This window comes from Bradyrhizobium sp. HKCCYLS1011 (genome assembly GCF_051167795.1).
In the GTDB taxonomy this organism is placed as follows: Bacteria; Pseudomonadota; Alphaproteobacteria; order Rhizobiales; family Xanthobacteraceae; genus Bradyrhizobium.
This window is the reverse complement of the sequence record NZ_JBNPTT010000012.1, coordinates 57672-113145: the sequence shown is the minus strand read 5'-3', so window position 1 is coordinate 113145 and position 55474 is coordinate 57672. Positions and strand designations below refer to the sequence as shown.

Sequence of the window (55474 nt, the reverse complement as noted above, 5' to 3'; positions counted from 1 at the left end):
GGCGGCAATTCGGCCTTCGCCTTCATCGGTAGTTACAGCTCAACGCCGAAGGCGATCCAGGTGAAGGTCTCGACCGAGCGCCACGATCCGGATCCCGCGTTCAAGCCGCTTTTTGGGATCGACAGGGTGACGCTGACATTGAGCGGGCAGGAAAACGGCGACATGGTCGATTTCGAAGGAACGGCACTGCAGATGCCGGGGCTCGCCTTCAAGGCGGTGCTGACCCGCATCGCCGATTGAGCCGGCGCCGACGGGTGGCGACCGCCGTGTCTCGAGCATGATCCGAAAATGCTGACGCGGCTTTCCGTAGGAGTCTTGCTCGATCAAAAACCAGGGGGCGCGACGGCGAGCTGACCTCATCGCCTCGCGCCTCCTGGATCAGGTCTTGGAATCGGGCTTGGCGTCGGGCTTCGGCTGCTTATCGACGAAACCGTTGAAACAGGCCAGCCGCTCGTCCTCTTCCTTCGTGAACTTGCAATCGCTCACCGACTTGGCCTTCATCGCCTTCGGCTTCGGCGCGGGCGGGATCACCCCGTCATAGCAGTTCAGCCGTTCCTTGGTGCCGTCATCGATCTCCAGACACGCCTGAAGGCGCGCGGCCATCGACTGCGGCTTTGCTGCAGCTGCGGTATGGGGCTTGACCTGGACCAACGGATGGCCGCCGACCATCGGCGGGCTGGCCTGGGCAAGAGCGGCCGTCGAAATGAGCGCCACGGCCAGGCTCAAAGTCATTCGCTTCATGTCATATCGCTTTCATATGAACCCGCGGGGGGGGGGGCGCCGGGCCTCGGTCTGACTAGCCGCCGGTTATGGCGAAATCATCCAGAGCCCCGCATCCCACGTGAAGCGGCTTTAAGCCGGTCTTGCGGCATTTGCCAAGCGACTCTTGGCTGAATCAGGCTAATGCGGCGACCGGTACCCGCGGCCTGCTGGACAGAATGGCCAGGACGGCCATGGCGACGAAGGCCGTGGCAACATAGCCGGTGCTACCAAACAGGTTCTGCGCAAACAGCGCCCCGCCAATGGCTGAACCGATCGCCTGGCCGATATAAAGCACCGAGGTGTTCAACGACACGGACGCCGATGCGAGCGGCGGCGCGGCGCTCACCAGGCGGACCTGCTGCATCGAGTTGGCCGAGGCGAAGCCAAGCCCCCAGACCACAACCGCCGTCGCCATCATGGGATAGGTTCCAGCTCCCACGGTCCAGCCCACAATGCCGGTCAGGATCAGGCTGGTGAACAGCAGCGAGGTCCGGAACGCCCCCCACGAATCGACGATGCGGCTGGCGATGATGACTCCAACAAAGCCCGCCACACCATACAGCGCGAACACCAGCCCGACCTGGTTCGCATCCGCGCCGGTCAAGGTTTGCAACAGCGGACCCATGAAGGTGAAGACGACGAACTGCCCGGACATCTGCAGCGTCGTGATCAGCAGCAGCACCACCACCGTCCGGTTGCGGCCGAGTTCGACCCAGGTCTTCAATTCGACGGGCGCGCCCCGCAGCCCGTTCGGCAACCGCCACACCGCCAGCAGGCAGCTCACGACACCGACAAGGCCGACCAGCAGATAGGCCATCCGCCAACCCAAATGGCTGCCGACGAAGGTGATCAGCGGCAGCCCGACGGCCGCGGCCAGCGACCAGCCGAGAAAGACATAGGCGATCGAGCTCCCGCGCCGCTCGGCCGGCACAATCAGCGCCGCAGTGCCCGCGGCCTGTGGCGTATAGAGCGCGCCGACCGCGAGCATCCCAAGGCGGATCACCAACAGGCTCGCATAGCCGGGCGCGACGCTCGAGGCCAGATTGCCAAGCGCGAACACCGCGAGCGTGACCGCAAGCAGCCGGCGGCGGTCAATGCGGCTGGTGAGCCAGGCGGTCAGTGGCGAACAGATGCACAGGATCACCGCGCCGAAGGTGATCAAAAGGCCCGTCGTTCGAATGCTGACGTCGAGCTCTGCGGCGAGCTCCGGCAACACCCCGGCAGGCGCCAGGACGGAGCAGCCGGTGACGAGATTGCCGAGCATCAAGGCCGTGGGAGCAAAGCGAGGGGATTTGGAATGATCGGTCATAATGGCTTGATACCAGAAACCTTCATGCATCTGCATGAAACATTATCATGTTGAGCATGACATCTGCTCACCGCAGCGGATAATGCGGGCTCAACGCGCAGCTCACCTCGCCGCGCCGGCCACCTGGTCGCGCTCGGCCGATGACGAGGTCACTGAGGTGCGCTTGGGCTGCGGGCAGCCGGGAAGCAGCCGCTGCAGCGCCGCCTGCAGACCCTCGGTGGAAAGCCGGGAGGACGCGAATTGCCAGCTGCCGGCACGCAGCTCACCCTCGTTCAGTTCGGGACCGGTGCTGGATGCGAGCGCGCGGAGCCGTGGTCCGGTCACGCCCATGCCCCACGTCTCCTCGCCAGGGTCCTTGTCGCCAAGCCCCTTAGCGTCACGTCCCTTCGCGTCGTGCCCCTTGCGCGGCGGATACAGGAAGCTGAGCCGGTTGGTTCCGTTGGTGATGGCCACCGAGGTGGATCCGGATGCTGCCGGTGTGGGCCGCTGGAAGTCCAGCTCGAAGCGGTCGGCATCGAAGCAGACCAGCTGAAATCGCGTGGTACGGAACGAGGTCTCGCCCGGCTTGCGCGTCATCACCGTCTTATAGACGAAGCCGCGGCTGGCGTACTCGAATGTCCAGGGCGTCTCTATTTGCTCGCGCCGGTCGACGCCGAATTTGGCGATCTCCTCGCGGCTGAGGACATGCAGATCCTCGAACCGCACCGAGCGCGACACGCTGAGCAGGCCCGGGTCGACGCCCATCCGCTTCAGATAGTCCAGCACCAGACGGTCAGCCCGCGCATTCGCCTGTTGCAGCGCCTGCATCCGCACCTCGGCCGGCGGCGCGCCGCTGCTGAAATTCAGGATCACCCGCGGCGAGTGCACGGCCAGCAGCGTATCCGGCGCGATCTCGCGCGTCGGCGCGCCCAGGATCAGATAGGGGCACGCGGAGTTGCACATCGCGCCTCTGGTCCAAAGCTCTCCCGTCAGCTCGCGGCCGGACTGCTTGAGCTTGACGCAGGCCTCGCCATCCTGGGCCTCGAAGCCGCATTCGCGGACCACGGTGCGCCCCACTCGCGCAATGGCCTTCGTTTCCCGCAGGATGTTGCCGATCGCGAGCCCCTGCTCGAGATTGCCGCCGGGCGAGTTGAAATAGATCGGCAGCCGGCGATCACCGACCTGCTTGACGAATTTGCGAAAGCGGGCTGCGGCGAGGCTGTCGATCTTTCCCTCTGCCGCGATCCAGCTGTCACAACCTTCGCCGCAGACACCGGGCGGTCCCTTGACCACGTAGAACGCGATCGGCGGCGTATGGTCGGCAAAGCGCTGGGCCGGCGCGGCACCTGCAGGCGCGCATGCCAAAGCGAGCGCCGCGAGCAGGATGAGGCGCCGGATCATCCGATCCGCACGATTACAGAGCACAAACATCGGAAAACAGCGCAAGCCCCAAATGTTTCGGTTGTATCACACCGCACCCTCGCCGCAAGGCTGGCAGGTTGATCCCGGCAGGAACTGCCCGGTTTCCGTCGCGAGCCCGGTTGCAGCCTCCGATTCCCCTGCTATATCGCTTGTTCCGCTTACCTGCGCTCGTTCGCAGGAGTGAGCTTACGGAGAACACCATGCCTGACCAGTCCAAGCTCGACCCCTCCAAGTCCGACTCGTTGAAGTCCGATCAGCCCAAATCCGAATCCGGTTTTCAATATAGCCTCAGCAATCTGAAGCCGGCCGAACCGGTGCAGAAGATCATCATCACCTTTCCGGACGGCGCCAAGCGCGATTATCCGAAGAATACCACCGGGTTCGAGATCGCCAAGGGCATCTCGCCCTCGCTCGCCAAGCGCACCGTGGCGATGGCGCTCGACGGCACGCTGGCCGACCTCAACGATCCGATCGGACAGGATGCCCGGCTCGAGCTGGTCGACCGCGACGATCCGCGCGCGCTGGAATTGATCCGGCATGACTGCGCGCATGTGCTCGCCGAAGCGGTGCAGTCGCTGTGGCCAGGCACCCAGGTCACCATCGGCCCGGTGATCGAGAACGGCTTCTACTACGACTTCTTCCGCAACGAGCCGTTCACCCCGGAGGATTTCGCCGCGATCGAGAAGAAGATGCGCGAGATCATCGGCCGCGACAAACCCTTCACCAAGGAGGTGTGGGATCGCGAGAAGACCAAGCAGGTGTTCCGCGACAAGGGCGAGGCGTTCAAGGTCGAGCTGGTCGACGCCATTCCCGGCAGCGAGCCGATCAAGATCTATTTCCAGGGCGAGTGGTTCGACCTCTGCCGCGGCCCGCACATGACCTCGACCGGCAAGATCGGGAACGCCTTCAAGCTGATGAAGGTGGCGGGCGCCTATTGGCGCGGCGATTCCAACAATCCGATGCTGACCCGCATCTACGGCACCGCCTTCGCCAAGCAGGAGCAGCTCGACGCCTACCTGAAGCAGATCGAGGAAGCCGAGAAGCGCGACCATCGCAAGCTCGGCCGCGAGCTCGACCTGTTCCACTTCCAGGAGGAAGGCCCGGGCGTGGTGTTCTGGCATCCGAAGGGCTGGAGCATCTTCCAGGCGCTGATCGCCTATATGCGCCGGCGGCTCGCCGGCGACTACAGCGAGGTCAACGCGCCGCAGATTCTCGACAAGTCGCTGTGGGAAACCTCAGGCCACTGGAACTGGTATCGCGAGAACATGTTCGCGGCCCAGTCGGCGGGCGACGAGGCCGAGGACAAGCGCTGGTTTGCCCTGAAGCCGATGAACTGTCCCGGCCATGTGCAGATCTTCAAGCACGGCCTGAAGAGCTATCGCGACCTGCCGCTGCGGCTCGCGGAGTTCGGCGTGGTCCATCGCTACGAGGCCTCGGGCGCGATGCACGGCCTGATGCGCGTGCGCGGCTTCACCCAGGACGACGCCCACATCTTCTGCACCGAGGAGCAGTTGGCCGACGAGTGCCTGAAGATCAACGACCTGATCCTGTCAACCTACGCCGATTTCGGCTTCGAGGGCGAGCTGACCGTGAAGCTCTCGACCCGGCCGGACAAGCGCGTCGGCACCGACGAGATGTGGGATCACGCCGAGCGCGTGATGGCCACGGTGCTGCAGGAGATCAAGACCCAGCGCAACAACATCAAGACCGAGATCAACCCGGGCGAAGGTGCGTTCTACGGGCCGAAGTTCGAATATGTGCTGCGCGACGCCATCGGCCGCGACTGGCAATGCGGCACCACGCAGGTGGACTTCAACCTGCCGGAGCGGTTCGGTGCGTTCTACATCGATGCCGACGGCGCCAAGAAGCCACCGGTCATGGTGCACCGGGCGATCTGCGGCTCGATGGAGCGCTTCATCGGCATCCTGATCGAGCACTATGCCGGCAGCTTCCCGCTGTGGCTGGCGCCGACCCAGGTCGTGGTCACCACCATCACCTCGGAAGGCGACGAATACGCCAAGCAGGTGCTGGCGGCGGCGCGGCGCGCCGGCCTGCGGGCCGAGATCGACCTGCGCAACGAGAAGATCAACTACAAGGTCCGCGAGCACTCGCTGCAGAAGATCCCTGCCCTTCTCGTTGTCGGCAAAAAGGAGGCCGAGACACATTCGGTCTCGGTGCGCCGGCTCGGCAGCGACGGCCAGAAAGTGATGCCGACGGCGGAGGCGATCGCCGCGCTGGTCGACGAAGCGACGCCGCCGGACGTGCGGCGCCGCCAGCGCGACGCGGCCTGACCGATCAAGCCATCCGCGTGGCGGCTGCGGCACGATCCGCAGCCGCCTGCCGGGCTTGTTGCAGCGCCACCTCCGCGCAGCCGGAAAGGTAGACGAACATGCTCGCCAGCATGCCTCCCAGCGCCTCCCGCCCGCGGGGCAGGATGGTGATCTCGTCATTGGCTCGGCCCCCGCGCAGGAGCAGTCCCTGCGCTTCCGCATCGCGCAGCACGGTCAGCACGTGTTTGCGGGACACCGAAAACCGCGTTGCAAGTCCGTTGATCGAGAGCGGCACCGGTTCGGCCGGAGGAAACCCCTCGTCTGCAGACCCGGACAGCGCCAGGCTGAACAGGATCATCATTCCGGCATTGCGCTCGGCGAACATCGCAAGATCAGGCGCATTGTCGAGGACGCGCACGCCCGCGATGAATCGGCGGCCGAGTTCGAGCACGAATGTCTTGAGAAAGGCCGGGTCGTTGAGCGCGGCCCGATAAGCGACCGCGGCGGGGATCACCCGACTCATGGCGTCGAATTGGCCACCCCAGCGCTCCCGGTGCAGCATCATCAGCTTCTCGGTGGGAACGAGAGGACGGCGACGCCGATCCGTGTTCGGCGCGGCCGCCAGAAAACCGACCGCGCGCATCAGGCCCAGCATCGCCTCGCAACGGCCACGGCTGCACAGACCGAGCCTGACGCACATCTCCTTCATCGCGCCTGCGGTCAGCCCAGGCTCTCCATCGCGCTCGCCGTCGAAATGCAGATAGAGGGCGAAATATGAAAACAGCGCGCGGGCACGGTCGCTGAGCAGCGCATTGAGGACGCGGCCGCTGCGATACAGCGCCACCGAACTGTGCGCAGAGGCGCGCATCGCCGCCGGAAAGCCGGAATGGCCGCGCAACCGGGCGATCGCATCAGGTGACGGTGTCAGCACCGGTTCGGTCATGCGCACGCCAATCTGTTCGGCCTCGCGCCAAAATCAGCTGAGCCCTTTTACCGATCCGCCCGAACCCGGACAATCGTCACCGCCAGTCATGTCCGGGCAGATCGCCGCAGGCGGGCTGAGCCTTTGCCGTAGAACCGGTGCCTGTAGAACCGATCAAAACGGCCTGGGCGCGCCCTCGTTGCGGGCCGATCCGCATGTTATCTAAGGGCCATCCATCAGCTACCGAGAACCTATAGTGCCCGACACCATTGAACTCCTGAAAACCCGCCGCTCGGTCAAGCCACGCGAGATGACCGGCCCCGGCCCCTCGCCCGCCGAGCTCGAGACCATCCTGACCATCGGCGCCCGCGTGCCCGATCACGGCAAGCTCGCCCCCTGGCGCTTCATCATCTTCGAGGGCGATGCGCGCCAGCGCGCCGGCGAGATCATCGCCCAGGTGTTTGCCGGCAAGAACCCGCAAGCCACTGAGGCCGACATCGAAGCAGAGAAGAAGCGATTGACCGATGCGCCGCTGGTGATCGGCCTGGTCAGCATCACCAAGCCACATCCGAAGGTGCCGCCGTTCGAGCAGGAGCTGTCGGCGGGCGCGAGCGCGATGAACATCGTCACGGCGGCCACCGCGCTCGGCTACGGCGCGGCCTGGCTCACCGGCTGGTTCTGCTTCGATCGCGACGTGCTCGATCGCCTCGGGCTGAAACCTGAGGAGAAGCTCGCCGGCATGATCCATATCGGCACCCCGACCAAGCCGAGCGAGGATCGCCCGCGCCCGGTGCTGTCAGAGATCGTGACGCGGTTTTAGCGGCGGCCTATGAGAACCTGAGGTCCTGCCGCGAGATCCGAAGGCGGGCAGCGCGACGCCCCTTCAGAGGGCGCCGCGGCCGCTTCAGCACGATGGTGCGCCCCCGCTCCCGCGTCCTGCTATTTCTCGCCATCAAGAAAATGGCGTATCGCCTTGATGGTCGCCTCCGGCTGCTCTTCCATCAGCCAATGTCCGGCGTCGGGGATGACCACTTCGGTGACATCCGTGGCGGCGTTGCGCATCACAACCGCTTCCATCGCGCCGAAGGATTTCTGACCTCCGATGGCAAGCACCGGAATGGTCAGCTTTGTCGCGATCGCCTTCTTGTTGTCGTCTGCGTCGGTGCGGATCGACCTGAACTGCGCGAACGCGGCATGCATGGCGCCCGGTCGCGCATAGAGTTCGGCATAATGCCTGCGTGTCGCCTCCCCGACCTTCGAAGGCGTGCCCGCGAACTCATTCCAGAAACGGTCGAGGTAGATGCGCTCGCGGCCCTTGACTAGCCGTTCCATATCGGGGCCGCCGAAATCAAAGTGCCAAAGCTGCGGGCTGCGCACGATCTCGTCCCACGGCGGCACGCCGGGCACTGGAGCATCCATGACGACGAGCTTCTCCGTCAAATCGCGATACCGCGCCGCGTAGGCATAGGCCACCATGGTTCCGATATCGTGTCCGACCACGAAAGCCTTGTCGATGCCGAGCGCCTGCAAGACGGCCCGCATGTCAGCCGCCTGGGTCCATTTGTCGTAGCCGCTGTCGGGCTTGTCCGAGAGGCCCATGCCCCGCAGGTCCGGCACGACCACGGTGTGATCGCGCGCCAGCTCTGCGCCAAGCTTGGCCCACATGTCGCCGGTGTCGCCGAAGCCATGGATCAGGATGACGGCGGGTCCCTGACCGCCGACCCGAACATGGATCTGCGCTCCGTTCGCAGCGATCGTTCTGGTCTTGAAGCTGGAAGGGAACGCTTCGACCTCGGCGCGGGCTGCAGGAGCCAGCAGCATGAGAAGAATTGCAAGGCATCTTGCGCGCACCGGCGCCCCCTATCATTTGTGATCCGGCCAGCTGTAGCGCGATTATAGATCGATCTACAATAAGCAACCCAAAGATACACGCCCCCTATTGAGCGGCCGGATCGTGAGCAAGTTGTGAGCGGAGCGACATGCGGGGACGCGATGTCGGATATCACTACGCTCATCGGCCCATTGCCAGTCATCCCACGATCCCCATCTAGTTCGGGTTGCGACCGAAGAATCGTGGGTAGTGCAATGGACATCTATAAGATTCGAGATGCCAAGCCGGAGGAACAACGTGAGCTAACGCGCCTCTGTGTACGTGCGACAATGCACGCGGGACACGACGAAGCGTTCATCGACCGTATAATGCCCGCGCTTACGATCACCGTACCAATGATCAGCGGCAATTATGTTCAAGTGGCAGAAAGCCACTCTGGCGAAGCCGGAGGTGTCGTTTGGGTGACTCCGACCGCACTTCAAGGAATTGCACTGCTCCATGGCCTATTCGTCGATCCGACGCGATGGAAATGCGGGATCGGGCGAGTTCTCTTCGGGGCGGCCGTCGCTCGCACAAGAGGCATGAAGGCCGGAGCCCTGATGATCTACGCCGAACCCTCCGCTGAGGGGTTTTATCGGCGGATGGGAGCCACCAGGATCGGCGAAGGACCATTCTACTTCTCGCCGGAAACCGTGTTGCCTCACCTCCTGTATATCATTCCTACCGGGGCGCCCTGACGTACGGCACCGGTTTGGTCTATCGTCATCCGATGGCTCCTCTGATATTCCAGCTCGGCCTCGGATCGGCGCTGCCGCTCGCTTGGCTCTGCAAGCTCCTGTTTCGCGCCGGACGCTGCCGCGGTACAAGCCAGTCGACGGCTCTGCACCTGCGCCGGGGCGAGCACGCGATAGATGAAGACCCCGGATGAAGCGGGCCTTCTCTGCTCTGGATTTAGCGACGCGCGCCACGGCCCCTGGCCGACGCCGGCGGCCCGGCAGATGTCAGTTGGATTCGCAATGCGAACCCAACTGTTGATGACCAGTCGGGCGAATGATCCTCATTAGCCGACCATACGGTGCCTGAGGCTCTGGTAAAATGCCGTCTCGAAGTTCATGTAGCCGATGAACGACGTGGGATCACCGAACGGTAGGATCTGGGTTGCCCAGAATCCGCCAAAGCCGTTCCGCCGATCTATCCAATAGAACAGGTTGGCAAGACCGGCCCAACCAAGCGCTCCAGCAGGGCGCCCCGTCGGAGCTTCTTCGTCGTTGATCATGAAGCTCAGCGCCCACGACTTGGATTGGCCTGGGAAGAACTCCGCATCGTTGCAGAGCGACGTGATGACACCCATAATCGCGGTCACCTTCTTGTCGCCCAGATGGTTCTGTTCCGCCATGCGCACAGTCTCGACCTTCAGCACGCGGCCATGTTCGCCAGCTCCGTCATTGAGCCACATGCGGATGAAGCGCATGTAGTCGCCGACCGTGCCGTAGAGGCCATGACCGCCCATATGCACCTCAGGCTTGGCCGGCAGCTCAAAATCCATCGGCGTCAGCGAGCCGTCGGCGTTGCGCGCGTGGATGCCGGCCAATCTGGCGCGCATCGCATCGTTCAACTCGAACGTCATGTCCTTGATCCCGAGCGGTTCGAAGATGCGGGTCTTGAACACTTCGCCCAGCCGGCGGCCGGTGATGGCCTCGACGATCTGCCCGCACCAGTCGAGATTGGTGCCATACTCCCACCGCTCACCCGGATCGAACAGCAGCGGGGTCATGAGGCAGGCCTTGGTCGCCGTGATGACGCTGGGCTGTCCCTTTTGCTCCGCGAGCCTGTTGTAGGTCTGATTGATGAAGTCGTAGCTTAGACCCGCGGTATGGGTCATCAACATGCGCGTGGTGAGGTCCCGGCTCGGCGGGCGCAGAATGGGCTCGCCCTTGCTGTCGAAGCCCTCGATGACCTCGAGCTTGCCGATCTCAGGCGCGTAGCGCCTGGCAGGTGCATCCAGATCGAGCTTGCCCTCTTCAACGAGCTGCAACACGGCCGTCGCGGTGATGGCCTTGGTCGTGGAGAAGATCGCGAAGATGCTGTCCGTTGACATCTTGGCCGGCTGGTCCAGACGACGTTGCCCGGCCGCACCTTCATAGATGTTGCGATTCCGATCCGTCACCATGGCGACGACACCAGGAACCCGCGGCGTGGATGTCACGACCTCATTGAGAACGGCGTCTGCCGCCGCTCTGAAATTGATGCTCATGTGCTTCCTCCGATGCTTATTATGTTGTGCTTTGATTGGGCTCTGTCGCGATGGTTCAGCGCATGGCAAAACCCTGGTAGCCGCTCGCTGCGACCTCATCGCATTTCTGGCGGTAGGCGCCGACGCCGCCGCAATAGGACAGCACGCGGCGAGGCTTGCCTTTGACATTCGAGCCTAGGTACCAGGAATTCGTCTTCGCGATCAGCGTCGCATTCGCAACCTCGTCGTGATGGGCGACCCAGGCATCTTGCGTCTCCTTGGTCGGCTCGACCACAGCGAGACTGTTCGCGCGAACATATCTGATGCAATCGTCGATCCATTCGACCTGCTGCTGAAGGCAGGTTGTCATGTTGCACAGCGCTGCCGACGGCGCCAGCGGCACGGCGGTCGTAAACAGATTGGGGTAGCCGTGGATCTGCAGTCCCATCGTGGTGCGGATGTCCCTGCTCCACTCGTCCTTCAGCGAGCGCCCGCCGCGCCCCCTGACGTCGATCCGCATCACGGCGCCGGACCCGGCGTCGAAGCCGGTCGCGAGGATGATCATGTCGAGTTCGTGGACCGTCCCATCGGCCAGTTGGATCCCCTCACGCGTGACACACTCGATCGGATTGTTCTTGACTTCGACGATCTCAACGTTCGGACGGTGGAATGCCTCGAGAAAGTTCTGCTCCAGCGGCACCCGATGCGTTCCGAAGCCATAGTCTTGCGGGATCAACAGATCGCACAGCTTCGGATCCTTCAGCCGCTTGCGCATCTTCTCGCGCACGAATTCGGAGATCTCGCCATTGACCGCATCGTCGAAGAACAGCTCGGCAAAGGACGAGATCCACAGCTTCAGGGAGCCGTCGCTCCAGCAATCCTCGAGTACCTCACGGCGCCTCTCGGCCGTCAGCGCCGCCCAGGCGTGCTCGAAATCGTACTCGAACCCGGTGAAGGTGTGTGGCAAGCGCTCCACGAAGTGCTTGAACTTCGATTTGTAGGCTTCCGCATCGGCCGCGCCGTATTTTGGATTCTTCATCGGGATGATGTATTGCGGCGTGCGCATGAACACCTTGAGGTGGCCGACTTCGCTCGCGATCGTCTGAATGACCTGGATGCCGGTTGCGCCATTGCCGACAATGCCGACGCGCTTGCCCGCGAAGTCGACCGGCTGTGCCGGCCACCGCGCCGTGTGAAACACCTGGCCACCGAAGGTGTCCTGCCCGGGAAACGACACGTGAGGCGCGGAGAGCATGCCACAACAGGTGATGATGAATTGGGTATCGACGACGTCGCCCTGATCGGTGGTCACCCGCCACCGCTGCGTTGCATCATCGAAGTGGGCGCTCACGATAGCGGTGCCGAACTGGATGTCCTTGCGCAGATCCAGGCGATCGGCCACGTAGTTGAGCCAACGCTCAATCTCCGGCTGGCCCGGGAATCTTTCGCTCCAGCTCCATCCTTTGTAGAGCTCTTCCGAAAACAGATATTGGTAGATGTAGCTTTCTGAATCGAATCTCGCGCCGGGATAGCGGTTCCAGTACCACGTGCCGCCGACGCCTGACGCAGCATCGAAGGCTCTGACCGTCAAACCTTGCTCGCGCAGACGATAGAGCTGATAGAGCCCGGCGACCCCGGCTCCGACGACGACGGCATCGAGCTTTGCCGTCACATGTGTACCGTTGTGCCCATTGGATTTGGTCACGGCTTCTGTCATTTGCTTCCTCCTGAGGCGTTTTTTTCAGTGCGCGCCGCCTTCCCGTCCGGTTCGTCGCAGGACGTGGTAGCTCGGCGTTGTCGTTCCCGGAGTGGACCGGATTGCGTTGGGCGTCCGGCTGGTCGTTCGACCTTCCCCCACCGTTCGGGATGGAGGAGCCTAGGAAGTGCGGTCGGCTCAGGCTTGAACGAAACCAACAATCCTTTGAACGGAGCTCGACCTGGCGAGCGAGAGCGGCGCTGCTCGATCTCGCTTGGCGGCAGCCAAAGCCGGCGTATACTGCCCGACGCCATCAGGCCAATGAGAAGCAGGAGCGGTCAACCGCGCCCAGGACTGCGGGAGGGACGCTGACGCCATGGGCCAACTTATTACGGTCGAGGAGCTGCCACATTACGCTCCCGGCGAGTTGATGCTCGATAGTATGGCGGTCGGAAAGCCGGAGCTTCGGCTACGCGTCTTCCGCTATGCACCATCAGACATCTGGGTACCACCGTCCGAGAACTTCCTGATCGTCTCCTATCGCGTCGGCACGACCTCGATGAACCGTCGTGTGACAGGCGCCTGGAAGCAGGATCAGGTGGGACGCGGCGCGACGACGCTGCTCACCCGCGCGGAAGCGTCGAACTGGCGCTGGAGCCACGATATTGAGGTGAGCCACTTGTACATCTCCCCGGCCTGGATGGTGAGAACCGCAAGCGAGGCCTTCGACCGCGATGCCGTATCGATCGAGCTCCACGATCTGCTGCGCATCGAAGATTCGGTCCTGTCCTGGATCAGCGAGCGAATGGTGCAGGAGGTTGCCGAAGGAGGCCCGGGCGGCCGACTCTGCTATGATGCGCTGGCGCTCCAAGCCAGCGTGCACATCCTACGAAAATACGCCTCGGTCGAGTTCAAAATGCCCTGTTCGCAGGGACGCTTCCGACCGACGCATGCACGACTGATCGAAGACTATGTCGAGCAGAATATTTCCAGGAATATCACGCTCGAGGAACTGGCCAACATTTGCAACTGCACGCAGGTGCAGTTCGCGCGCAAATTCCATGTCCATTACGGAATGCGGCCGCATACCTACGTGCTCGGCCGGAAGGTCGCGCGCGCATGTCAGCACTTGCGCCAGGACCGGCTCCCGCTGAAGGAGATCGCACTTCTGAGTGGATTTGCCGATCAGAGCCATCTCAACCGGATCTTCCGCCGCTTCATGAACATGACGCCCGCCGAATTCCGAAAGCAGTGCACCGGCTAGCGAAGTACCTCGCCCTAGTTGACTTGGAGCGCGAGAGATTGGTCGAGCAACGCCTGACGGGCAGCGCGCTGACTTGCGAACATCGGAACCGAACGATGCTGACATGATCCAACATCCAGTGTGGCCTTGCGACTGACACTCGCCTGTGATTGCGCGCAGATATGCTCAAGCGAATATCAGACGCGCCACACTGGATTTTGTGACGCGCGCTACGGCCCCATCCTGGCCGACGCCGGGTGCCCCGGCACCTGAAAGCGCTTGCCGGTGTCCACGACCTTGCCGCCCTCGACCTTCAGGATCGAAAAATCCTGGGTCAGGTAGTTGCCGACCAGGAGATATTTGCCGTCGGGCGTGAACGCCGCAGCCTCGGGCAATCCACCGACCTCGACATCCTGGGTCTTGCTCACGGTCTTGCCGTCGATTTTCAGAACCGTGATGCTTCCGTTCTTTTCATAGAAGTAGGCGTTCTTTTGGTTGGAGCCGCGGAGGATAACAGATGCGGCAATATCCCCGGTCGGACTGATGGCGAGCCCTTCCGGTCCGTCACCGACGACCACGCGATCGATGATGCGCGGCGGATTGGCTTCGAGATCGATGACGCTTGTGGTGTCGACGCTCCCGTCCGAGGCGCCGGCATTGCCGTTGTCGGAGGTGAGCGCAATCTTCCCACTCGGCGCGACCGCGACATTGTAAGGCCATTGCCCGGCCGGAAGATCGATCTTGCTGTAGGACACCTTGTCACCGGCGACATCCAGGATCGAGATCTTGTGAGCAGGGAAGCGAGCGGCAAGCGCGCGCTTGCCGTCCGGCGTGAACGCCACATGCGAGACGCTGTCCGGCATGGCTACCGTGTCGACAATCTTGACGTCGGTGCCATTGACCGAAAGCACACTGATCGAATTGTCACCGCGATTGGCAACCAGCGCCATCTTGCCGTCTGGACTGAAACTCAGGCCGGAAGGCTGCTTACCGCCGGTCAGCGTAGCCGCAAGCTTGGATGGGCTGGCCGCGAGATCGAGCACATAGATCTTGTTGTCAGGCACCTGCTTGAGCGCGTCACCGTCTTTCACGACATCGACGGAATCAGCCACCAGCGCGGTTGTCCCGCTCGGATCGATCGCCACGTTCACCGGCGGCCCGACCACGGAGTTCTTGAGCGGCAGGGACGCGACGATCTTCGGGCTTTCAGGGTCTGCGAGATCGACGATCAGGACCTGATCCTTGCCCGGCGGGAACAGGATCGGCTTCCCGCTGTCGTCCCACAGCAATTTTTCGTCTAGGCCGACGATCATGAGTGGCTTGGCCTGCCCGGCGCTCAGATTGGCGCTGAGCAGGATCGCAGCTGCAGATAACAGTCCCACGGCACGGCGAGCCGGCATTTGGGCATCCTCCATTGAACACTCGGCCTCTCCAGGGCCGATCTCGGTAGACTACGCTGGGGAGCAGCTATCCGCCAGCGCTTCGCTGTGGCCGCGCGTTAGTAAAGGCCGCCGGTCCCCGGCCGCATGACCGCGCCGGTGTCCAACGCAGTGCCCTGTGGAACAAGTACGCGGTCGGGATCGGCTTCGCTCATTGTCGAGAAGCTGTCCGGCGGCGCTGTGCCGGGTTTGAAGGGTTCGAGGATTGCGCCATTGGCCTGGCCTGGGACGGCGCGCATGCCGGTCTTGGCATCGACGCGGACCAGCTTGATGCCGGCGGGGATTTTGAATGGTGTCGCCGGCTTGTCGATCAGCGCAAGCTTCATGAAGTCGCGAGCAATCGGCGCCGTGATACGCGCGGCCTGCGCTGTTCTGCCAAGACTGCGTGGCTTGTCGTAGCCGACATACAGACCGACGACGAGATCCGGCGAGAAACCGACGAACCAGACATCCTTGGCTTCGTTGGTCGTTCCGGTCTTTCCGGCAATCGGCTTGCCGACCTCCTTGAGGGCAATGGCAGTGCCTCCCTGGACGACACCTTCCATCAGCTCGGTGATCTGATAGGCCGTCATGGTGTCCAGCACCTGCTCGCGACGATCGACGAGCTGCGGCTCGGCCTGATTGTGCCACCCCTCAAGTGCCTCGCAACCGCGGCATTCGCGGGCGTCGTGCCTGAATATGGTGTGACCGTAGCGATCCTGGATGCGATCGATCAGAGTCGGCTTAACACGGCGGCCGCCATTTGCGATCATCGAATAGGCGGTGACCATTCGCATCACAGTGGTCTCGCCGGTGCCGAGCGAGTAGGACAGATAGTTCGGAACCTCGTCATAGATGCCGAACCGCTTGGCGTATTCGGAAATCAGGGGCATGCCGATGTCCTGCGCCAGGCGCACCGTTACCGTGTTCAGCGACAGCCGCAACGCGTTGCGAAGCGTGGTCGGCCCGAGATATTTGCCGTTCGAGAAGTCGTCAGGACGCCAGACACCGCCTCCTTCACCCTGGTCGACTTCAATGGGAGCATCGACCATCGTGCTGGATGGCGTGTATCCGTTGTCGAGCGCGGCAGAATAGACGATCGGCTTGAAGGTCGAACCTGGCTGCCGATAGGCCTGCGTGGCACGGTTGAACTGACTTTGATCGAAAGAGAAGCCGCCCACCATCGCCACCACGCGTCCGGTGTTGGGCTCCATGACCACCATGGCGCCGGAGACTTCAGGCAACTGCTCCAGCCGGTACTGGCCTTCGACCGGACGGCCCTCTTTGTAGAGCGGATCAACATAGATCACGTCGCCAGGCTGCAGCACCTGCGCGACCGAGCTCGGCGTCCGGCCGCGCCCAGCTCCTGAAGGCGCCCGGGCCCATTTGACACCCTCGAGCGAGATCAGCCCGGTCTGCCGCTCCTTGCTGAGCACGCCGCCGAGCTCGCGGCCCGGCTGGAAACCGATCCGCGCGGACTGATCGCTTATCTCCAGCACCACCGCCAGCCGCCACGGCGAGATGTCCGAAAGCGATTTGATCTCGGCGAGCTTCACGCCCCAGTCACCGGATAGATCGAGCTTGCTGACCGGTCCGCGATAGCCTTGGTCCTCGTCGTAGCGCACCAGGCCCGCCACCATGGTCTTGCGCGCCATGACCTGGATCTTCGGATCGAGCGTGGTGTGCACCGACAGCCCACCCTCATAAAGCTTTTTCTCGCCGTAGCGCTCAACCAGATCGCGTCGTGCTTCCTCGGCAAAAAACTCACCCGCGAAGGTGTGTGCGCTCCCGGCGTGAGTGCTGATCGTGATCGGCTCCCTGCGCGCCACGTCGGCATCGGCCTTGTTGATCCAGCCATTTTCAAACAGCCGGTCGACCACGTAGTTGCGCCGCTCGATCGCGCGATCATGATTGCGGATCGGATGCAGGCTGCCGGGCATCTTGGGCAGCGCAGCCAGATAAGACGCCTCGGCGACCGTGAGCTCGTTGACTGACTTGTCGAAATAGACCAATGCGGCGGCGGCGACGCCATAGGCGCCCGAACCCAGATAGATCTCGTTCAGATAGAGCTCCAGGATCTTGTCCTTGGAATAAGCGCGCTCGATGCGCATCGCAACCAGCGCTTCCTTGATCTTGCGGGTGAACGACACCTCGTTCGTCAGGAGGAAGTTCTTCGCGACCTGCTGCGTGATGGTGGACGCGCCCTGCGGACGCCGGTCCGAGCCGAAATGCTGCGCATAGGCCAGCGCTGCGCGTGCCATGCCGGAAAAGTCGATGCCGCCATGTTCGTAAAAATTCTTGTCTTCGGCTGCGAGGAACGCGTTGATCACGAGCTTTGGCACGGCCTGGATCGGCAGATAAAGCCGGCGCTCCCGGGCATATTCGCCAACAAGCGATCCGTCGGCCGCGTGCACGCGGGTCATCACCGCCGGCTCGTAATTCTGGAGTTGCGAATAATCCGGCAGGTCCTTCGAGAAGTGCCAGAACAGGCCGGCTACCCCCGCTGCGACGATCAGGAATACGACAGTGCCTGCCGCGAAAAAGAAACTAAAAAGGCGCATCAGCAAGCGCATCGGCCGATATTCCTACCACTGCGCTGATTCTGCAGCGCTTCTCAGGATTCTGATTCGGGGTTTTCTGGGTGAGCGACCAGCGCGGGGAGTCCGATATTCCGACGGGACTAAGATACCAGATACGGACCTTGCGGCAAATCTGCGACTGCCGATGTTGTTGCGTGCCTTTGCGCAAGGAGTTGCGGGCCACGCCAACGATAGACGAATGAGCAAGAGACCATCGTGCCGAAACACGAAGTTCGGGAACGATTTCAACGGGAACGCCTCGCTGCTGCTCGCTCAGCCAAAAATTATCTTTCGTTTTTTCAGAAATCATGCTAGGCATTCGTCATCCCGCCTCGTCGAAGAGGGACGTACGCGTCGTCACGATACGTGGAGGTGGGATGCGGTGGACGTGAAGGCTGCGCTGGACGAGCGCGAGCCCGCACGGACGGCGAAATCGTGTGGTCCTGGCGCCCCGGTGCTGGCGTCCTGCGCAACGCGCTCGCGCGTTGTCGCTCGCGACGATGTTTCACATCGCGCAGTGGGGGCAATCAAGCCGGTCCCCAAGGAGAGCGCGTATAAGCCGTAAACTATCGCGCAGGGAAGGTCGGGATGTCTTGGCCGAACCTGTGGTGACTGCCGCCTGCTTTCTTTGATGCAGGCGGGCCATGGGGGCGGCAAGCTCCCGGCCTTCCCTGCGCCCTCTCGATTTCCGAAAGGGACATGCTGGTCGCATCACTCGGGCACGACGTGCCGCGAGACGGTAGAGGTGTGCCTGAATTGAACTACATGTCGTCATTTACGCCGTCATGCCCCGCGAAGGCAGGGCATCCAGTACGCCGCGGCATTTCGAGTCATCATGGGTGCCGGTGGAATACTGGATCGCCCGCCTTCGCCTTCGCGGGCGACGACGGCGAGAATAATAGTGGCGGTTCGATGCCTGGATGGGGAAACCGAACGTGACCCGCAATCCGCAGGAACAGCCCGCCTCACGCCGCCTTCGAGGCGCGCGCCCCGAAGCGGACCAGAAGCTCTTCGACTTCGGACGCCGGCTTGGCCGCGCTGAACAGAAAGCCCTGCACCTGGTTGCAACCCTCCGCCCGCAGCCAGTCGAGCTGATCGACGGTTTCGACGCCCTCGGCCGTCGTCGTGATGTTCAGGCTGCGGCCGAGCCCGGAGATCGCCCGCACGATCGCGACGCAGTCCGAACGCTGCGCGAGATCCTTCACGAAGGAGCGGTCGATCTTGATCTTGTCGAACGGGAAGCTGCGGAGATAGCTGAGGCTGGAATAGCCGGTGCCGAAATCGTCCATCGAGATGCTGACGCCAAGCTGCCGGAGCTGGTGCAAGGTCGCGAGATTGGCCTCGGTCTCCGCCAGGAAGATCGATTCGGTGATCTCGAGCTCGAGCCGGGTCGGTGCGAGCCCGGACTGCGCCAGCGCCGACATCACGACCTGGACCAGGTTGCGGCTGCGGAACTGCACCGCGGAGAGATTGACTGCAACCTTGATTCCGTCAGGCCATTGGGCCGCGATGCTGCAGGCCTCGCGCAGCACCCATTCCCCGAGCGGCACGATCAGCCCGATATCCTCGGCGACAGGAACAAAATCGGCGGGCGAGATCATGCCTTTCTCGCGATGCCGCCAGCGCAACAGCGACTCGAAGCAGCTGATGCGGTTGGATGCGACGTCCACCAACGGCTGATAGTGCAGCTCGAATTCGCCATGGGCAAACGCATGGCGCAGATCGTGCTCGAGGTCGCGGCGCTTTTGCGCCTGGCGATCCATATCCGTTTCGAAGAAGCGGTGCACGCGGCCGCCATCCTGCTTGGCGCGGTACAGCGCCATGTCGGCGTTCTTCATCAGCTGCTCGCTGCTCGAGCCGTCATACGGCGACACCGCGATCCCGATCGAGGCGCCGATCACGAGCTCCTGGTCCTCGATCTCGTAGGGCGCGCTGAGGACCTCGATCAGATCAGCGGCAAACTCGCTGATTTGGCTGGACGTTCCGGCGTCGTTCAAGATCACCGCAAACTCGTCGCCACCGAGCCGCGCCGCCAGATTGCCACCGCGCGCCTGCTCCTTGAGCCTGTTGGCGACCGCCTGCAACAGGCGATCGCCAATGGGGTGGCCGAGCGAATCATTGACGTTCTTGAACAAATCGAGGTCGATGCACATGATCGCGACGCGCTTGTTGCCGGCGGCGCCCTGCTCCAGCGCCTGCTTGAGGCGTTCCTGGTAGAATTCGCGATTGGGCAGGCTGGTCAGCCCGTCATGGTGCGCCATATAGGCGATGCGCGCTTCGGCCTTGCGGCGCTCGGTGATGTCGACGATCGAGACCAGAAAGCCGTCATGGCCGTCGAAGGTGACCCGCCGGCCGTAGGTCAAGACCTCGATCTCACTGCCATCGGCCTTGAGGTGGCGCCAGTCGCGCTGAAAATGATCGGTCTCGGCGAGGTCCTCCAAGGCCTGGTCCAGGCTCTCCCATTCGCCGGGCGGCCAGAGTTGCCAGATGGTCCTGCGCAGAAACTGCGCGCGGCTGTAGCCGTAATGCCGGACAGCCGCGTCGTTGACGTTGAGGATTTCCGCGGTCGTCTTGTCGAAGATGCACATCGGCACGGGATTGGCGTCGAACAGCAGGCGGAACGACGCTTCGCGGCGCTTCAGCGCCGTCACGTCGGCAATGGTCAGCGAGACGATATCGCCAAAGGCATGGGCGCCCAGCCGCAGATTGCGCTCATCGCTGTCGACTTCGAACTGGTCATGCCCACCGCGCGAGACCACGTCGAACAGACGCATCATGACGTCTTCCGCGCACAGGATGTTGCCGCCATCGTTGAGGCGGCTCCATTGCAGGCGCGAGGATGGCAGCTTGAGATGCCTGGCGGCCGATTGATTGTGATGGACGATCTGGAAGTCGCAAGGCGCGCCGGCTACATCGCGGATGGTCGCCAGCGAGACCACGCCGTCCTCGGTCGTCGAGAAGATCGCATCGAGCAGATTGTACTGGGCGGACCGCTCGTTCACATAGGTCCCGATCAGAATGCCGCCCCAGCGCGAGCTGGTCGGCAACGCCAGCACGTCGTAGGTGCGCACCATGCCGTCGCGCACGCAATGGCACGTGGCAAGATAAGGATGCCGCTTCGACAATGCGCAATTGGCGGCTTCGCGCAGCACGGTTGCGCAATCCGGCGATACGATCTCGACCGCGATGTCCCAGCGCTCGTCCTGCAGCCATTGTTGCACATAGCGTCCGGTGCGCGAAATTTCCAACGCGCCGTTCTCCCGCTTCAGGACCGCGATGTGATCGGCAAGGCGTCCCAGACTGCCGAGCATGACATCTTCGTAGCGCGGCAGCCCCTGGCCGGGCTTCAGCGCGGCCTGCCACTTACGTTGGAGGACAGGGATATCCTCGAACAGATCGTGATTGATTTTCGCGGACGGTTTCTTCTTGACGGCACTCATACAATTCCCACGCAATTCCGCACGCGCAGGCGCTTCTCAGCGCCAGGGCCGCTGCTTCCGAACAGCCTTCCTCGCAAGCAATTCCTCCCGGGAAGCCCGCCGCAGAGCGGCGCACGTCTTTGCGGGCACCATGCATTTGCGCGGGTCGCGTCGCGAGCTGATGAGCGGCGGCGCGCTGCACAATGTGGCGCTGCCGGTATCCAATGAAGGGGCGGCTTAATGCCTTGTAAAAATGAAAACAAATTTCGCGGAAATTGCGAATTATGACAGTTTGAAGTCGACCGATGGTTATTGCAATTTTACGACCAATCAACACAGATCGGTGTGTTGGCGGGTCCAACGCGCACGCTGGCGCACAGTCAGCGCGCAATCACCTCGACCTCGCCGTCGACGCCGTTCACGACGCTGAAGGTGCGCTCGAAGACCTTGCCTTCGTTCTTGGCGATTGCGCGATATTCGCCTTCCGACAGCACCACCTTCGGAAACGCGCCGATCGATTCCTTGATCACGTCGCCGCCGGGATTGATGACCGACCACGCCGTGTTCGCAAGTGCCTCGCCGCCCTTGTCCGATACCAGCTTCAAGGTGATCACGGCCGCACGGTGGGTCACGGTCACATCGGTCAGCTTGCCGGCCTGCACGCGAATATCCGAGCGCACCACCGAATTGGCGTCGCCATAGTTGGAGACGATGTAATAGGTGCCTTCGGGCAGCAGCAGCACGTCGCCGGCCGCCACGCTCGGCACCAAGGGCGGCCGCTCGCCGCCCTCGAACTGGCTGCCTTTGTAGATTGCAAAGGTGAGCTGGTTCTGCGGAATCTTGCTGGCGCCGACGCGTCCCTCCAGCCGCAACCCGCCGGCCGGCAGCACGAACGATTCGCGATCGGTGTCCGTCTTCAGGCTCACCGTGCGCACGGCGCTCACCAGGCCGAGCGAGACGTGGACCACGTAATTGCCCGGCGGCAGCACGATGTTCGGGGTCGCCGTGCGGTCTTCCCGCAGCATCTTGAAGGTGCCGGTCTCGTCGGGACGGTCGGCGAAGACCCGCCAGACCAGGCCGCCATTGACGTTCGGCAGGTCCTTGCCGTAGCGCGCCGACAGCGCCAGCACCGCTTGCGTGGGAGTGGGCGCGCTCGGCGTCTGCGGCGGCGCGGCGGGCGTTGTGGCGGGCGGCACCGCTGCGACGGATGGGGGCGCGGTCGGCATCGGCGGCGGCGCTCCGGCGGCAGGGCCGGACGGCGGTGCAAGGCTGACCGCGGCGCCCGGATCGGGCACAGCGGCCGGCGGTACCGGCGGCGGCCGGTCGCTGAAGAATTGCGCGTTCGCCGGCCCGACGCCGCCTGCGCAGAGCAAAGTGGCCGCGGCCAACAGCGCGCGCAGCCTTGCGCCGCGCCGGTCTCTGGTCATGCCGCCACGTCTCGTCATCATCGTCCTGCTTTTCACCGAAAACGCGGCGAATTCAAGCCTGTGTATCCACGGTGGACCAAGGGATGCCGCGTTTCCGGCACGTTGGTCACATCTTCGTGCGTTGCAGCAATCCAGCCGCGCCACAACATCGGACGAGGCCGCTTGGGGTTGTCGGAACCGGAAAATGGCGCCATCAGATCTGCCCTCGTGCGGCGCGTCCGGAGTTCACCGGGGTGGCGGTTCGGAATTGAACTCCGAAGTTCGCGTATGAGGCCATTGCGAATGGAACGAAGTCGGACGCCGGAGCATGAGCGGGCATAAACCATGCTTCCGCTCCGAACTGGTGAGGGGCTGGTTTGACTGCGTAGTCTGCCGTGTGACGGATCAAGAGCGTACGCCCTGGAGATGGTTGTCGTGTTGGATATGTTGATTGGGCGCCGTCAGAACGGCACAGAGGAGAACGGCAAGGTCGGGCTTGGTGCCATCCGCAAGCCTGTGATCGGGCTCGCTTTGGGCGGTGGCGCGGCGCGCGGTTTCGCCCATATCGGCGTGATTCGCACCCTGCTTGCGCACGGCATCGTACCCGATGTCGTGGTCGGCACGTCGATCGGCGCCGTGGTCGGCGGCGCTTTTGCCGCCGGTCACCTCGACACGCTGGAGGAATGGGCGCGCAGCCTGCAGATCCGCAGCGTGCTCGGCTATCTCGACATCCGCCTCAACGGCTCCGGCCTGATCGGTGGCGAGAAGCTGGCCGCCCAGCTCGAGGCGTCGCTCGGCCGGACCACGATCGAGGAGCTCTCCATGAAGGTGGCGACCGTGGCGACGGAAGTGCGCACCGGCCACGAGATCTGGTTGACCCATGGCCGGCTGGTCGATGCGATGCGCGCCTCCTATGCCCTGCCCGGCATCTTCGCGCCGGTCCTGGTCGGCGACCGCTGGCTGGTCGACGGCGCGCTGGTCAATCCGGTCCCGGTATCGGCGGCGCGCGCGCTCGGAGCCGAGATCGTCATCGCCGCCAACTTATCGAGCGACGTGTTCACGCATTCCACGACGATCTATTCGCACGGTCAGCCGGTCGAGGTGCCGGAGACGATCATCGAACCCACCCCGCCGAAGCGACGCTTCGGCAAGTTCTTCTCGCCCGAGCGCACGGTCAAACGCGAGTTCTTCGGCGGCGGCGGCCGGCCCGGCATCTCGTCCGTCATGGTGGATGCGTTCAACATCATGCAGGACCGCATCACCCGCGCGCGTCTCGCGGGCGATCCGCCCGACCTCTTGATCACGCCGCGCGTCGGCCAGATCGGCTGGTTCGACTTTCATCGCGCTAGCGACCTGATCGCGGCCGGCACGCGTGCCGCCGAGCGCGCCCTGGATTCGCTCCAGGACGCGATCGGCGTCATCACGCCTCCAGACGGAGCTACGCCGTCTTGATGTACTGACGGAGGGCTTCCTGCTCGTTCTCGTATTCCTGAACGCGCCATTTCACGACGTCGCCGATCGAGATGAGGCCCACGACGAGCCCGCCATCAATGACCGGGAGGTGCCGGAATTTTCCGAGCGTCATCATTTCCATGATGGCGGAAACCGTGTCCGCCGGCCGGCAGCTCACGACCCGGCGGGTCATGATGCTGGAGACCGGCTCGTCGAGCACCTCGGCCCCGCGCTCGCCCAAGACCCGAACGATATCGCGCTCGGACAGGATGCCTTCCATGCGCGTTCCTGTCATGACCAGAACAGCGCCGATCTTGCGCTCGGCCAGACGCTTGGCGGCATCGGCAAGAGTTGTTTCCGGCTCGACGCTCTCAACCTGATGGCCTTTGGTATCGAGGATTGCGCGTACTGTCATCGACTTGTCTCCTTGAGAAGCCGGTCCCACCCTTCTTGCGCGGGGCGGCTTTCGGCTTGGCGTTTCACGAGTCTAAATCAACAGTTTGAGCGCTGCATTCACTGCAGCCAACCTCGGCAAGCCAGCGTGCATATCCGCTGCGACGCTGACGCCGCCACCTCACATGGGGCTTTCCGCCCGCTTTGCGAGCGTGTGATGATGAATGAAATCGCCTGCTATCGCAAGCACGCGATCAGTGCAGCTCACGCTCCGCCGGAGGCGACGCAGGTGCAGCATCGCGCGTGTGCGGCACGGGATCAAACAGCGCAAACAGGATCAATCCGGCGATGAAGCCGCCGATATGCGCCTGCCACGCCACGCTGGCGCCATCGGTCCCGATCGAGAGCGACCAGACGCCGAAGATGATGTTCACGACGAACCAGACCGAGAGGAAGCCGAGCACGCGCGGATTGCGCAGCGCACGCGACAGCGACAAGGCCGGGACCCTGGCCGCGGCTTCCGCGTCGCCACGGCTAAAGGACAGAAAACTGCCCTGCACAAAGGCAAAGCGCATCGCGGCCGCCATCGTGCCCGAGACCGACGCCGACGCCCCGATCATTGGCGCGATCTCGTGCTCATGCGTCAGCAGGTGTGCCAGCGCGCCGGCCGCGGCGGTCACGGCCATGAACAGGAAGAACCTGAGCGCGCCAAAACGGCGCGCCAATGCGCTGCCGAACGGCAACAGCCACAGGACGTTGAATCCGATGTGGGTCAGATTGGCATGCAACAGCGAATAGCTGACGAAGGTCCAGACCTTGGCCCCAGCCCCACCAGGGAAGTCGACGTCCATCAGCGTGGAATCGTAGCGCTTGGGAATGAAGCCGAACACATCGACGGTCCAGTTCTCCCACTCAGCCGGCAGCAGGACGCGCAGATGGATCGCAGCGATCAGGAGCACATAGGCTGTCAGCGCACCGGGCAGCGTCAGGATCGGCTCGCGCGGCGGGGCTGGCGGGAGCTCTTGCGGGAGGTCTGGCGACGATTCCAAGGGGTGGGCGCCTTCAGCAGGAGGACAGCAGAGGGCCCAGATAGGCGGCTTTGGCGTCCTTACGCAAGCGCACAAACGGCCTGTTGATCGCATGAGGACGCGGCGAAAAGAATAAGGGAGGGCTCTGAGAAAGCCCTCCCTCCTTGAGGTTTGCCGGCCTTAAGCTGCGGAGAGCCGCCGGGACCAGATCCCCACCCCTCCCCGCCGCGTGACCAGACTGTTTGACGCCGCCTCGTGTCGTTCGCTTCACCGTCTTGCGCCGGACCTTCCACCTTCCAGCGCAAGCTTGATACGCATGATCTTACCGGCCGTTCCTCAGTTGCCAAGCACATCGTTAATTTAACCTTAACGATGGGAAGGCCCGGGAAAAACAGGCGCAGTCACCGCATCGGCATGGACGCTGCAACATCCCTCCTGCACAACAAACCAGGGAGGCACCTGGCCGAGAGCGAGACAGAAATGTCCCGCTTGATCACAGGGGCCAGGGGTAAGTTCGATGAAACATCCGTCCAATCGCGATTTCTTCGCCTATTGGGACACGCAGCGCGGCTTCGCCCGCGCCCCCGACCGTAGCGAAATCGAGCCGTCCGCGGTGCGCGAACTGCTCGGCGATATCTTCGTGCTGTCCTGCGATCCGGATGCGGGCTTCCCGTTCCGGATGGCCGGAACGCGGCTCTGCGCGCTGCTCGGCGGCGATATGAAAGACAAGAGCTTCCCGGCGCAATTCGCTGCCCATAGCCGCCGCGAGATCGAGGAGATCGTGGCGGTGGTCTCGGAGGAAATGCTGCCCGCGGTCGTCGGCGTCACGGCCCCCTCGCCCGATCAGTCGCGCGCCCATCTCGAGCTGCTGATGTTGCCGTTCAACACGCGCGCGCATGAGCCAATCAGCCTCACCGGCCTGCTCGCGCCGTTCGAGCAACTGCACGGCACCCTCGGTCCGCTCGAGATCGTGTCCTGGCGCTATGTCCATCGCCCGCCGGAGCCGATCGTGCCACGCACCTTGCGCAAGCTGGCGCTCGCCCGCGGCCTGATGGTCTATGAGGGCTTGCGATAGCTAGCGCCATGCATCGCGCAAGCTAGGACGCATCTCGCATGCCCTGCCTGGCCTCAGCGGCGCCAGGATAGGCGCTACGGCAGGACTTGCCGGTCTCCGCATCGAACACATGGATCGCCTCAGGCGGCGTGCCGAAGCCGACCACCGTCCCCGCGACGGGCGCGGCTTCGGCTGGCACCAAGGCCGTGACCTGCCGTGCCGGCTCGCCGGGAAGCGCGATCGTGAGCAGCACGCCGTCACCGAGATATTCGACCAGGTCGACGACCCCCGAGAGGCCGTTGAGCCTGATATCAGGCGAGGTGGATTTCAAATTGGCGGGCCGAATGCCGAGCACGGCACGCATGCCGCGATGCAGGTCGAAGCGGCCGCGCTCGACCAGGAACGTCTCGTGTCCGGTCGACAGCGCCCATTTGTTGTCGGGCGCCTCCCCGACCGTGACATCGAGCAGGTTCATGCGCGGCGATCCGACGAAGTCGGCGACGAAACGGCTCCTCGGAAATCCATAGATCTCCGCAGGGGTGCCGACCTGCTCGATCAGGCCGGCCCGCAGCACGACGATGCGGTCCGCGAGCGTCATGGCCTCGAGCTGATCATGGGTGACATAGATCGTCGTGGTCTTCAGCCGCTTATGCAGACGTGCAATCTCGACGCGCATGTGACTGCGCAGCTTGGCATCGAGATTGGACAATGGCTCGTCGAACAGGAACACGGCCGGCGTCTTGATCATGGCACGCGCGATCGCCACCCGCTGCTGCTGCCCACCCGACAATTGCGCCGGCTTGCGATCGAGCAGCGCCTCCAGGCCCAGGATCGCCGAGACCTCGTGCACGCGACGTTCGATGTCCTCTCGCGGCACCCGCATCCGCTTCAGACCAAAGGCGATGTTGGCGAACACGCTCATATGCGGATAGAGCGCGTAGTTCTGGAACACCATCGCGACACCCCGCTCCCGCGGAAGCAGGTCGTTGACGACCTTGCCGTCGATCGAGATCGTCCCGCCCGAGATGTCCTCGAGCCCGGCCACCATGCGCAGGATCGTCGACTTGCCGCAGCCGGACGGGCCTAAGAACACGACGAACTCGTGGTCCTCGACCTCGAGATTGAAGTCCTTCACGACCTCGAGCGGGCCATAGGACTTGCAGACATGCGAGCAGGATATTCTGGCCACGATGGTCAGCCCTCGACCAGGATCTGCAGCTTCACGTCGGTCGGCCGACCGGAGGCGGCCCGCTCGAACGCGGTGATGCTCTCTTCGAACTTATATGTGCCGGTGACCAGCGGCTTGAGATCGACCTTGCCGGCGGCGATCAGGGCGAGCGCCCGGTCGAACACGTTGGCGTAGCGGAACACGGTCTCGATGCGGGCCTCCTTGGCGATGGCGCCGGTCACGTCGAATGCGACCTTCTCGACCGGCAGGCCGATCAGGACCACTGCGCCGGCAGGCCGGACAATCGCAAACAGGTCTTCGAACGCCTTCGGATTGCCGCTCGCCTCGAACACGACATCGGCGCCCCAGCCACCCGTCTCTCGCGCGATGACGGAGGCCAGGCTTTCGTTGCGGATGTTCACCGGCACGATGCCGTCATAGCCGGCTGCGATTGCGAGCTTCTCGGCGCTTACATCGGAGATGTAGACCTTGGCGCAACCGCCCGCGAGCGCGGCCAGCGCGGCCATGATGCCGATCGGGCCGCATCCGACCACGGCCGCGACATCGCCGGGCCTGATCCGCGCTTGGGCCGCGGCCTGCATGCCGATCGCGAACGGCTCGACCATCGCGCCCTCGGCAAACGAGACATTGTCCGGCAGCTTGAAAGTGAAGGCGGCCGGATGAATGACGCTCGGCGTCAACACGCCGTGGATTGGCGGCGTCGCCCAGAACCTGACGGCCGGATCAACATTGTACTTGCCGAGCTTGGAGGCCCGCGAGGCCAGATTTGGCACGCCAGGCTCCATGCAGACGCGATCGCCGACCTTGAGCCCGCTCACCTCACTGCCGACTTCGGTCACGGTGCCAGCAGCTTCGTGACCCAGCACCATCGGTGCCTCCACCACATAGCTGCCGATCCGGCCATGCGTGTAGTAATGCACGTCACTACCGCAAATGCCGACGGTGTGGATCTTGATGCGGACATCCTCCGGCCCGAGACGGTCATCGAGCTGGATGTCGCGGAGCGCAAGCTCGCCTTTTTTCTCCAGGACCAAAGCGCGCATGACGAACCTCCTTCAGGCTTTCTTCTTGATGACGCTGTTGAGGAAGCCGCTGAGAATGCCGATGAACAGCAGCGGCGGCAGCGAAAGCAGAATGACGGACGCGTTCAGGATGCCCCAGGGCACGTCGCGGCCGAGCTGGGTCAGCTCGGAGGCGACGATCGGCAGCGTCTTGGCATCGGAAGTCGTCAGCATCAGCGCGATCAGGAACTCGTTCCAGACCAGCACGAAGCTGAAGGCGACCGCACCGATCAGCGACCTTGATGCGATCGGCAGCGCAATCAGAAAGAAGATTGCATAAGGCCCGTAGCCGTCGACCTTGGCCGCCTCCTCCACTTCCTTCGGCACGCGCTTGAACGCGGGCACAGCAAGCCAGACGATGGAAGACAGCGTGAGCAAGGTATAGGTCGCGATCAGCGCGACGCGGCTGTCATAGAGGCCGAGATCGAGCCAGATCACCATCAAGGGAATCGCGACCGCCACGGGCGGCAGGAACCGCAGCGACAACACGAAGAACTGGATGTCGTCGGCCCATTTGATCGGATAGCGCGCGACTGCATAGGCTGCAGGCAGGCCGAGCACCATGCCGATCAGGACCGAGGCGCCCGAGACCAGGATGGAGTTGATCAGGCCCGCGGTGACGCTCTCACGGCCAAGCACATACAGGATGTTGTCCAGCGTCGGGTGGAAGATCAGCAGCGGCGTTGGCGTGACGAGATCAACTCGGTTCTTGAACGCGTTCAGAAGCGTCCACAACGCCGGAATGATTGCAATTGCAGCCGCCAAAGCGACAGCCGATTTCGCAATCCACTTGCCTCTGCCACGGCGACTCATGCGTGCACCCGCTTCCACAGCGCGGTGAAGGCGATGGTGGTTGCGACCATCATCAGCACGGCCATGCTCGACGCATAGGAAATGTTGCCGGACTCGATGAAGCCCTGAGAGAAGGCGTACATGTCGAGCGTCTCGGTCTTGATGCCGGGGCCGCCGCGCGTCATCACATAGATCAGGTCGAACGAGCGCAGCGACTCGATCATCTTCACGAATGTGAGGCTGATGAGCGGAATTTTGAGCATGGGCAGCGCAACATAAGCATAGCGCTCCCAGGTCCGTGCATGATCGAGCTCGGCCGCCTCCAGCGGCTCATGCGGCAGGCTCTCGAGCAAATGCAGGATGATCACCGAAAAGAACAGCGACCATTGCCAGACGTCGACAAAGGCGACCGTGGCGAGCGCCGTCGACGGGTTGGCCAAGAGGTCGAGCGGCTGTCCCGTAATCGCCTTGTAAGGATAGACGGCCAAGCCGAACAGCGGGTGAAACGCAAATTTCCAGACGAAGGCCGCGGACACCCGCGGCATCAGCACGGGGATCAGAAACACCACTGACAGAATGTTGCGCATGCGCGCCGAGGCGGCCTCGAACATGAGGATGCCGAGCAGGACCGCGATGCACATCGTGGCCACGACCGTCATGACCTCCCAGGTCAGCGAGACGAGGATCGAATTCAGGAAACGCCGGTCGGAGAACAGCGCGATGAAATTTGCCAACCCGACATAGTGGCTGTCCTCACTGCTGAGCTGCTTGTCCTGGAATGCGATATTGATCGCGAACGCGGTCGGAACGAAGGCCAGGACGGCGAGCACAATCATCGAGGGCGAGATGAACACCGCCGGCAAGGAGGTTTTGGACTTCATATCTGGCGATTCCCTCCCTTTGCCCGTACGTCCCGCGCGGTGAGATTAACGCAAAGGCGAGATGACGACACGCACATGCCGTCATCTCACACGCTTCATCGAAGCCTGCTGATCAGGACTTGCGTTTCGCCATCAGGCCTTTTGCGAACTCGTTGAGCTCGTCGAGGCTGCCCTTCACGTCCTTCCGGGTGCCGGTTACGAGTTCCTCGAGCTCGATGCCCCAGTGGTCGCCGAGGTCGGGCCATTGCGGATCCTGCCAGAAGTTGACCGCCGTCACCTTCGCGGTGTCGGCGAGCGCCTTGCCGAGGTCGGCGCCGTACTTCTTGGCGAAGGCATCACTGGTCATGATGCTGGTGCGATTGAGCTCGCTGAACTGATCGGCGTCCAGCCGCCGCTGCTCGTTCTCCTTCGACGTCACCCAGCCGATGAAGAGCCCGGCGCAGGCTTTCGCCTGCTCGGTCTTGTTCGCCTTGGCACCAATGGCGAGGCCATGTCCATAGCCGCCGCCAGTCAGCGGCGTCGGCGGCGGCAGATAGCCGACCTTGCCGACGACCTTGGAGACCTTCGGGTCGAGCGCAAGGCCGACCAGCGGCGTCGACTCTACCAGCATCGCAACCTGGCCGGACAGAAACGCGCCGACCGACTCGTCCCAGCTGCCGGTCTGCGTGCCCGGTGCGGAGTATTTGAACAGGTCGAGATAGCTATTGGTTGCCTTGACCGCGGCGTCGCTGTCGAACACCGGCGTATTGCCTTCGAACCAGTTGCCGCCGAAGCCGCGGAAATAAGGCATCCAGCGCCAGACATTGGCGCCCGATCCGCGTTGCCCACGCAGCGCGATGCCATAAACTCCGTTGGCGGGATCGTGCAGCTTCTTCACGGCGGCGATGAATTCGTCGAGCGTCTTGGGCGGCTGGACGCCCGCTTTCTCGAGCAGGTCCTTGCGGTAGACCAGGAGATCACCGCCGCCGGTCAGCGGCGCAAACCACGGCTTGCCGTCGTAGGTCGCGACCTTCTGGCGGCCGGGATCAAAATCCGAGTAGTTGTACTGCTTGGGATAGTAGTCGAGCAGCGGGACGATCCATTTCGACGAAGCGAACAGCGCCACGTTGGCTTCGTCGATATAGTAGACGTTGTATTTGCCGACGGTCGAGGCGTCCGCCTTGGTCTTGGCACGGCGATCGTTCTCGTTCAGATAATCGATGTCGAAAGTGGCACCGCCGCTGAGCTTCTCGAACTCGCCCTTGTACTTTTCGGCCAATGTCAGGCCATCGCGCGTCTGCGCCAGCACCTTGATTGAGCCGCTGCAGCTCTGCGCAAATGCGGACCCGGCGAGCGCCGTCGATAGCAGGATGCCGCTGAGATAAACCGATAGCCGGTTATGAAGTGCCATGCTTCCCTCCCTGGATAACAAAGGCATTGCTGAACCACGGCGCTCGGACCTTTATCGCTGGTCCTTGATCTGCATGAGCCATTCGGATGCGCCGCTGATTGCGAAAATACGAGCGCGCCGACCGCTTCCTAGCGGTCGCCATGCGCAAAACCTGTACTTTTTTGCAAGACGCGCCCCAGGGCGGACCACACCCTGCTTTGCGCATGATCTGCGCGTTGCACGCCTAAAGCAGCGCTCGATTCCAAGCGTGCTGTGGCGATTACACCGCCAGTCGCGATCGTGTGCGACGACGGGCCAGTTCGCGGTAGCGCGACGGCGTCATGCCGCGACGTTCCTTGAACTTGCGATTGAAGTTCGAGATGTTGGAATAGCCGACCTCAAAACAGATGTCGGTAATGGCGGTCGTCGTATCGGACAACAGCTTGCAGGCTTCGGCGACCCGCAGGATCGTGACGTGCTCGGTGAAGGTGTTGCCGGTGTTCTTCTTGAAGAACCTGGAGAACGCGGTTTCGCTCATACCGAACATCGCTGCGATGTCGCTGAGCGCAATTTCGCGATTGAAGTTCTGGTGGATGAATCCCAGTGCCCGCTGGATCGTCGCCAGCGCGCTGACATCGAGATTTGGCGTGAAGGTTTCCGACGACAGGATCTCGTAGTCCTCGGACACGCTCAAAAGATGCAGCAGCCGCAGGAAATGCGACAGCCGGGCGAGCGCGCTCATCCGCCCCATCTCCTCCAGCAGGCCGGCGGCCACGCGCTGGGTCTCGCCATGGAAGGAGAGCCCGCGCAGCCCTCGCTTCAGGAACGCATCGACCTGCGCCAGCTCCGGCAGCACTGACGCGGCGCTCCTGATGCGCTCGGGATCAAACTGCAGCACGATGTCTCGCTGCAGGATCCGGGTGCCCGGCGCGACGACGGTGACCCAGTCGTGCGGCAGGCCGCTTCCGACCACGGTGAGATGACCGGGCCCGAAATGGCCGATGTGATCGCCGACCAGCGCGACACCCGAGGCGTTGCGGATCAGATGGATCTCATATTCCGGATGATAGTTCCAGACGTTGCGTTCCCAGGGATAGTCATCGCACCGCCATAAGAAGGATTCCGACGGCTCGACCATGATGTGCTCGAACACCGGAGGCTTGGTCGCGAGCTTCGACAGCGAGGCCAATTTGGTCGGCATGCGGCGTGTTTCTCTTCCCTTTGAGCTCCTCGGTATCGCGCCCGTTTCGAGGGTGCAAGGCTTGTTCTAGGGTGCACGTTCTACGGTGCAAGACTTGCCGCTGTACCGTCCGGCGCAAAGGCCTCGACGTGATCGGAGATGACGAACGACATCAGATCGCGCCCGACGATCAGCGGGCCCTGATAGTTCGCTCGCGTACGCGCAACCAGCACGTCCTCCGGCACATCCTGCACCGGCTTCACGGTCGCGAAGACGATATGCGAGTAAACCGCGAGCTTCGGTTTGGCCTCGGAGAAGATCCTCCCGGCTTCCTCCGGCGAAGTATGATGGTCCTCGATGGCACGGTAGCTCGGAAATGTCTTCAGCAGCTCCGGATCGATCATTGCGACCTCGTGGATCAAGAGGTCAGCGCCTTCGGCCGCCTTCGCCACCCTTGGATCGGGCTTGGTATCTCCCGACAAGACGACCTTCTTGCCATCGAACTCGACGACATAGCCCAGCGCCGGCTTGATCTTCTCGCCGTGATTGACCTCGATCGCGGTGACCTTGACGCCGTTATGGTCGTAGACCAGTCCCGATTCGATATCGGTCGCAGCGAAGGCAATGCCGACGGGCGAATAGCCTTCATCGGCGATCCGGATCCTGATGTCCTCTGAAAAGGCCTTGGTCAGATTTTCGGTCATGGCGACCGTCCCCTTCGGACCGAAGATCACCATCGGCGACTGACGCGAGCCCCAGGGGGTGCCGAGCCAGCCACTCAGCCACATGTCAGGCAAACCGACGATGTGGTCGGAATGCAGGTGGGTGATGAAATGCGCGGTGATCGAGCCGAGCGGGATCTTCTTCTGATAGAGGCGAATGGTGGACCCGCGTCCGAGATCGAAGATGAGCCGCTCCGGCCCGGCTTCGACCAGCGTGGACGCGCTGAAGCTCGACAGCCGCGGCGTCGGCGTGCCGGTGCCAAGCAGGGTCACCTTCAGGTCGGCCGCGTTAGCCGGGGCAAATCCGACCATGGCGCCTGCGAGCGCCAGCACCAAGCCCATCAAAGATCGCATGAACGTTTCCCCCTATTTGATTGGCTCGCCGCGAAAACGCGATGCGCACATCTTCTTCCCTACCAGCTTCGGCAAACCTAAGCGCTGCCTTTCCGCGGTGCGACGCCTGCCGGGAACATCCCGTAACGCCGCATTAACCCTGAAGGACGTAGGGTCGTACGATCCCACAGAGCCGGACTGAATGGCGAAACATGGCGTTGCCGAACAAAAAACTGACTCTTCCGGCCGCCGAGGAGCGCCGTCGCTTTCAGCGGGTGAAGGTCCACCTGCTCGGCCGCTACATGCTGCCGGATCGGCGTGAATTCCCCTGCCAGGTGATCAACATGTCACCCGGCGGACTTGCGCTGCTTGCCCCTGGGATCGGCAATGTCGGCGACCGCGTCATCGCCTATCTCGACCATATCGGCCGCGTCGAGGGCAAGATCACCCGGATCATCGACAACGGCTTTGCGATGACGATCGGGGCAACCGCACGCAAACGCGACAAGCTGGCCGCACAGCTGACCTGGCTCGCCAACCGCGACATCCTCAATCTGCCGGAAGATCGCCGCCACGATCGTATCATTCCGCGCAACCCGATCGCCGTGCTCACGCTCGACGACGGCACCAAGATGACCTGCCGCATCATCGACCTGTCGCTGTCGGGTGCAGCCATTGCCGCGGAGACCAAGCCGCCCTTGAAGTCGCAGGTGATGCTCGGCCGCGTGGCCGCGCGCGTCGTGCGCAATCTCGAAGACGGTTTCGCGATCGAGTTCCTGCATTCGCAATTGGCTGAAACGCTCGAAGAGAGCGTTACCGCGCGGTAAAGCGCCGCCTCGCTCCATTCCGCAAGTCTCCGGGGACAACCGGCGTCGGCTGATACCGACCGCCGGCTGTTGCGCGCGTTCATGGCCATCGCGCAGAGCGCAAGGTGCGCGCACCTAAGCGCGCCGAAAACCAGCAAGATCAATGGGATCGGACAAGATCCATCGCATTTTAATTAAATGCAGTTTTGTTGGATTTTACTCAAATGAGATTCAAGTAAAGCTCAAAACAGATTCAACCTCTACTTGGATTCAACTTAAATGTACTTCGAGTACTTAGCGGCCGGGCAAATTGTTTGTGCGAAACGTGGTCCCAACGACAACGGGGGCCACAATGGTCAAGCGGACGGGACTGGGGAAAGGGTTGGCGGCGGGCGCCATCCTGTTGGCAATGGGCGCAGCAGCCCATGCCGCAGATGAGCGGGTGCTCTACGCAAGCCTGGGCGACACGACCCGCGCGCCGATCGGATGGATCGAGTTCTGCACTGACACGCCGGAGGAGTGCCGTGGCACTCCCTCTCAGCCCCGCGATATCGTGCTGTCACAGACCGCTTGGCGTGACCTGCTGAAGGTCAACCGCTGGGTGAACGAGAACGTCAAGCCGATGACCGACATGGATCATTGGGGCGTGGTCGAGAAGTGGTCGCTGCCGACGGACGGCTACGGCGATTGCGAGGATTACGTTCTGCTCAAGCGCAAGCTCCTGATCGATGCCGGCTGGCCACGCGAGGCGCTGCTGATCACGGTGGTGCGCGACCGCAAAGGCGAAGGTCACGCTGTGCTGACCGTCAAGACCGACAAGGGCGAGTTCATTCTCGACAACCAGAACGAAAATGTCGTCGCCTGGACCGAAACTGGCTACCGCTTCGTGAAGCGGCAATCGCAAAGTGACCCCAATGTGTGGGTCTCATTGGGCGACGGTCGACCGGCGGTGGCAACTGCGAGCGCGAAAGAGCGCTGACGGCGACCAAGACAAACGGAGTTACGCGACCCGGTCACATCCCCACCCCTCCCCGTCCCAGACCGGTTCGCGCGCGGCCAGGCCTCCCCCAAGGCCTGGCCGCAACTTTTTTCGGCCTTGCTTTGAACGTATGGCGAGACTTCGTGGGCCGATCCGCTAAGGTCAGCCTTGAACTTTCCGACCTCCTGCGTCTTAGGTAATGGCCATGATGATATTGCGAAGCGCCATGCTGCTCGCCGCAGCGGTCACCCTCTCGAACTGCTGCCTCTCGCCGAGCAGCTGCAACGCGCCGCTGGCAGGTAGCTTGACACCCGCGCCGGCTGCAGCGCTCGCACCTGCGGCGGCGCCCGCCCCAGCCAGGGCCGTGGCTGCCGCCTCGGACGAGGACGGCCTCTACGCCACGGAATCGATGGGATCAGAGAGCGACTCCATCGAGGTGCGACCGGCGCGGAAACAAGCCCGGCGCAAGGCTGACAGCGTGGATGCCATGTCGGCCCGCTCCACAAGTTACCGCAGAGATGTCGGTTATGAGGAACAGCAGGCGCTCGACCAGGCCGACGAGGAGCGGTTGAAGCAGAAGCTGATGATCTGCAAGAACTGCTCTAGCGCGCAGTAGCTCCTCGGGGTTTCCACCTCGCAACCAGGTGGTCTCGGGCTGGACGATTTGCTGTCCTGCAGCATTCGGCTGCCATGAATGAGGCTGCCGCCTCCTTTTTGTCGAATTTTCCAATAGAAGCTTACCATCGCCTCCGATCTGAGGTCGTGAAAGAGACTTTGCCGCGCGCGAGTTGGCGACGTCAGATCGGCGGCACGAGGGGCGATCGCTGCCGCCTCCGCGGATGTCGAAGTTGTTTTGCTTGGGTCAAGCGCTGACTGTCAGTCAGGGCACCACGTTTTTTCGATGACGGCGGGTTTTGCGATGCATCCATTGACGCGCGATACCAGACCACATGCTCCCAAATCAGTTGATCCCAAGCTGATCGGCACGCAGCCGATCGCGCTTGCAGCCGCAGCCTTGCTGGTGCTGGTGGTCGGCATTGCCGCCATCGCGCTGTGGCGCGCCTATGGCGGATCTGCGCCTGAGCCTGATCGCATGGCGGCGGCGCGCCAGTTGCAGGCGCGCACCGCGCAGGCTTCCGAGCAACTGGTGGAAAAGACCAAGGGCCTCGAAGCGACCCAGCAGGAATCCATTGATCAGCTGCAGATGGTGCAGGACCAGCTGCAGACGATGCGACGCCTCTTGGCCGCGCAGCAGGCCGACAGCAAGCGGCTCTCCGACCAGGTCGCCACCCTGACCGAGGCCGTCAACAGCTTACGGCAATCCTTTGCGAGCGCGCCGAGTGCCGAGCCGACGGAGTCCGTGGTCCGAAACGGAGCAGTCCGCACCCGTGCTCATGCGAGTCGCAGCGCGCATCGCCATCGCCGCAACCGCGCCTGAACTCGGTACAAGTCCCGCCGAATTTTCCCGGAACTTTGTGAACTGTTTCACAAATGATCGGAGGCTTTGGGTCCATCCTCACGTCACCGGATGGCAGCCAATTTCAGGATGGCGCAGGGCCAATTTCAATATCCGGGGCTGGCAAGGTCGTTGGCGGCATACTACGCCAGCGGCCTTGTTTTTTGTGGCCCCCTCATCCGCGGAGACCAAGGCCAAAGAAACGGTCTTGGCTGTCTCTCGCCCTGGTGACTTGCCTTTCAAAACATTTCTTTGCTGAATGCGCCTCCCACCAGCAGAGGAGGCTTCATGACCACCGAGCTTGCGCCGTCCGATGTCATCGGACTGACAAAAACTGCTCCGTTCTCCCGCCGCGGTTTCATGACCGCCTCTGCCGCGGTGGCAGCCGGCTACACCCTGGCTGCGGGCCCCGTCCGCGCCGAGGTCATCACCACGGACACCAACGGCCTCAAGGCCGGCGACGCCAAGATCAAGGTTGCCGACGGGGAGATGCCCGCTTATTTCGCGCGACCGGCCAACGCCACCAATCCACCGGTGATTCTGGTCGCCATGGAGATTTTCGGCCTGCACGAGTACATCAAGGACGTGACGCGCAGGCTCGCCAAGCTCGGTGCCTTCGCCATTGCGCCGGACTATTACTTCCGCAAGGGCGTCGACCTCACCAAGATCACCGACATCCAGCAATTGTTGCCAATCGTGAACGCGAAGCCGGACGCCGAGCTGCTCTCCGATCTCGACAGCACCGTTGCCTGGGCGAAATCGCAGGGCGGCGACAGCGCCCGTCTTGGCATTATCGGCTTCTGCCGCGGCGGCCGCACGGTCTGGGAATATGCCGCCCATAACGATGCGCTGAAGGCCGGCGTGGCGTTCTACGGTCCGCCGGTCGATGCGCCGAATCCGGCCTGGCCGAAGAGCCCGATGCAGCTTGCGCCGGAGATGAAGGCGCCGGTGCTTGGCCTCTATGGCGAAGCCGATACCGGCATTTCGGTTGCGCAGGTGGAGGCGATGAAGGCGGCCCTGGCCGAGCACCACAAGACGGCGGAGTTCAAGATCTATCCGGGTGCTCCGCACGGCTTCCATGCCGACTATCGCGCAAGCTATCGCAAGGAAGCGGCAGAGGACGCCTGGAATCAGATGCAGGCCTGGTTCAAGAAGTACAACGTCCTCGGCTGAGGCGAGATACGCCGCGCGGCTGATAGGCCGCGCGGCAGTGTCCTAGTGCAGGCGGGGCCCGTTGCGGCGCCCTTTCGCCGACTGCTCGAGCTCCCACATCATCCAGACCAGCGCGGTGCCGAGACTGACGACGATGCCGAGAAACAGCAATGTGAGTTCCGGGGATGTCAGCGAGATCATCATGCCCGTTTCCCTGCAAGCTGCATACCGCGCCTGGGCGATAGTCAGCACAACAAGAAAATTCCCAACGTCAGCCTAACCTGCGGCGCTCCAATTGCGATGACCGGTATCAGCCGGTCTCGCCACAGGTCCGACTACTCACATACGGAGACGCGCCGATAGCGCCATCCATAGCGGGTATGCACGCGCTGACGCACCACGTAGCAGCCGGCATCATCCTCATAGTCATAGTAATAAGGATAGTAGCCGCCATAATAATAGGGATAGCCGAGGCCAAATCCTACTGCGAAGCCGGGACCGAAGCCATGGTGGAAGCCATGGCCGTAAAAACCGCCGCCATGGAAGCCGCCACCGTGAAAACCACCGCCATGGAAGCCGCCGCCACCGTGAAAGCCTCCGCCGCCACCGCCGCCCCGCGCCAAGGCGACGCCAGGCGCCGTTGCGAGCGCTGCTGCTGCCAGCAGCGCAACCAGTATCTTGCGCATCAACACACCCTTTCCAACTCCAAGCCCTGCGATGATCTCGTCATCGCAATCCGACATTCCTTAGGCCTGATTTGGAACCGGTGTCGGGCAATTTCGCTCACATCTGCGCGACATTGCAGCAATATTCAGCAACCACGACAGATGCTCTTGATCTTGCGATCGAGTGTCTGATTTTCCGCATTGATGGCAGCATCGGTCGACTGTCCCGAAGCGTCTTGCCCGGTTGCGTTCGAGCCACCGCCCTGTCCCGAGCCGGTGGTGACGCCGGGGCGCGAATTGCCCGATGTCCCGGAGGGCGATCCTCCAGATGATTGTGCGGTACCGGAGCTGTTAGTCCCGGGTGCAGGTGGCGATGCCAATTTGGACGAATTTCCGGCGCCGCTCGGGTCGTTGCCCGAATTGTTGAGGCCGGCCGCATTGCCAGGTCCCGATGGGACGCCGTTCACGCCCATCGATCCCGCACCTGCGGTGCCGGCGCTCGGGCTGCCGACGGCACTCGGACTGCCGGCCGAGGGTCCGCTTGCGGCGCCTCCTGCGCTGGCGCCGCTTGCGCCGCCGCCTGCCCCACCGCCCGAACCGCCGCCGCCCTGAGCGAAGGCAGCCGTTGATCCCGTGAGAACCACGATCGCAACAAACGTCCCTAATGAAAATCTGGTCATTGGACGATCTCCCTTGGTCTGATCGTTCAACAGTCGGGTGACCGCCCCGTTCCGGGAACGGATCGGTATCGAGGACGATTGAAGGAGCTGGCTCTGCCGCTTTTGAACGCGCTCGCGCTCGCGCGGCAGCATCTCTTCGGACGTCAAAGACGCCTTGCGCAAAGGCGCAGCGCGCGATGGCCGCGACGGTGAGAAACGAGGCTAGAGGAGGAAGACATCATGACTGCCGATCCCGATCCGTTCGAGCAGGGCCAGCGGGCCGCGCGCGAGAACATTCCGGCCGAGGCCAATCCCTACCAGGACGGCAGCGAGCAACATGCCTTGTGGGCGGCAGGGCACGAGCGTGTGGCCACCGCGGTCGAAGCCAACGAGGGTGAAGGGAGCTGACGGCGGCTTCAGCCGATCTTCTTCAGACCCTTGCCGTAGCGCTGGCCGTTGGCGACATAGAACCGCGCCGCGCTGCCCATCTTCTGAACCTGCTCCGGCTCCAGGGTTCGGATTACGCGCGCCGGCGCGCCGATGATCAGCGAATGCTCCGGAAACTCCTTGCCTTCGGTAATGACGGCACCGGCACCGACCACACTGCCCCGCCCGATCCGCGCTCCATTCATCACAATGGATCCCATTCCGATCAGCGCATCGTCCTCGATCGTACAGCCGTGCAGGATGACGTTGTGGCCGACCGTGCAGTTCTTTCCGATCCGCAACGGAAAGCCCATATCTGTGTGGCAGGTGGAATTGTCCTGGATGTTGGAGCCCTCGCCGATCTCGATCCACTCATTGTCGCCGCGCAACACGGCGCCGAACCAGACCGTCGCCGCATTCAACAGCCGCACGCGGCCGATCACGGTCGCGCTCTCGGCGATGTAGTAATTTCCATTTGCCGGCAGCTCGGGCGCCTGCCCGTCGAGCTCGTAGATGGCCATCAGCGTCTCCTTCTCGTGAAACGACCTTGGCACAGCGCTGACGGCGTTTTCAAGCAAAGCGGCGCGGCCGCAAGCCGCGCACAACAGGCGCGCAGAGCTGGAACTGGATCAGATCAGTCCGGCTGCGCGCAGCGTCATCACGAAGAAGGTGCCGGACATCATGCTCCAGAAGCCGGCGATCACAGTCGCCATCATCACGAACTCGAAGCGCCGCCGTTCGATGCGGGCTCCACGCAAGGTGTTGCGCATGATGATGAAGGGAGCCGCGAACACCAGGAACGGCACCGCTGCAAAGCGCTGCGGCGTCACCCCCTTCTGCAGCAGTTCGAAGCCGGCGGGACGCTCCGCCCAGGCTTGATAACCGCTCGCCAAGGCGCCGGCGAGCGCAAAACCGATCAGGAGCGTGAACAGGGAATTCAGTGCCTCGGCCGACATCGCAAACGCATCCACACAAACGTCCAGACTACCGGCCCAAGGTTTTGCAGAAATCGGAGGGCGACGCCACGTTATCCTTAAGAAAGGGTTAATACCGGCAAGCCGGACCTGCGAGATCAGCTGCAACATTGCCGGGTGAAATCCTCCGGAATGCCACGCCTCCGTGGCATAGTCGGCGCTGATTCGGTGCGAGCTCCTTCTGAGGACGATGTTTTCTGCAAATCAACCCAGCGCCCGCCCCATGAGCACCTCTTTGGGCCGCTATGCCCATGCTCTGCCCTTCGCGGCCGGCGGCCTGCTTGCGACTGCTGCAGTCGCCGTAGTCGCGTATCTGCTGTGGCCGACCTGGGGCGCGGCTCCATCGAAAGGACCCGATCAGCTACCCGTCAGCGTGGGTGGCACGTTGTTCAACGTCCCGACCGCCGCCGTCCGCATGAAGATCCAGCGCCATAGCGGACCACAGGAGCGGATCGATCTCGGCTACGAGTTTCCCTCGCTCACCGCACCAGAAGCGCCGCGACATGTCAGCGTCGAGCAGCTCAACGAGGGGCCGCAACCGATCGACCGCATCTTCGTGTCGATCGCGGCGCATCATGATGCGCTCTCGCCGGACGCGCGACTGCGGACCATCTATCCGCGCTATCTGGATGCGGGAGCCACCTCGGTGCGGGACGGCCTGACGATGCGCGGCTTTCGCGCCGGCACGCCCTATGACGGCGAGGATCTCTTCCTGGCCGAACAGCCGCCGCTTGCCGCCCGCTGCACCCGCGATGCAGCCACGCCCGGCATGTGTTTGAGCGAACGGCGCATCGACGGCGCCGATCTCATCTTCCGCTTCCCCCGAAGCTGGCTGTCGCACTGGCAGAACGTCGCCGATGCGATGGACCGGCTGACGTCGCAGCTCCACCATTCCAGAGGATAGTTCGAACGGGCGGGCGGCTCGGCTTCGGACCATGCGCACGCCCGGCCGGACGATTTATTCGACCAGATCGTCCTCGAGAATCGCCATCTGAAACTGGAACGAACGATCATCATCCTCGTCATCGACGAACAGCACGCCGATGAATTCCTCACCGATATAGACCTCGGCGGAATCCTCTTTCTTGGGCCGCGGCACCACCCGGATCTTGGGATTGCCGAACACGCGTTTAAGGTACGCGTCTAACTTCCTGACTTCCTGAACGTCCACGGCTATCTCCAATCGGCATCAAGGTTGCGGGATTTACAACGAAACGGCGCGAACCGCCACGGCCCCGGTTCCAGTCCGTGCTTCGGAAAGAGGTACGGACCGGACAGGACGCTGTGGATCCCAGATTCACACCGCCGAAACAAACACAGCCACGGTCAAATCCACAGCCGATCAACGTGGTCGCATGAAATCACCGCGTTGAAAAGCTCTTGACTTGAGCGCGCATTTCCTCGGGATCAAAGCCCCATCGCATTGATCATCTGATCCATCGTGCGCGATGGTTCAGCGCAGCCGGCTTCACCGACGATCTTGGCCGGCACGCCGGCCACCGTGACATTGTTCGGAACCGGCTTCACCACAACCGAGCCCGCCGCGATCCGCGCGCAATGGCCGACCTCGATATTGCCGAGAACCTTTGCGCCCGCGCCGATCAGCACGCCGTGTCTGATCTTCGGATGACGATCCTCATTTTCCTTGCCGGTGCCGCCGAGCGTCACGCCGTGCAGGATCGAGACATTGTCTTCAATCAAAGCGGTCTCGCCGCAGACGAAGCCGGTGGCATGATCAAGGAAGATGCCGCGACCGATCCTGGCCGCGGGGTTGATGTCGGTCTGAAACACCGCCGAGGAACGGCTCTGCAGATAGAACGCGAAATCCTTGCGGTTCTTGCGGAGCAGCCAGTGAGCCAGGCGATGCGTCTGCAGGGCGTGGAAGCCCTTGAAATAGAGCAGCGGATCGATAAAGCGCGACGTTGCGGGATCGCGGTCATAGACGGCGACGAGGTCAGCGCGGAAGGCATGGCCGAGATCGGGCTCGTCGCGCAGTGCATCATCATAGGTCTGCCTGATCAGATCGCCCGACAGCGCAGAATGGTCCAGCCGCTCGGCCAGGCGGTGCACGACCGAATCCTCCAGCCGATCATGGTGCAGCACGGTCGAATAGATGAAGGTCGCAAGTTCAGGCTCGCGGCGAACGATGTCTTCCGCCTCTTGCCGGATCCGATCCCAGATCGGATCGAGCGCCGCGACCTTGCCGGCGTGCGGTTGGGTCTGATGCATTGCCATGTGGCTGCTCTCGCAGGTTCGATGGGGGTCGCTTTATAGCACGGAGACCGATCGGTGTCCTACGGCGCGCGGCGTTGCGTGCCGGGGGACGTCAGGGGTCACGTCGCGCGTCAGATATCGGCTATAGCGGCCCCGCAACATCAAATTGACATACTTCCCCTCGCCGGCAGCGGGATGCCGCCGTGCGAAAAGGCGTTCGTGAAAGGTGGTCGCTGGGAACCGGAATTCAAGCACCCGTTGCTCCCATCGCCTTCCCGCACTGCAAAGCCAGGAAACCTTGCAAAAAAGCCTGCAAGGGCGCCTGTCCCTGCGCCCGGGCTCCGCCCGGCTTTACCATCCATTGCTCTGCGACTATTGATGAAATATGGCCGGGCCACGGGGTGGCCCAGACGGGGGACGCAGGCATCACCAACACACAGATCCTGGACGCGCGCACGGCCGAGACCGGTTCGGCCTGGCTTCCCGTCCTCATCATCCCGCTTTTTCTGGTCGCACCGGCGCTGTGGAACGGCTATCCGCTCCTGCAGTGGGACACTGGCGGCTATCTGGCGCGCTGGTACGAGGGCTATCTCGTGCCCAGCCGCTCGACCGTGTTCGGCCTGTATTTGCATTTTGGCGAAGGCTCGGGCTTCTGGATCAATCTCGCCTTCCAGGCGCTGGCCACGCTATGGATCCTGCAGCTCACTCTGCGCGTGCTGGGGCTTAACCAGCCATTGCGGCTGCTCTGGATCGGGCTGCTCTTGATCCTCGCCACCGCCCTGCCCTGGCTCGCCAGCATGCTGCTGACGGATTTCTTCGCCGGGCCCGCCGTGCTCGCCCTGTTTATCCTGGCTACCCAGGCAGACCGGACGTCCGGATTGGAGAAGGTCGCGCTGTTCGTCTTTACGGCGTTTGCATCGGCCACGCACAGTGCCACGCTGGGCGTGCTGTTCGGGCTCTGCTGCGTCGGCTGGATCGCCAGGCACTTCGTCCGCGATCGAATTTCCTTGTCGGGCTTGATGCAAGCAAGCGGCACGATCATCGCAGGCGCGGCGATGCTGCTCGCCGCGAACTTCGCACTCTCCGGACAGTTCGCCTGGACGCCGGGCGGCGTCGGCGTGGCTTTCGGCCGGATGCTGCAGGACGGGATCGTCACGCAATATCTGCGGGATCACTGCCCGCAGCAGAAGCTGAAGCTCTGTCCCTATCGCAACGAGCTGCCGCCCACCGCCGACGACTTCCTGTGGGGCAAGAGCATGTTCAACACGCTCGGCCGCTTCGAAGGCATGAACGACGAGATGGGCTTCATCGTCGAGCACTCGCTTGCCGAATATCCGCTCTGGCAGGCGAAGGCGGCTGCAGCCGCAACGGTCGAGCAGCTGATGCATGTCGCCACCGGCGAAGGCACCAATGGCTGGCTGCCGCACACTTACGGCATCATCGAGCGGTACGTTCCCTCGCAGTCGAAACCGATGCGCGCTGCGCATCAGCAGCATTGGGACATCGATTTCGCCTTGGTGAACTGGCTGCATGTACCGGTTGCGCTTGGCTCGATGCTGGCGGTCGCCGCAATCGTCGGCCACGCGATCTGGCGCCGACGGCGGGATGACGTCGCGTTGCTCGCGGCAACCGTGACGCTGGCGTTATTCGGCAACGCTCTGATCTGCGGCGTGATCTCCGGACCGCACGACCGCTACGGCGCGCGACTGGTCTGGATCGCGACCTTCACCGCATTGATCGCCGCCGTGCGCTATTTCAGCACGGAAAAATCGGACAAGCCGCTACGCGCGGCGTGACAGGAACTCGATCACGCCGGTCTTGTAGACCTTGTCGCCGACCGCGCGCATGTGGTCGCGGTTGGGAATATCGAGCACCTCGGCGCCGGGAATGAGCGCCCCCAGCGCCGAGGCGGAACCTGCCACCTCGTCCGTGGTCCCGACTGCAACCAGCACCGGCGCGCCGATGCGTCCCGCATCCTCGCGCGACATCAGCCCGCGTGAGCCGCGCATGCAGGCGGCGAGCGCCAGCCGGTCCGACCGGGTCTGGTCGGCAAAGGCGCGGAACGTCCGACCGACGGGATCGGTGACGTCATCGAGCGACGGCGCCTCGAGCGCGGCTGCGACATTCTCGCCGGGGCCGCCGCCCTCGATCATCGCCATGCCGATGCCGCCGAAGATGGCCGAGCGCACCCGCGCCGGACTTGCCAGCGCAATGTGAGCGGCAATGCGCCCGCCCATCGAATACCCCATGATGTCGGCGCTTTCGATGCCGAGATGGTCCATCAGCCCGGTGACGTCGCCCGCCATGGCCGCAATGGAATACTGGGCGGGATCGTAGAGCTTGGCGGAATCGCCATGGCCGCGATTGTCGAGCGCGATCACGCGCCTGTTGTCCTTGCGCAGCTCGCTGACCCAGGTCGGATAGACCCAGTTGACATTCTTGGTCGACGCAAAGCCGTGCACCAGGACGATCGGCTCGCCTTCGCCCTCGTCCAGAAAAGCAATTTCGACTGCGCCGTTGTGAAAGCTCGGCATCGGCGATGAGTCCCAAAGTTGGCGTGGAGGATAAAAAAACTTAGCTGCAGCTCGCTGCGGGAGAAAGCACAGGGACGGCAGGACCCGCCTGCACCTGACGAAGGCGGCGGCGCTTGCGCCGATCGAGCCAGGCCTGTGTGGCTCGTTCGGTCGTCGCCTTGATCGAGGCGAGACATCCGAACAGCGTCATCACAGCACCGAGCAGCCACAGCGTCAGATTGAACGTGCCGGCCATCAGCAGCAGCGCGCCGCGGCCGAGCAGCTTCAGGATCGCCCGGGTCTGGCCGCCCTTGGCTTCGGCCAGACGCGCCGCGCGCGCCACATCCTTTGGGCCTTCGGCAAGCTTCAGCGAATCGAGCGCGCCGCGCGTGCCGGCCTTCTCGGTGACGCGGCCGACGTCCTTGGCAAGCCGGACCAGCCCGCCGGCTTTCTCGGCCCGGAATGCCGCCTTGATCGCGGTCGCCGTCTCGCCCGGACGCAGCACCGAGCCGGAGGCGACCGCCTGCTCCAGCGCCGGCGCATCGACCACCTCGCGCGCCGAACGGCCGGCCCATTCGGCAAGGCCCTCGCCAAGCCGGCCGACCTTGCGGGCATCCTTCACCAGCGTCAGCCCTGCGCGGACCGGCGTGGTGGTGCCAGCCGAAACATAGGTCGCCGCGGTCACGGCCAGCCCGGCCGTGGCGAGGCCCAGCACTAGCCGGTCGGTTGCCTCGCCCATGACCAGGTGCTTGCCCTCGCGCACGGCGTCTCTGACATCGCCGAACACGAAGAGGTCGCCGGCCACCGTGCCGGAGAGGCTCGCGACATCGTCGGCCTGGCCCATGACGAGGCCACTGGCAAAGCGCTTGGCAAAATGCGCGGTCGAATTTTCCTCGGCCACCGCGTCTGCCACCCGCTTTGCCTGCTCATCACTCACGGCGACGTGTTGATCCTGCGCGAGCGCCACGAAACTGTTGGCGAGATCGGCGTCATCAGCAGCCAGCGCCGCGTCGATGTTCTGCGCGACCAGGGACCCGTTGTTCCGCAATAACGAACTGAGCTGAATATGGGACAGAGCCGCAGGATCGTCCTGGGCCACCAGAATCGCGCCAGCATTCCGGGCATGCGGCCACAGCGCGGCACCGAAGGCCACGCTGAACGCCAGTCCGGCTAGGGCCAGATTGAGTCGTCCGATCTTCACGCCGATTCACGCCTTTTCGCGATCATGTCGCACATGACATAATGTACCGGTACCAAGACACAACGGCCCCGACGAAAGAAGGGCTTCTCGGCTGAACTCCAATCGTATCGAATCCTGCGCGATAGCGGTACAGCTGATCCCGGTTCCCCGCACTAGGAATTGCCCCTGTCCACCAGTATGGTGCGCGCCGTTTCGACCGCGGCTGCGTGACTTCGGCTCGCCGCATCGACTCTGTGTTCGCTCCCGTTGCTACTCAAGGTGAATTCGATGGCCGACAACATCGTCCCGCACTTCCACAATGATGCCGGCGTTCCCGTCATCGAGATCGGCTCGCATGAGTTCATGTGCGTGGGCGCCAATCCACCGTTCGATCATCCGCATGTTTTCCTCGACCTTGGCAACGACAAGGAAATCATCTGCCCGTACTGCTCGACGCTGTATCGCTTCGCAGCTGACCTCGCGGCAGGTGAAGCCCGGCCGCCGGAATGCGTGCTGAAGGACGTCGCGTGAAGCGTTCATCGTGGCATTGCGCACCGTCTTCATCGCAGGCGCCGGGATTGGGGGACTGACGGCCGCACTGGCGCTCGCGACCAAAGGTTTTCGGGTCGTGGTGCTGGAGAAGGCCGAGCGTCTGGAGGAAGTCGGCGCCGGCCTGCAGCTCTCGCCCAATGCCAGCCGCATCCTGATCGATCTCGGCCTGAAGCCGCGGCTGACGGCGCGGGCCGTTGTGCCCGAGGCCATCAGCATCATGAGCGCGCGTGCCGGCGGCGAGATCATGCGGTTGCCGCTGGGCGAGGCGGCAACCCGCGCGGCAGGCGCCCCCTATTGGGTGATTCACCGCGCCGATCTGCAGGCTGCGCTCGCGGCCGAGGTCATGGCGCATCCCGACATCGAGCTGCGGCTCGGCTGCCAGTTCGAGGATGCTGCAAGTCACGCCAGAGGACTGACCGTGGTCCAGCGCAGCGGCGACCATCGCAAGCAGGATCTCGCGCTGGCGCTGATCGGCGCCGACGGGGTCTGGTCGTCGGTCCGGCATCACCTTTTTCCGCAAGTGCGGGCGCAGTTCTCCGGCCTGATCGCCTGGCGCGGCACGCTCGAGTCCAGGCAGCTGCCGCGCGAATTGGCGGCGGCACGGGTGCAGCTCTGGATGGGGCCGGACGCCCATCTCGTTGTCTATCCGATTTCTGCCGGCCGGCAGATCAACGTCGTGGCGGTGGTGCCGGGAACCTGGAATCGGCCGGGCTGGAGCACAGAGGGCAGCGCCGCCGAGCTGATGGAAGCCTTTGCCCCGCCACGCTGGCCCGGCCCGGCGCGGATGATGCTCAATGCGGTCGACAGCTGGCGCAAATGGGCGCTGTTCGGCGTGCCTGAGGGCGGCGACTGGGCCGAAGGGCCTATGGCCCTGCTCGGCGATGCCGCGCATGCGATGCTGCCCTTTGCCGCGCAGGGCGCGGGCATGGCGATCGAGGACGCCGCTGTCCTGGCGAAAACCTTGAGCGAGGCGCGGCCGGACGGACCGGCCGATGTCGCGGCAGCTTTGAAGGCCTATGCCAAGCTGCGGCGTCCCCGTGTTGCGCAGGTTCAACGTACCGCGCGCGGACAGGGCCGCATCTATCACATGACCGGGCCGCTTGCGCTGGCCCGCGACCTCACGATCAAGGCGCTTGGTCCGGAGCGGCTGTTCAAGCGACAGAGCTGGATCTACGACTGGCGCATGTGATCGCCGACCGGGCTCGCCGATCAGTAGGTCGAGCCATCCTTGGGCAGCGTGGTCGGCGGGCCGTCTTGAGCCGCGGCACCGGCCGGGTTGGGCAGCTTTGCCGGTTTGGCCGCCTTGGACCCTGCCTTAGTACCTGCCTTGACCCCCTTGGCATGAGCTGCCGGCGTTGGCGGCGGAGGTGGCGTCTCCTGACACTTGTTGCGGCGCCAGGCCTCTTCGGCCAACTGCGACTGGCCGCGAACCGAGACATAGTCGTTGCGATAGGCGAGCTCGGCCACGACGGCGCCGCCGGTGCCGGTCTCCGCCTTGGCCATGAGGCCCTGCAGCTCGGCGGAGCGGTTCGCCAGATTCTTGCGCTCGGTCTCGAGCTGCTTGCAGTCATAGAGCTCGTATTTGGCGGGATCGGCGAAAGCGGTCGACATATTGTCGCTCATGCCTGCGCAAGCCGCGAGCATGGGTGCAAGCCCCAGCAGCCCGGCAAATGAGGCGAGCCGGCATGCGGCGCGGCGGTATTCGGCAACGGTCATTCCACCTCGATAGTCCATGAAGCTTAAGAGATCGTCTCAAATTCAATTCATCGGCGCCCGTCCGAAAACACGGCGGTCGACCAATGCGATAGCCCATGATTCCAAGCGGCCTTATGAAGGCTCCAGCCGTTCTCAAGCAAGTGCAGATGCCCGGATTGAGGCTTTACCGGGGCGGCCCGGCTGGCTTAAGCATTCGGGTGAGCAACGGGACGGTATCAGACCTCATTCCCTTTCGTCGAATGAGGCGCTAAATCCCTGATCTCAAAGGCGGACGTGGCGGAATTGGTAGACGCAAGGGACTTAAAATCCCTCGATGGCAACGTCGTGTGGGTTCGAGTCCCACCGCCCGCACCAACCAAAATCTTACTTGCTGACCAGCCCAAGAATGATCTTGGCGAGCGGCTTCTCGTCGCCACCGAAGCTCTCAATCATGGCGTCCATCACGGCCTCTGGATCAAGGCGCTCGATGTCGAGAGGATGACCGGCGACCTCGGCGAGCAGCATCAGGAAGCTAAGCTGCGTACGGCCGTTTCCTTCGCGGAAGGGATGGATCGCGTTCAACTCGGCCAGAAAGTGCGCGGCTTTCGCTGCGAAGTCTTTCGAGGCGGTACCCCTGAGATGCTTTTGCGCTGCCAGCGAGCCGAAGAGCTTTGACATCTCGCGATCGATGCCCTCGGGATAGCAGAACATGCTGCCGCCCTTGGATATCCGCACATTGCGGATCTTGCCTGCCCAGGCATAGACGTCCTGGAACAAGTGCTTGTGAATGGCCTTGTAATGCGCATAGCCGAGTCTGCCGGAGGGCAGCGGCTCTTCGGCCCGCTGCGCCGTGATTTCGGCCTCAAAGGCGTCCAGCTCAGATTGTTTCCTGAGGTCCAGCTTGTTCTTGAGAACCGTTGTGCCCGGATAGCAATACGGGTCTTCAACGGCGTCGTACATCGAGGCTAGCTCTTCTTATATGCCTTGACGATTTCCCGACGCCGCTCGGCGGCCGAAAGACCGTCGCGATCAAACTGGGCAATCCGCTTCTTCATTGCGCTCGAAAGCTTGATGCCTTCCACGGCGCTGATCTTGGCGAAGCGCTCGCGGCCAATGACCTGGGTGGCAGCGGCGCGCTTATCGGCGGCGGACTTCTTGTTGCGGGTTTGCATGAAAGCATCCTACCACGAATAGCGGTGTCTTGCACTTGCCGAGCGTTGAAGTTGGAAAGCCGCCGGAGGCGGCTTAGCGGGGAGGACGCGCCTTCACCCCCCGGTAAGGCTTTGAGGACAGAAAAGCGTGGGCGGGTCGATTCGCGGGCACTCTGGTGCGCTCTTCGCACAGGCCGAAAGTCATCACGAAAAGCACGTGTGGGTTCGAGTCCCACCGCCCGCACCAGGACCTGTCCAGTCTCAGCCAACGACCTGGCGGTGGTCGCAGCGGCACTCAGGACAATTCGCCGCACTGTTTGATCCGGCCGCTCGCTTCACCTACACTGCACAGGTCGAAAAGGACCAGTATGGCATCGGTAAGCCCATCCCCCCGCATGGGGCTCCGTCTCTTCAGCTATTGAAGAACCCGCGACAAGCATTCGGCGATCTCTCGCCGGAGGCTTGGCGCATGCTGGACGGAGACTGGTCCCGATGTTCCTTGCCGCCGGCCGGCGTCGCTTCACACAAGGAGCATCCACATGCCTGTCATCAGCACCAACACATCCATCATCACGCAGATCAACGTCTTTACCGTCCCGCCGGGCGGGCAGCAGCCGCTGATCGATTATCTCGCCGAGGCCGCGAAGGTCGCCCGTGATGTGGACGGCTGGATCTCTGCCAGTCTGCACCGCTGCCTGGACGGAACGCGCGTCGTCAACTACGCCCAAACCACCGATCTCGATGCCGCCCGATGCGTCATCGCGCATCTGAAGGCAAGAGGCCTGATCGACGGCAACAAGTCCTACGGCACGGCAGATCCCGGCCTGTACGAGGTGGCGTTCACGCTCGAGCGCTGACGAGAACCAGGCTTGCGTGCGCTGCGCGGGACGCGGGCTGATGCCAGCGCGTGCGCCCCGCGCATCGCCGTTCACGCCGCCTGTGCGCGCTCCGTCAGCCGCTGCCAGGTCGTGGCCTGGAAGCTTGGCCGGGATTCGAGCCGGTCGATCCAGGCCACGAGATTGGGATGTGGCGCGGTCAGCGCAGCCCATTCCGGGGTCACTGACAGGAAGCTCGCCTGCGGTGCGGCCTGCAGATCGGCCAGAGATAGCGCATCGCCCGCGATGAACGGCTGCTCGCCCAGCAGCTCCGACAGCGCGGCAAACACCGTGTGCGCTTTCGGCATCGCCGCCTCGACCGCGGCTTCATCGGTTGCCATTCCCATGAAGCGCGGGGCGATGATGCGCTGAAATCCGATGACGTTGCAGACGCCCTGGAACAGATACCAGTCGCTGATATTCATCACCTGGTCCATTCGGGCCGCCTGCTTCACGTCAGCCGGCGTCAATGACGGCTGCGGCAGGATCCGATCGAGATAGCGCAGGATCGCCTGGGTCTCGTAGAGCACGAAGCCGTCGTGCTCCAGCACGGGGATACGCCCGAACGGGTTGCGCGCCAGATGCTCCGGCGATTTGGACGCACCCGGCGCCAGCGCCGCGAGGCGATAGCCGGCGCCCTTCTCTTCCAACGCGATCAGCACGCTTCGCCCGAACGGGCTTCCAGGCACGGAATGAACGATGAACTCCGACACGACGACCTCCCTCGTTATGTTTGACTCCGTTCGGCTTCCTCGACAAAGCGCTGCATGAGCCCGGGCCAGCCGCCGTCGACATCCCTGCGCATCGAGGCGCCGGCCTCCGCCCCCATGGTCTCGAACTTATGATGCGTCAGCTCGACGCGCGTCGCCTCGGCGCCTTCGGCGATGAAGCGCACGTCCACTTCCGAGTGCATGGTCGCGTCCGGCTGCCATTGCGCGTTGACCTGCCAGAGCATCACGAAGCGATGTGGCGGCTCCCATAGTGTGATCTTGGCAACCGGGGTCTCGGTGCCGTCCTCGGCGATCTCGAGCCAGCGCCCGCCGAGCCGCGGCTCCATCAACACGGTCCGGATCGGCTTCTTGCCGACGCCATGGGTGTGCGGCCACCACCGCGTCAGGCCACTGGTGAAGACCTCGAAGGCGTGGGTGATCGGCGCCCTGACATGGACCTGCTTCAGCACCGGGGCGATCGGCACGATTTCACTCATCCCGTTTCCTTCCCTTCGCTCGTCGATGCGATCGCTCGGCTTCGATCTTGAACGCAAGCAACGCATCGTCCCAGAAACTGTCGAGCCAGTCGCGCAGTTCGGCAAGCCCCTCGCGCCGCACCGAGTAGAAGCGATGGGTGCCCTCGCTGCGCTCCTCGACCAGCCCAACATCCTTCAGCACCTTCAGATGCTGCGACACCGCCGGCCGCGACACTGGCAGGCCCGCAGCGATCAGCTTGACCGGCTGCGGCCCGTCACGCAGGCGTTCGAACACCTGCCGCCGCGTCGGGTCGGCCAGCACCGCCAAGACATTTTGGTAAGTCATGACTTACGGTAAGCCACGGCTAACGTCGATGTCAAGCGACATCCATGTGCTGATCGGATCGCGCGGCGAGCAATAAGCTCACTCGGAGGCGTCGACTGAGCTCCGGCGTTTGAGTTTGGACCTGCCGTATATTTCCGGAATCTTTAGGAGAGGACGACGGCATTAGTGTTCACGACGAGCCGAATCATCGCTCGCCGACGACAAAGAAGCGACAAGGACAATGCTGGGATTCCGCAACCAGAAGAACGAGCGCCCGAAGGCCGGACCCGAACAGTCCGACGCTTCAGGCCTCGATGCATTCCAGGACATCCTGGCCAAATGTCTCAACGACTGGGCCGACGGCAACTTGAACCGTGAGATAGCGAGCGTCGACGCAGCTGCCCTGCGCGTGCCCGTCAAGCCCGACCTGATGGAAGCCATCCACCGCCTCGGCCGCACGCTGGCCGAGCGCGCGTCTCTGGATCTCGACGCCACGGTGGAGCTCTGCATCAACAGCAACGAAGCCTCGATCAGTGCTGCGCGCCTGATCGCAGCCTCGGTCAACCAGTCCGAACGCTGTCAGGGCCTGGCCGCAGCCTCGGTGGAGATGCAGGCCTCCGTCCAGACAATCAGCACGACGTCGACGGCCGCGGCAACCGAGGCCGCAGCGACGCGCCTGATCGTCGACGACAGCGTGGTGGCGGTGCGGCGAACGCTGGAAACCATGCACGGCATCGCGAGCGCCGTGCGCGACACCTCGGCCAAGATCGCCGATCTCAGCGCCGCCTCCGCCGAGATCGGCTCGATCGTCGGCACCATCGACGCCATCGCCAACCAGACCAACCTGCTCGCGTTGAACGCCACGATCGAAGCGGCCCGCGCCGGCGAGTTCGGCAAGGGTTTTGCTGTGGTCGCCGCCGAAGTGAAGAACCTGTCGCAGCAAACCACCAAGGCAACCGAGGACATCAAGGGCCGTATCGAGCGACTGCAGGCCGAGATGAGCGGCATCGTCGCGGCCATGGCCGGCGGCGCCAAGGCCGTCGATGTCGGCATGTCCGAGATGAACAATCTGGCGCAGACAATCGATCAGGCCGGGACTCGCACCGCCGCCGTCAGCGCGAAGATGGACGATATCTCCGGCATCCTGGCCGAGCAGACCGCTGCCGCCGACGAGGTTGCGCAGGGCATCACCATCATCGCCGATCTCGCCACCGCCAATTCGAACGAGGTGATGTCGCTCGCCGACACCATGGCCAAGACCGACGGCCAAGTCGGAAAGATGCTGGGTGAGATCGCCAAGCTCTCGCTGGACAACCGGGTGGTGCGGCTGGCCAAGGCTGACCACGTGATCTGGAAGAAGCGGCTTGTCGACATGTCGGTCGGACGGCTGTCGCTCAAGGCCGACGAACTCAGCGAGCATCATAATTGCCGGCTCGGCAAGTGGTACTACGGCGAAGGTAGCCAGCGGTTTGCCGGCAACGCCGTGTTCCGCCATCTCGAGCAGCCGCATGCCGCTGTGCATCGCCACGGGAAGGAGGCGGCGCGTCTGTTCGGCATGGGTCGGATCGACGAGGCGCTGGCCGAGATCGGGAATGTCGAAAAGGCCTCGCAAGAGGTGCTCGCCGACCTCGACCGGATACGCGAGTGAGCTGCCGCAGGAAGAGCAAGCAAAGGCCGGCCCGCCGCGATCAGGCGCAAGACTACTCGCTTTTGTCGATGTTCCAGAACACCGGCACCGCCTGCCCTTCCAGCACCCCGGTCAGCGATTTGCGCCACACGCTCGGGCTGAACCACTGTCCGAGCGGAACGTAGATCACCTGGTCGTAGACCTCCTTCTGCAGCTCGACGGCGATCTTCTTCTGCTCGTCGAGGGCGGTCGCGCGGGCATAGGCCTCGCGCAGCTCCTCGACCTTCGGATCTTCCGGCCAGCCGAACGACGACTTCAGCCCGCGTGCGCCGAGGAAAGTGCTGGACAGCGGATTGCCGACATCCGCGATCACCGAATTGGTGAAGAACATGTTCCAGCCGCCCTCCTTCGGCGGCTTCTGGCTGGCCCGCCGCGTCACAACCGATTGCCAGTCAGTGGCCTGCAGATCGACCTTGAAGCCGGCCGCGCGCAATTGCTGCGCGACCACGATCGGCTGGGGCTTCAGCGTGATCGCATCCATCGGCCCGAGGATCACGACCGGCGTGCCGTCATAACCGGATTCGGCCAGAAGTTTCTTGGCCTGCTCCAGGCCGTTGCCCTTGACCAGCGTCTCCGAGCCGACATCGGTCTCGAGCGGGGTGCCGCAACCGAACAAGGCGCCACAGATCTTGTAGTATTTGGGATTGCCGACCAGCGCGTCGAGCACATCCTTCTGGTTGATCGCCAGGAACGCCGCGCGGCGGATCTTCACATTGTCGAACGGCGGATACAGGAAATTCATCCGGCCAAAGGTCTGATAACCGAACTTGTTCAGCACGTTCATGGTGAGATCAGGATTGGCCGCCAGCACCGGCTCCAGATCCTGCGGCGGAAACTCCATGAAGTCGATGTCGCCGGCCTGCAGCGCATTCACCGCGGTCTGCGCGTCAGGCATCGTGATCCACTCGACGCGATCGACCTTCACCACCTTGCCGCCGGCGGTCCAGCTCGGCGGCTCCTTGCGCGGCACATAGTCGATGTTCTTCTCGTAGACAGCCTTCACGCCGGGCTGGAATTCGGCCTGCACGAACTTGAA

General features: G+C 63.3%; 56 protein-coding genes and 1 tRNA gene (2 of these 57 only partly in view). 21 read left to right on the top strand and 36 right to left on the bottom strand.

Annotated elements, in window-relative coordinates; all coding sequences use genetic code 11:
- Positions 1 to 240 carry the 3' portion of a hypothetical protein gene (locus ACQR1W_RS33220; RefSeq protein ID WP_008966983.1) on the top strand. The gene continues 66 nt to the left of window position 1, outside the view, so only the last 240 of its 306 coding nucleotides appear in the window; its start codon lies beyond the left edge, outside the window; the stop codon is at positions 238 to 240.
- A 138-nt stretch (positions 241 to 378) separates the two neighbouring features.
- On the opposite strand, the gene ACQR1W_RS33215 is transcribed toward ACQR1W_RS33220, so the two are convergent.
- The 3 genes from ACQR1W_RS33215 to ACQR1W_RS33205 form a co-directional block, all read right to left on the bottom strand.
- Positions 379 to 741: a hypothetical protein gene (locus ACQR1W_RS33215; protein ID WP_035980555.1), complete on the bottom strand. Its 363-nt coding sequence runs from the start codon at positions 739 to 741 to the stop codon at positions 379 to 381.
- A gap of 154 nt (positions 742 to 895) precedes the next feature.
- Positions 896 to 2071 (bottom strand): MFS transporter, encoded by a 1176-nt coding sequence (locus ACQR1W_RS33210; protein WP_434854850.1) that lies wholly within the window; start codon positions 2069 to 2071, stop codon positions 896 to 898.
- 102 nt (positions 2072 to 2173) lie between these two features.
- Positions 2174 to 3451: a hypothetical protein gene (locus ACQR1W_RS33205; RefSeq protein WP_434854706.1), complete on the bottom strand. Its 1278-nt coding sequence runs from the start codon at positions 3449 to 3451 to the stop codon at positions 2174 to 2176.
- Positions 3452 to 3672: 221 nt separating this feature from the next.
- Here ACQR1W_RS33205 and thrS point away from each other — a divergent pair, with 221 nt between their 5' ends.
- Positions 3673 to 5763 (top strand): threonine--tRNA ligase, encoded by a 2091-nt coding sequence (gene thrS, locus ACQR1W_RS33200; RefSeq protein WP_434854705.1) that lies wholly within the window; start codon positions 3673 to 3675, stop codon positions 5761 to 5763.
- A 4-nt stretch (positions 5764 to 5767) separates the two neighbouring features.
- Here thrS and ACQR1W_RS33195 read toward each other — a convergent pair whose 3' ends face one another.
- Positions 5768 to 6685, bottom strand: a complete 918-nt coding sequence (locus ACQR1W_RS33195) for a hypothetical protein (RefSeq protein ID WP_434854704.1) — start codon at positions 6683 to 6685, stop codon at positions 5768 to 5770.
- Positions 6686 to 6920: 235 nt separating this feature from the next.
- Between ACQR1W_RS33195 and ACQR1W_RS33190 the strand changes: the two genes are divergently transcribed.
- Positions 6921 to 7484: a nitroreductase family protein gene (locus ACQR1W_RS33190; protein WP_008966976.1), complete on the top strand. Its 564-nt coding sequence runs from the start codon at positions 6921 to 6923 to the stop codon at positions 7482 to 7484.
- 119 nt (positions 7485 to 7603) lie between these two features.
- Here ACQR1W_RS33190 and ACQR1W_RS33185 read toward each other — a convergent pair whose 3' ends face one another.
- Entirely contained in the window at positions 7604 to 8485 is an 882-nt protein-coding gene (locus ACQR1W_RS33185) for an alpha/beta fold hydrolase (RefSeq protein WP_434854703.1), read from the bottom strand.
- 264 nt (positions 8486 to 8749) lie between these two features.
- Between ACQR1W_RS33185 and ACQR1W_RS33180 the strand changes: the two genes are divergently transcribed.
- Positions 8750 to 9232, top strand: coding sequence for a GNAT family N-acetyltransferase (locus ACQR1W_RS33180; RefSeq protein WP_434854702.1), 483 nt, complete (start codon positions 8750 to 8752; stop codon positions 9230 to 9232).
- A 323-nt stretch (positions 9233 to 9555) separates the two neighbouring features.
- On the opposite strand, the gene ACQR1W_RS33175 is transcribed toward ACQR1W_RS33180, so the two are convergent.
- Both ACQR1W_RS33175 and ACQR1W_RS33170 read right to left on the bottom strand, forming a co-directional pair.
- Positions 9556 to 10749 carry a serine hydrolase domain-containing protein gene (locus tag ACQR1W_RS33175; RefSeq protein ID WP_434854701.1) on the bottom strand — a complete coding sequence of 398 codons (1194 nt, stop codon included), beginning with the start codon at positions 10747 to 10749 and terminating at the stop codon, positions 9556 to 9558.
- Positions 10750 to 10804: 55 nt separating this feature from the next.
- A complete protein-coding gene (locus ACQR1W_RS33170) occupies positions 10805 to 12445 on the bottom strand; it encodes a flavin-containing monooxygenase (RefSeq protein WP_434854700.1) in 1641 nt (546 codons plus the stop codon).
- 355 nt (positions 12446 to 12800) lie between these two features.
- Between ACQR1W_RS33170 and ACQR1W_RS33165 the strand changes: the two genes are divergently transcribed.
- Entirely contained in the window at positions 12801 to 13688 is an 888-nt protein-coding gene (locus ACQR1W_RS33165) for a helix-turn-helix domain-containing protein (RefSeq protein ID WP_434854699.1), read from the top strand.
- Positions 13689 to 13897: 209 nt separating this feature from the next.
- On the opposite strand, the gene ACQR1W_RS33160 is transcribed toward ACQR1W_RS33165, so the two are convergent.
- The 5 genes from ACQR1W_RS33160 to ACQR1W_RS33140 all read right to left on the bottom strand — a co-directional run bounded on the left by ACQR1W_RS33160 (position 13898) and on the right by ACQR1W_RS33140 (position 22528).
- The gene (locus ACQR1W_RS33160) at positions 13898 to 15067 is read right to left on the bottom strand and encodes a lactonase family protein (RefSeq protein WP_434854698.1); all 1170 of its coding nucleotides are present in this window, start codon (positions 15065 to 15067) and stop codon (positions 13898 to 13900) included.
- Positions 15068 to 15165: 98 nt separating this feature from the next.
- A complete protein-coding gene (locus ACQR1W_RS33155) occupies positions 15166 to 17658 on the bottom strand; it encodes a penicillin-binding protein 1A (protein ID WP_434854697.1) in 2493 nt (830 codons plus the stop codon).
- Positions 17633 to 17974: a hypothetical protein gene (locus ACQR1W_RS33150; RefSeq protein WP_434854696.1), complete on the bottom strand. Its 342-nt coding sequence runs from the start codon at positions 17972 to 17974 to the stop codon at positions 17633 to 17635. The genes ACQR1W_RS33155 and ACQR1W_RS33150 overlap by 26 nt, the downstream gene beginning before the upstream one ends.
- A 655-nt stretch (positions 17975 to 18629) precedes the next feature.
- Positions 18630 to 21104: a putative bifunctional diguanylate cyclase/phosphodiesterase gene (locus ACQR1W_RS33145; RefSeq protein ID WP_434854695.1), complete on the bottom strand. Its 2475-nt coding sequence runs from the start codon at positions 21102 to 21104 to the stop codon at positions 18630 to 18632.
- Between the two features lie 359 nt (positions 21105 to 21463).
- On the bottom strand, positions 21464 to 22528 hold the full coding sequence (locus tag ACQR1W_RS33140) for a hypothetical protein (protein ID WP_434854694.1): 1065 nt from the start codon (positions 22526 to 22528) through the stop codon (positions 21464 to 21466).
- A gap of 396 nt (positions 22529 to 22924) precedes the next feature.
- On the opposite strand from ACQR1W_RS33140, the gene ACQR1W_RS33135 reads away from it, so the two are divergent.
- Positions 22925 to 23941 carry a patatin-like phospholipase family protein gene (locus ACQR1W_RS33135; RefSeq protein WP_434854693.1) on the top strand — a complete coding sequence of 339 codons (1017 nt, stop codon included), beginning with the start codon at positions 22925 to 22927 and terminating at the stop codon, positions 23939 to 23941.
- Here ACQR1W_RS33135 and ACQR1W_RS33130 read toward each other — a convergent pair.
- Positions 23928 to 24356 carry a CBS domain-containing protein gene (locus ACQR1W_RS33130; protein WP_008966963.1) on the bottom strand — a complete coding sequence of 143 codons (429 nt, stop codon included), beginning with the start codon at positions 24354 to 24356 and terminating at the stop codon, positions 23928 to 23930. The two genes, ACQR1W_RS33135 and ACQR1W_RS33130, sit on opposite strands and share 14 nt — an antisense overlap.
- 232 nt (positions 24357 to 24588) lie before the next feature.
- A complete protein-coding gene (locus ACQR1W_RS33125; RefSeq protein ID WP_434854692.1) occupies positions 24589 to 25383 on the bottom strand; it encodes a rhomboid family intramembrane serine protease in 795 nt (264 codons plus the stop codon).
- A 496-nt stretch (positions 25384 to 25879) separates the two neighbouring features.
- Between ACQR1W_RS33125 and ACQR1W_RS33120 the strand changes: the two genes are divergently transcribed.
- A complete protein-coding gene (locus tag ACQR1W_RS33120) occupies positions 25880 to 26437 on the top strand; it encodes a PAS domain-containing protein (protein ID WP_434854691.1) in 558 nt (185 codons plus the stop codon).
- Positions 26438 to 26459: 22 nt separating this feature from the next.
- Here ACQR1W_RS33120 and ACQR1W_RS33115 read toward each other — a convergent pair whose 3' ends face one another.
- The 7 genes from ACQR1W_RS33115 to ACQR1W_RS33085 form a co-directional block, all read right to left on the bottom strand.
- Positions 26460 to 27605 carry an ABC transporter ATP-binding protein gene (locus tag ACQR1W_RS33115; RefSeq protein WP_434854690.1) on the bottom strand — a complete coding sequence of 382 codons (1146 nt, stop codon included), beginning with the start codon at positions 27603 to 27605 and terminating at the stop codon, positions 26460 to 26462.
- A gap of 5 nt (positions 27606 to 27610) precedes the next feature.
- Positions 27611 to 28648, bottom strand: a complete 1038-nt coding sequence (locus ACQR1W_RS33110; protein ID WP_434854689.1) for an NAD(P)-dependent alcohol dehydrogenase — start codon at positions 28646 to 28648, stop codon at positions 27611 to 27613.
- Between the two features lie 12 nt (positions 28649 to 28660).
- Positions 28661 to 29479, bottom strand: coding sequence for a carbohydrate ABC transporter permease (locus ACQR1W_RS33105; RefSeq protein ID WP_434854688.1), 819 nt, complete (start codon positions 29477 to 29479; stop codon positions 28661 to 28663).
- Positions 29476 to 30339 (bottom strand): carbohydrate ABC transporter permease, encoded by an 864-nt coding sequence (locus ACQR1W_RS33100; RefSeq protein ID WP_434854687.1) that lies wholly within the window; start codon positions 30337 to 30339, stop codon positions 29476 to 29478. The genes ACQR1W_RS33105 and ACQR1W_RS33100 overlap by 4 nt, the downstream gene beginning before the upstream one ends.
- A gap of 112 nt (positions 30340 to 30451) precedes the next feature.
- On the bottom strand, positions 30452 to 31729 hold the full coding sequence (locus ACQR1W_RS33095; protein ID WP_434854686.1) for an ABC transporter substrate-binding protein: 1278 nt from the start codon (positions 31727 to 31729) through the stop codon (positions 30452 to 30454).
- 259 nt (positions 31730 to 31988) lie between these two features.
- Complete coding sequence (locus tag ACQR1W_RS33090) at positions 31989 to 32909, bottom strand: AraC family transcriptional regulator (RefSeq protein WP_434854685.1); 921 nt, start codon at positions 32907 to 32909, stop codon at positions 31989 to 31991.
- A gap of 80 nt (positions 32910 to 32989) precedes the next feature.
- Positions 32990 to 33964 (bottom strand): MBL fold metallo-hydrolase, encoded by a 975-nt coding sequence (locus tag ACQR1W_RS33085; protein WP_434854684.1) that lies wholly within the window; start codon positions 33962 to 33964, stop codon positions 32990 to 32992.
- A 191-nt stretch (positions 33965 to 34155) separates the two neighbouring features.
- On the opposite strand from ACQR1W_RS33085, the gene ACQR1W_RS33080 reads away from it, so the two are divergent.
- From ACQR1W_RS33080 to ACQR1W_RS33060, 5 genes are all read left to right on the top strand, one after another.
- Positions 34156 to 34770 (top strand): PilZ domain-containing protein, encoded by a 615-nt coding sequence (locus ACQR1W_RS33080; RefSeq protein WP_035980549.1) that lies wholly within the window; start codon positions 34156 to 34158, stop codon positions 34768 to 34770.
- Positions 34771 to 35101: 331 nt separating this feature from the next.
- Positions 35102 to 35728 (top strand): transglutaminase-like cysteine peptidase, encoded by a 627-nt coding sequence (locus tag ACQR1W_RS33075; RefSeq protein ID WP_035980547.1) that lies wholly within the window; start codon positions 35102 to 35104, stop codon positions 35726 to 35728.
- Between the two features lie 205 nt (positions 35729 to 35933).
- Complete coding sequence (locus tag ACQR1W_RS33070) at positions 35934 to 36344, top strand: hypothetical protein (RefSeq protein WP_434854683.1); 411 nt, start codon at positions 35934 to 35936, stop codon at positions 36342 to 36344.
- A gap of 303 nt (positions 36345 to 36647) precedes the next feature.
- On the top strand, positions 36648 to 37166 hold the full coding sequence (locus tag ACQR1W_RS33065; RefSeq protein WP_434854682.1) for a hypothetical protein: 519 nt from the start codon (positions 36648 to 36650) through the stop codon (positions 37164 to 37166).
- Between the two features lie 378 nt (positions 37167 to 37544).
- Entirely contained in the window at positions 37545 to 38357 is an 813-nt protein-coding gene (locus ACQR1W_RS33060; RefSeq protein WP_434854849.1) for a dienelactone hydrolase family protein, read from the top strand.
- Positions 38358 to 38399: 42 nt separating this feature from the next.
- On the opposite strand, the gene ACQR1W_RS33055 is transcribed toward ACQR1W_RS33060, so the two are convergent.
- The gene (locus ACQR1W_RS33055; RefSeq protein ID WP_434854681.1) at positions 38400 to 38540 is read right to left on the bottom strand and encodes a hypothetical protein; all 141 of its coding nucleotides are present in this window, start codon (positions 38538 to 38540) and stop codon (positions 38400 to 38402) included.
- 131 nt (positions 38541 to 38671) lie between these two features.
- On the bottom strand, positions 38672 to 39022 hold the full coding sequence (locus tag ACQR1W_RS33050; protein ID WP_434854680.1) for a hypothetical protein: 351 nt from the start codon (positions 39020 to 39022) through the stop codon (positions 38672 to 38674).
- Positions 39023 to 39205: 183 nt separating this feature from the next.
- On the opposite strand from ACQR1W_RS33050, the gene ACQR1W_RS33045 reads away from it, so the two are divergent.
- Both ACQR1W_RS33045 and ACQR1W_RS33040 read left to right on the top strand, forming a co-directional pair.
- Positions 39206 to 39613, top strand: coding sequence for a hypothetical protein (locus ACQR1W_RS33045; protein ID WP_434854679.1), 408 nt, complete (start codon positions 39206 to 39208; stop codon positions 39611 to 39613).
- A gap of 287 nt (positions 39614 to 39900) precedes the next feature.
- On the top strand, positions 39901 to 40068 hold the full coding sequence (locus ACQR1W_RS33040) for a hypothetical protein (protein ID WP_434854678.1): 168 nt from the start codon (positions 39901 to 39903) through the stop codon (positions 40066 to 40068).
- 8 nt (positions 40069 to 40076) lie between these two features.
- On the opposite strand, the gene ACQR1W_RS33035 is transcribed toward ACQR1W_RS33040, so the two are convergent.
- Complete coding sequence (locus ACQR1W_RS33035) at positions 40077 to 40607, bottom strand: gamma carbonic anhydrase family protein (protein ID WP_434854677.1); 531 nt, start codon at positions 40605 to 40607, stop codon at positions 40077 to 40079.
- A 108-nt stretch (positions 40608 to 40715) separates the two neighbouring features.
- Positions 40716 to 41042, bottom strand: coding sequence for a DUF6949 family protein (locus ACQR1W_RS33030; RefSeq protein ID WP_008966942.1), 327 nt, complete (start codon positions 41040 to 41042; stop codon positions 40716 to 40718).
- A 241-nt stretch (positions 41043 to 41283) separates the two neighbouring features.
- On the opposite strand from ACQR1W_RS33030, the gene ACQR1W_RS33025 reads away from it, so the two are divergent.
- Positions 41284 to 41964 (top strand): hypothetical protein, encoded by a 681-nt coding sequence (locus ACQR1W_RS33025; protein ID WP_434854676.1) that lies wholly within the window; start codon positions 41284 to 41286, stop codon positions 41962 to 41964.
- Between the two features lie 54 nt (positions 41965 to 42018).
- Here ACQR1W_RS33025 and ACQR1W_RS33020 read toward each other — a convergent pair whose 3' ends face one another.
- Positions 42019 to 42231, bottom strand: coding sequence for a DUF3126 family protein (locus ACQR1W_RS33020; RefSeq protein WP_006611186.1), 213 nt, complete (start codon positions 42229 to 42231; stop codon positions 42019 to 42021).
- A 236-nt stretch (positions 42232 to 42467) separates the two neighbouring features.
- The gene (gene cysE, locus ACQR1W_RS33015; protein WP_434854675.1) at positions 42468 to 43295 is read right to left on the bottom strand and encodes a serine O-acetyltransferase; all 828 of its coding nucleotides are present in this window, start codon (positions 43293 to 43295) and stop codon (positions 42468 to 42470) included.
- 380 nt (positions 43296 to 43675) lie between these two features.
- Here cysE and ACQR1W_RS33010 point away from each other — a divergent pair, with 380 nt between their 5' ends.
- Positions 43676 to 45070 carry a hypothetical protein gene (locus tag ACQR1W_RS33010; protein ID WP_008966938.1) on the top strand — a complete coding sequence of 465 codons (1395 nt, stop codon included), beginning with the start codon at positions 43676 to 43678 and terminating at the stop codon, positions 45068 to 45070.
- Here the strand turns inward: ACQR1W_RS33010 and ACQR1W_RS33005 are convergent.
- Both ACQR1W_RS33005 and ACQR1W_RS33000 read right to left on the bottom strand, forming a co-directional pair.
- The gene (locus ACQR1W_RS33005) at positions 45056 to 45808 is read right to left on the bottom strand and encodes an alpha/beta fold hydrolase (protein WP_008966937.1); all 753 of its coding nucleotides are present in this window, start codon (positions 45806 to 45808) and stop codon (positions 45056 to 45058) included. The genes ACQR1W_RS33010 and ACQR1W_RS33005 overlap by 15 nt on opposite strands.
- Positions 45809 to 45848: 40 nt before the next feature.
- Positions 45849 to 46988, bottom strand: a complete 1140-nt coding sequence (locus ACQR1W_RS33000; RefSeq protein WP_434854674.1) for a hypothetical protein — start codon at positions 46986 to 46988, stop codon at positions 45849 to 45851.
- A 267-nt stretch (positions 46989 to 47255) separates the two neighbouring features.
- On the opposite strand from ACQR1W_RS33000, the gene ACQR1W_RS32995 reads away from it, so the two are divergent.
- Together ACQR1W_RS32995 and ACQR1W_RS32990 are read left to right on the top strand one after the other, a co-directional pair.
- Complete coding sequence (locus ACQR1W_RS32995) at positions 47256 to 47498, top strand: zinc-finger domain-containing protein (RefSeq protein ID WP_434854673.1); 243 nt, start codon at positions 47256 to 47258, stop codon at positions 47496 to 47498.
- 10 nt (positions 47499 to 47508) lie between these two features.
- Positions 47509 to 48708, top strand: a complete 1200-nt coding sequence (locus tag ACQR1W_RS32990) for an FAD-dependent monooxygenase (protein WP_434854672.1) — start codon at positions 47509 to 47511, stop codon at positions 48706 to 48708.
- Between the two features lie 20 nt (positions 48709 to 48728).
- Here the strand turns inward: ACQR1W_RS32990 and ACQR1W_RS32985 are convergent, their stop codons facing one another.
- Positions 48729 to 49235 (bottom strand): hypothetical protein, encoded by a 507-nt coding sequence (locus tag ACQR1W_RS32985; RefSeq protein WP_434854671.1) that lies wholly within the window; start codon positions 49233 to 49235, stop codon positions 48729 to 48731.
- Between the two features lie 267 nt (positions 49236 to 49502).
- On the opposite strand from ACQR1W_RS32985, the gene ACQR1W_RS32980 reads away from it, so the two are divergent.
- Positions 49503 to 49589, top strand: a tRNA-Leu gene (locus ACQR1W_RS32980).
- Between the two features lie 9 nt (positions 49590 to 49598).
- Here the strand turns inward: ACQR1W_RS32980 and ACQR1W_RS32975 are convergent.
- Positions 49599 to 50174, bottom strand: coding sequence for a Fic/DOC family protein (locus tag ACQR1W_RS32975; RefSeq protein ID WP_434854670.1), 576 nt, complete (start codon positions 50172 to 50174; stop codon positions 49599 to 49601).
- A gap of 5 nt (positions 50175 to 50179) precedes the next feature.
- Positions 50180 to 50386, bottom strand: a complete 207-nt coding sequence (locus ACQR1W_RS32970; RefSeq protein WP_434854669.1) for a hypothetical protein — start codon at positions 50384 to 50386, stop codon at positions 50180 to 50182.
- 518 nt (positions 50387 to 50904) lie between these two features.
- Between ACQR1W_RS32970 and ACQR1W_RS32965 the strand changes: the two genes are divergently transcribed.
- Entirely contained in the window at positions 50905 to 51222 is a 318-nt protein-coding gene (locus ACQR1W_RS32965; RefSeq protein ID WP_434854668.1) for an antibiotic biosynthesis monooxygenase family protein, read from the top strand.
- A gap of 71 nt (positions 51223 to 51293) precedes the next feature.
- On the opposite strand, the gene ACQR1W_RS32960 is transcribed toward ACQR1W_RS32965, so the two are convergent.
- The 3 genes from ACQR1W_RS32960 to ACQR1W_RS32950 are packed head-to-tail and all read right to left on the bottom strand — an operon-like array spanning position 51294 to position 52772.
- Complete coding sequence (locus ACQR1W_RS32960; protein ID WP_434854667.1) at positions 51294 to 51953, bottom strand: glutathione S-transferase family protein; 660 nt, start codon at positions 51951 to 51953, stop codon at positions 51294 to 51296.
- Between the two features lie 14 nt (positions 51954 to 51967).
- Entirely contained in the window at positions 51968 to 52447 is a 480-nt protein-coding gene (locus ACQR1W_RS32955) for an SRPBCC family protein (protein ID WP_434854666.1), read from the bottom strand.
- The gene (locus ACQR1W_RS32950; RefSeq protein ID WP_434854665.1) at positions 52440 to 52772 is read right to left on the bottom strand and encodes an ArsR/SmtB family transcription factor; all 333 of its coding nucleotides are present in this window, start codon (positions 52770 to 52772) and stop codon (positions 52440 to 52442) included. Before ACQR1W_RS32950 ends, ACQR1W_RS32955 begins: the two co-directional genes overlap by 8 nt.
- Positions 52773 to 52992: 220 nt before the next feature.
- Between ACQR1W_RS32950 and ACQR1W_RS32945 the strand changes: the two genes are divergently transcribed.
- A complete protein-coding gene (locus ACQR1W_RS32945; RefSeq protein WP_434854664.1) occupies positions 52993 to 54399 on the top strand; it encodes a methyl-accepting chemotaxis protein in 1407 nt (468 codons plus the stop codon).
- 52 nt (positions 54400 to 54451) lie between these two features.
- On the opposite strand, the gene ACQR1W_RS32940 is transcribed toward ACQR1W_RS32945, so the two are convergent.
- Positions 54452 to 55474 carry the 3' portion of an ABC transporter substrate-binding protein gene (locus ACQR1W_RS32940; RefSeq protein WP_434854663.1) on the bottom strand. 585 nt of this gene lie beyond the right edge of the window, so 1023 of the gene's 1608 nt are visible here — the last part of the coding sequence; its start codon lies off the right edge, out of view — the gene reads right to left on this strand; its stop codon occupies positions 54452 to 54454.

Bases quoted from the DNA above. Each gene is read 5' to 3' on its own strand.
- ACQR1W_RS33070 (WP_434854683.1), top strand. From the start codon at position 35,934: ATGATGATATTGCGAAGCGCCATGCTGCTCGCCGCAGCGGTCACCCTC.
- ACQR1W_RS33040 (WP_434854678.1), top strand. From the start codon at position 39,901: ATGACTGCCGATCCCGATCCGTTCGAGCAGGGCCAGCGGGCCGCGCGC.
- ACQR1W_RS32995 (WP_434854673.1), top strand. From the start codon at position 47,256: ATGGCCGACAACATCGTCCCGCACTTCCACAATGATGCCGGCGTTCCC.
- ACQR1W_RS33205 (WP_434854706.1), bottom strand. From the start codon at position 3,451: ATGATCCGGCGCCTCATCCTGCTCGCGGCGCTCGCTTTGGCATGCGCG.
- ACQR1W_RS33185 (WP_434854703.1), bottom strand. From the start codon at position 8,485: ATGCTGCTGGCTCCTGCAGCCCGCGCCGAGGTCGAAGCGTTCCCTTCC.
- ACQR1W_RS33105 (WP_434854688.1), bottom strand. From the start codon at position 29,479: ATGAGTCGCCGTGGCAGAGGCAAGTGGATTGCGAAATCGGCTGTCGCT.
- ACQR1W_RS32985 (WP_434854671.1), bottom strand. From the start codon at position 49,235: ATGACCGTTGCCGAATACCGCCGCGCCGCATGCCGGCTCGCCTCATTT.
- ACQR1W_RS33165 (WP_434854699.1), top strand. From the start codon at position 12,801: ATGGGCCAACTTATTACGGTCGAGGAGCTGCCACATTACGCTCCCGGC.
- cysE (WP_434854675.1), bottom strand. From the start codon at position 43,295: ATGGCAATGCATCAGACCCAACCGCACGCCGGCAAGGTCGCGGCGCTC.
- ACQR1W_RS33145 (WP_434854695.1), bottom strand. From the start codon at position 21,104: ATGAGTGCCGTCAAGAAGAAACCGTCCGCGAAAATCAATCACGATCTG.
- ACQR1W_RS33215 (WP_035980555.1), bottom strand. From the start codon at position 741: ATGAAGCGAATGACTTTGAGCCTGGCCGTGGCGCTCATTTCGACGGCC.
- ACQR1W_RS32945 (WP_434854664.1), top strand. From the start codon at position 52,993: ATGCTGGGATTCCGCAACCAGAAGAACGAGCGCCCGAAGGCCGGACCC.
- ACQR1W_RS33050 (WP_434854680.1), bottom strand. From the start codon at position 39,022: ATGCGCAAGATACTGGTTGCGCTGCTGGCAGCAGCAGCGCTCGCAACG.
- ACQR1W_RS33130 (WP_008966963.1), bottom strand. From the start codon at position 24,356: ATGACAGTACGCGCAATCCTCGATACCAAAGGCCATCAGGTTGAGAGC.
- ACQR1W_RS32965 (WP_434854668.1), top strand. From the start codon at position 50,905: ATGCCTGTCATCAGCACCAACACATCCATCATCACGCAGATCAACGTC.
- ACQR1W_RS33100 (WP_434854687.1), bottom strand. From the start codon at position 30,339: ATGAAGTCCAAAACCTCCTTGCCGGCGGTGTTCATCTCGCCCTCGATG.
- ACQR1W_RS33075 (WP_035980547.1), top strand. From the start codon at position 35,102: ATGGTCAAGCGGACGGGACTGGGGAAAGGGTTGGCGGCGGGCGCCATC.
- ACQR1W_RS33170 (WP_434854700.1), bottom strand. From the start codon at position 12,445: ATGACAGAAGCCGTGACCAAATCCAATGGGCACAACGGTACACATGTG.
- ACQR1W_RS33160 (WP_434854698.1), bottom strand. From the start codon at position 15,067: ATGCCGGCTCGCCGTGCCGTGGGACTGTTATCTGCAGCTGCGATCCTG.
- ACQR1W_RS33065 (WP_434854682.1), top strand. From the start codon at position 36,648: ATGCATCCATTGACGCGCGATACCAGACCACATGCTCCCAAATCAGTT.
- ACQR1W_RS33140 (WP_434854694.1), bottom strand. From the start codon at position 22,528: ATGACGAGACGTGGCGGCATGACCAGAGACCGGCGCGGCGCAAGGCTG.
- ACQR1W_RS33035 (WP_434854677.1), bottom strand. From the start codon at position 40,607: ATGGCCATCTACGAGCTCGACGGGCAGGCGCCCGAGCTGCCGGCAAAT.
- ACQR1W_RS33095 (WP_434854686.1), bottom strand. From the start codon at position 31,729: ATGGCACTTCATAACCGGCTATCGGTTTATCTCAGCGGCATCCTGCTA.
- ACQR1W_RS32970 (WP_434854669.1), bottom strand. From the start codon at position 50,386: ATGCAAACCCGCAACAAGAAGTCCGCCGCCGATAAGCGCGCCGCTGCC.
- ACQR1W_RS33120 (WP_434854691.1), top strand. From the start codon at position 25,880: ATGAAACATCCGTCCAATCGCGATTTCTTCGCCTATTGGGACACGCAG.
- ACQR1W_RS33175 (WP_434854701.1), bottom strand. From the start codon at position 10,749: ATGAGCATCAATTTCAGAGCGGCGGCAGACGCCGTTCTCAATGAGGTC.
- ACQR1W_RS33150 (WP_434854696.1), bottom strand. From the start codon at position 17,974: ATGATTTCTGAAAAAACGAAAGATAATTTTTGGCTGAGCGAGCAGCAG.
- ACQR1W_RS33180 (WP_434854702.1), top strand. From the start codon at position 8,750: ATGGACATCTATAAGATTCGAGATGCCAAGCCGGAGGAACAACGTGAG.
- ACQR1W_RS33045 (WP_434854679.1), top strand. From the start codon at position 39,206: ATGGCAGCATCGGTCGACTGTCCCGAAGCGTCTTGCCCGGTTGCGTTC.
- ACQR1W_RS32955 (WP_434854666.1), bottom strand. From the start codon at position 52,447: ATGAGTGAAATCGTGCCGATCGCCCCGGTGCTGAAGCAGGTCCATGTC.
- ACQR1W_RS33055 (WP_434854681.1), bottom strand. From the start codon at position 38,540: ATGATGATCTCGCTGACATCCCCGGAACTCACATTGCTGTTTCTCGGC.
- ACQR1W_RS33085 (WP_434854684.1), bottom strand. From the start codon at position 33,964: ATGCGATCTTTGATGGGCTTGGTGCTGGCGCTCGCAGGCGCCATGGTC.
- ACQR1W_RS33090 (WP_434854685.1), bottom strand. From the start codon at position 32,909: ATGCCGACCAAATTGGCCTCGCTGTCGAAGCTCGCGACCAAGCCTCCG.
- ACQR1W_RS32950 (WP_434854665.1), bottom strand. From the start codon at position 52,772: ATGACTTACCAAAATGTCTTGGCGGTGCTGGCCGACCCGACGCGGCGG.
- ACQR1W_RS33060 (WP_434854849.1), top strand. From the start codon at position 37,545: ATGACCGCCTCTGCCGCGGTGGCAGCCGGCTACACCCTGGCTGCGGGC.
- ACQR1W_RS32975 (WP_434854670.1), bottom strand. From the start codon at position 50,174: ATGTACGACGCCGTTGAAGACCCGTATTGCTATCCGGGCACAACGGTT.
- ACQR1W_RS33110 (WP_434854689.1), bottom strand. From the start codon at position 28,648: ATGCGCGCTTTGGTCCTGGAGAAAAAAGGCGAGCTTGCGCTCCGCGAC.
- ACQR1W_RS33155 (WP_434854697.1), bottom strand. From the start codon at position 17,658: ATGCGCTTGCTGATGCGCCTTTTTAGTTTCTTTTTCGCGGCAGGCACT.
- ACQR1W_RS33210 (WP_434854850.1), bottom strand. From the start codon at position 2,071: ATGACCGATCATTCCAAATCCCCTCGCTTTGCTCCCACGGCCTTGATG.
- ACQR1W_RS33195 (WP_434854704.1), bottom strand. From the start codon at position 6,685: ATGACCGAACCGGTGCTGACACCGTCACCTGATGCGATCGCCCGGTTG.
- thrS (WP_434854705.1), top strand. From the start codon at position 3,673: ATGCCTGACCAGTCCAAGCTCGACCCCTCCAAGTCCGACTCGTTGAAG.
- ACQR1W_RS33080 (WP_035980549.1), top strand. From the start codon at position 34,156: ATGGCGTTGCCGAACAAAAAACTGACTCTTCCGGCCGCCGAGGAGCGC.
- ACQR1W_RS33005 (WP_008966937.1), bottom strand. From the start codon at position 45,808: ATGCCGAGCTTTCACAACGGCGCAGTCGAAATTGCTTTTCTGGACGAG.
- ACQR1W_RS33025 (WP_434854676.1), top strand. From the start codon at position 41,284: ATGAGCACCTCTTTGGGCCGCTATGCCCATGCTCTGCCCTTCGCGGCC.
- ACQR1W_RS33030 (WP_008966942.1), bottom strand. From the start codon at position 41,042: ATGTCGGCCGAGGCACTGAATTCCCTGTTCACGCTCCTGATCGGTTTT.